Source organism: Chryseobacterium sp. SORGH_AS_0447 (assembly GCF_030818695.1).
Taxonomy (GTDB): Bacteria; Bacteroidota; Bacteroidia; order Flavobacteriales; family Weeksellaceae; genus Chryseobacterium.
Genome location: NZ_JAUTAR010000001.1, coordinates 57672 through 115342 on the forward strand (window position 1 = coordinate 57672; position 57671 = coordinate 115342).

At 37.9% G+C, this 57671-nt stretch carries 52 protein-coding genes (2 of these 52 cut by a window edge); 41 read left to right on the top strand and 11 right to left on the bottom strand.

What is annotated here, in order from left to right; all coding sequences use genetic code 11:
- From QE422_RS00265 to rimP, 4 genes are all read right to left on the bottom strand, one after another.
- On the bottom strand, positions 1 to 1595 hold the 5' portion of the coding sequence (locus tag QE422_RS00265; RefSeq protein ID WP_307454236.1) for a SusC/RagA family TonB-linked outer membrane protein. Its footprint begins 1279 nt before the window's first position; 1595 of the gene's 2874 nt are visible here — the first part of the coding sequence; it begins with the start codon at positions 1593 to 1595; its stop codon lies beyond the left edge, outside the window.
- A 311-nt stretch (positions 1596 to 1906) separates the two neighbouring features.
- Complete coding sequence (infB, locus tag QE422_RS00270; protein WP_307454237.1) at positions 1907 to 4924, bottom strand: translation initiation factor IF-2; 3018 nt, start codon at positions 4922 to 4924, stop codon at positions 1907 to 1909.
- 80 nt (positions 4925 to 5004) lie between these two features.
- Entirely contained in the window at positions 5005 to 6240 is a 1236-nt protein-coding gene (gene nusA, locus QE422_RS00275; RefSeq protein ID WP_307454238.1) for a transcription termination factor NusA, read from the bottom strand.
- Between the two features lie 14 nt (positions 6241 to 6254).
- Entirely contained in the window at positions 6255 to 6722 is a 468-nt protein-coding gene (gene rimP, locus QE422_RS00280) for a ribosome assembly cofactor RimP (RefSeq protein ID WP_307454239.1), read from the bottom strand.
- Between the two features lie 218 nt (positions 6723 to 6940).
- Here rimP and QE422_RS00285 point away from each other — a divergent pair, with 218 nt between their 5' ends.
- The 21 genes from QE422_RS00285 to QE422_RS00385 all read left to right on the top strand — a co-directional run bounded on the left by QE422_RS00285 (position 6941) and on the right by QE422_RS00385 (position 28550).
- A complete protein-coding gene (locus QE422_RS00285; RefSeq protein ID WP_307454240.1) occupies positions 6941 to 8254 on the top strand; it encodes a UDP-glucose/GDP-mannose dehydrogenase family protein in 1314 nt (437 codons plus the stop codon).
- 4 nt (positions 8255 to 8258) lie between these two features.
- Positions 8259 to 9338: a dTDP-glucose 4,6-dehydratase gene (gene rfbB, locus QE422_RS00290; protein WP_307454241.1), complete on the top strand. Its 1080-nt coding sequence runs from the start codon at positions 8259 to 8261 to the stop codon at positions 9336 to 9338.
- A 17-nt stretch (positions 9339 to 9355) separates the two neighbouring features.
- On the top strand, positions 9356 to 10219 hold the full coding sequence (gene rfbA, locus QE422_RS00295; RefSeq protein ID WP_307454242.1) for a glucose-1-phosphate thymidylyltransferase RfbA: 864 nt from the start codon (positions 9356 to 9358) through the stop codon (positions 10217 to 10219).
- Between the two features lie 160 nt (positions 10220 to 10379).
- Complete coding sequence (locus QE422_RS00300; RefSeq protein ID WP_307454243.1) at positions 10380 to 11228, top strand: ABC transporter permease; 849 nt, start codon at positions 10380 to 10382, stop codon at positions 11226 to 11228.
- Positions 11229 to 11256: 28 nt separating this feature from the next.
- On the top strand, positions 11257 to 12510 hold the full coding sequence (locus QE422_RS00305) for an ABC transporter ATP-binding protein (protein ID WP_307454244.1): 1254 nt from the start codon (positions 11257 to 11259) through the stop codon (positions 12508 to 12510).
- Position 12511: 1 nt separating this feature from the next.
- Positions 12512 to 12913, top strand: coding sequence for an FdtA/QdtA family cupin domain-containing protein (locus tag QE422_RS00310; RefSeq protein ID WP_307454245.1), 402 nt, complete (start codon positions 12512 to 12514; stop codon positions 12911 to 12913).
- Positions 12903 to 13325: an FdtA/QdtA family cupin domain-containing protein gene (locus QE422_RS00315; protein WP_307454246.1), complete on the top strand. Its 423-nt coding sequence runs from the start codon at positions 12903 to 12905 to the stop codon at positions 13323 to 13325. Before QE422_RS00310 ends, QE422_RS00315 begins: the two co-directional genes overlap by 11 nt.
- A complete protein-coding gene (locus tag QE422_RS00320; protein ID WP_307454247.1) occupies positions 13315 to 13779 on the top strand; it encodes an acyltransferase in 465 nt (154 codons plus the stop codon). Before QE422_RS00315 ends, QE422_RS00320 begins: the two co-directional genes overlap by 11 nt.
- Positions 13780 to 13792: 13 nt before the next feature.
- Positions 13793 to 15250 carry a hypothetical protein gene (locus QE422_RS00325; protein WP_307454248.1) on the top strand — a complete coding sequence of 486 codons (1458 nt, stop codon included), beginning with the start codon at positions 13793 to 13795 and terminating at the stop codon, positions 15248 to 15250.
- Between the two features lie 16 nt (positions 15251 to 15266).
- Positions 15267 to 16370: a DegT/DnrJ/EryC1/StrS aminotransferase family protein gene (locus tag QE422_RS00330; protein ID WP_307454249.1), complete on the top strand. Its 1104-nt coding sequence runs from the start codon at positions 15267 to 15269 to the stop codon at positions 16368 to 16370.
- A 608-nt stretch (positions 16371 to 16978) separates the two neighbouring features.
- On the top strand, positions 16979 to 17968 hold the full coding sequence (locus tag QE422_RS00335; RefSeq protein WP_307454250.1) for a hypothetical protein: 990 nt from the start codon (positions 16979 to 16981) through the stop codon (positions 17966 to 17968).
- Entirely contained in the window at positions 17965 to 18573 is a 609-nt protein-coding gene (locus QE422_RS00340) for a DapH/DapD/GlmU-related protein (RefSeq protein WP_307454251.1), read from the top strand. The genes QE422_RS00335 and QE422_RS00340 overlap by 4 nt, the downstream gene beginning before the upstream one ends.
- Positions 18574 to 18575: 2 nt before the next feature.
- Positions 18576 to 19682: a glycoside hydrolase family 99-like domain-containing protein gene (locus QE422_RS00345; protein WP_307454252.1), complete on the top strand. Its 1107-nt coding sequence runs from the start codon at positions 18576 to 18578 to the stop codon at positions 19680 to 19682.
- Between the two features lie 5 nt (positions 19683 to 19687).
- Entirely contained in the window at positions 19688 to 20515 is an 828-nt protein-coding gene (locus QE422_RS00350; protein ID WP_307454253.1) for a glycosyltransferase family A protein, read from the top strand.
- Positions 20512 to 21462, top strand: coding sequence for a glycosyltransferase (locus QE422_RS00355; RefSeq protein WP_307454254.1), 951 nt, complete (start codon positions 20512 to 20514; stop codon positions 21460 to 21462). The genes QE422_RS00350 and QE422_RS00355 overlap by 4 nt, the downstream gene beginning before the upstream one ends.
- Before the next feature lie 10 nt (positions 21463 to 21472).
- On the top strand, positions 21473 to 22402 hold the full coding sequence (locus QE422_RS00360) for a glycosyltransferase family 2 protein (protein WP_307454255.1): 930 nt from the start codon (positions 21473 to 21475) through the stop codon (positions 22400 to 22402).
- A gap of 195 nt (positions 22403 to 22597) precedes the next feature.
- A complete protein-coding gene (locus QE422_RS00365) occupies positions 22598 to 23551 on the top strand; it encodes a glycosyltransferase family 2 protein (protein ID WP_307454256.1) in 954 nt (317 codons plus the stop codon).
- A 223-nt stretch (positions 23552 to 23774) separates the two neighbouring features.
- Positions 23775 to 25571, top strand: coding sequence for an asparagine synthase (glutamine-hydrolyzing) (gene asnB / locus QE422_RS00370; protein WP_307454257.1), 1797 nt, complete (start codon positions 23775 to 23777; stop codon positions 25569 to 25571).
- Positions 25572 to 25613: 42 nt separating this feature from the next.
- The gene (locus tag QE422_RS00375) at positions 25614 to 26615 is read left to right on the top strand and encodes an acyltransferase (protein ID WP_307454258.1); all 1002 of its coding nucleotides are present in this window, start codon (positions 25614 to 25616) and stop codon (positions 26613 to 26615) included.
- Positions 26612 to 27553 carry a glycosyltransferase family 2 protein gene (locus QE422_RS00380; RefSeq protein ID WP_307454259.1) on the top strand — a complete coding sequence of 314 codons (942 nt, stop codon included), beginning with the start codon at positions 26612 to 26614 and terminating at the stop codon, positions 27551 to 27553. Before QE422_RS00375 ends, QE422_RS00380 begins: the two co-directional genes overlap by 4 nt.
- A 55-nt stretch (positions 27554 to 27608) precedes the next feature.
- Positions 27609 to 28550: a glycosyltransferase family 2 protein gene (locus tag QE422_RS00385; protein WP_307454260.1), complete on the top strand. Its 942-nt coding sequence runs from the start codon at positions 27609 to 27611 to the stop codon at positions 28548 to 28550.
- 123 nt (positions 28551 to 28673) lie between these two features.
- Here QE422_RS00385 and QE422_RS00390 read toward each other — a convergent pair whose 3' ends face one another.
- Positions 28674 to 29336, bottom strand: a complete 663-nt coding sequence (locus tag QE422_RS00390; RefSeq protein ID WP_307454261.1) for a class I SAM-dependent methyltransferase — start codon at positions 29334 to 29336, stop codon at positions 28674 to 28676.
- A gap of 204 nt (positions 29337 to 29540) precedes the next feature.
- Between QE422_RS00390 and QE422_RS00395 the strand changes: the two genes are divergently transcribed.
- Genes QE422_RS00395 through QE422_RS00420 form a run of 6 tightly spaced genes read left to right on the top strand, consistent with a single transcriptional unit; the run spans position 29541 to position 34399 of the window.
- On the top strand, positions 29541 to 30086 hold the full coding sequence (locus QE422_RS00395) for an acyltransferase (RefSeq protein WP_307454262.1): 546 nt from the start codon (positions 29541 to 29543) through the stop codon (positions 30084 to 30086).
- Complete coding sequence (locus QE422_RS00400) at positions 30083 to 30919, top strand: glycosyltransferase (protein ID WP_307454263.1); 837 nt, start codon at positions 30083 to 30085, stop codon at positions 30917 to 30919. The genes QE422_RS00395 and QE422_RS00400 overlap by 4 nt, the downstream gene beginning before the upstream one ends.
- Complete coding sequence (locus tag QE422_RS00405; protein ID WP_307454264.1) at positions 30919 to 32076, top strand: glycosyltransferase; 1158 nt, start codon at positions 30919 to 30921, stop codon at positions 32074 to 32076. The genes QE422_RS00400 and QE422_RS00405 overlap by 1 nt, the downstream gene beginning before the upstream one ends.
- Before the next feature lie 2 nt (positions 32077 to 32078).
- The gene (locus QE422_RS00410) at positions 32079 to 32642 is read left to right on the top strand and encodes a DapH/DapD/GlmU-related protein (RefSeq protein WP_307454265.1); all 564 of its coding nucleotides are present in this window, start codon (positions 32079 to 32081) and stop codon (positions 32640 to 32642) included.
- Complete coding sequence (locus QE422_RS00415) at positions 32643 to 33794, top strand: glycosyltransferase (RefSeq protein WP_307454266.1); 1152 nt, start codon at positions 32643 to 32645, stop codon at positions 33792 to 33794. It begins immediately after the preceding gene.
- A 44-nt stretch (positions 33795 to 33838) separates the two neighbouring features.
- On the top strand, positions 33839 to 34399 hold the full coding sequence (locus QE422_RS00420; protein WP_307454267.1) for a serine acetyltransferase: 561 nt from the start codon (positions 33839 to 33841) through the stop codon (positions 34397 to 34399).
- A 52-nt stretch (positions 34400 to 34451) separates the two neighbouring features.
- Here the strand turns inward: QE422_RS00420 and QE422_RS00425 are convergent, their stop codons facing one another.
- Both QE422_RS00425 and QE422_RS00430 read right to left on the bottom strand, forming a co-directional pair.
- On the bottom strand, positions 34452 to 35054 hold the full coding sequence (locus tag QE422_RS00425; RefSeq protein WP_307454268.1) for a DUF2306 domain-containing protein: 603 nt from the start codon (positions 35052 to 35054) through the stop codon (positions 34452 to 34454).
- Positions 35055 to 35180: 126 nt separating this feature from the next.
- Positions 35181 to 36371, bottom strand: coding sequence for a helix-turn-helix domain-containing protein (locus QE422_RS00430; protein ID WP_307454269.1), 1191 nt, complete (start codon positions 36369 to 36371; stop codon positions 35181 to 35183).
- Between the two features lie 227 nt (positions 36372 to 36598).
- Here QE422_RS00430 and QE422_RS00435 point away from each other — a divergent pair, with 227 nt between their 5' ends.
- The 5 genes from QE422_RS00435 (at position 36599) to QE422_RS00455 (ending at position 40632) form a co-directional block, all read left to right on the top strand.
- The gene (locus tag QE422_RS00435; RefSeq protein WP_307454270.1) at positions 36599 to 37264 is read left to right on the top strand and encodes a carbonic anhydrase; all 666 of its coding nucleotides are present in this window, start codon (positions 36599 to 36601) and stop codon (positions 37262 to 37264) included.
- Positions 37265 to 37281: 17 nt separating this feature from the next.
- Positions 37282 to 37581, top strand: a complete 300-nt coding sequence (locus tag QE422_RS00440) for a hypothetical protein (protein ID WP_307454271.1) — start codon at positions 37282 to 37284, stop codon at positions 37579 to 37581.
- A 145-nt stretch (positions 37582 to 37726) separates the two neighbouring features.
- On the top strand, positions 37727 to 39319 hold the full coding sequence (locus tag QE422_RS00445; protein ID WP_307454272.1) for a SulP family inorganic anion transporter: 1593 nt from the start codon (positions 37727 to 37729) through the stop codon (positions 39317 to 39319).
- Positions 39320 to 39378: 59 nt separating this feature from the next.
- A complete protein-coding gene (locus QE422_RS00450; protein ID WP_307454273.1) occupies positions 39379 to 40014 on the top strand; it encodes a carbonic anhydrase family protein in 636 nt (211 codons plus the stop codon).
- A 192-nt stretch (positions 40015 to 40206) separates the two neighbouring features.
- Entirely contained in the window at positions 40207 to 40632 is a 426-nt protein-coding gene (locus QE422_RS00455) for a hypothetical protein (RefSeq protein WP_307454275.1), read from the top strand.
- 42 nt (positions 40633 to 40674) lie between these two features.
- Here the strand turns inward: QE422_RS00455 and pth are convergent, their stop codons facing one another.
- The 4 genes from pth to mfd form a co-directional block, all read right to left on the bottom strand.
- Entirely contained in the window at positions 40675 to 41238 is a 564-nt protein-coding gene (pth, locus tag QE422_RS00460) for an aminoacyl-tRNA hydrolase (protein WP_307454276.1), read from the bottom strand.
- Between the two features lie 87 nt (positions 41239 to 41325).
- Positions 41326 to 42264, bottom strand: a complete 939-nt coding sequence (locus QE422_RS00465) for a hypothetical protein (RefSeq protein ID WP_307454278.1) — start codon at positions 42262 to 42264, stop codon at positions 41326 to 41328.
- 103 nt (positions 42265 to 42367) lie between these two features.
- Positions 42368 to 43219 (bottom strand): hypothetical protein, encoded by an 852-nt coding sequence (locus QE422_RS00470; RefSeq protein ID WP_307454280.1) that lies wholly within the window; start codon positions 43217 to 43219, stop codon positions 42368 to 42370.
- Positions 43220 to 43398: 179 nt separating this feature from the next.
- Positions 43399 to 46770: a transcription-repair coupling factor gene (mfd, locus tag QE422_RS00475; RefSeq protein ID WP_307454282.1), complete on the bottom strand. Its 3372-nt coding sequence runs from the start codon at positions 46768 to 46770 to the stop codon at positions 43399 to 43401.
- 245 nt (positions 46771 to 47015) lie between these two features.
- On the opposite strand from mfd, the gene QE422_RS00480 reads away from it, so the two are divergent.
- From QE422_RS00480 to dnaB, 9 genes are all read left to right on the top strand, one after another.
- Complete coding sequence (locus QE422_RS00480) at positions 47016 to 47405, top strand: hypothetical protein (RefSeq protein ID WP_307454284.1); 390 nt, start codon at positions 47016 to 47018, stop codon at positions 47403 to 47405.
- Between the two features lie 422 nt (positions 47406 to 47827).
- Entirely contained in the window at positions 47828 to 48109 is a 282-nt protein-coding gene (locus QE422_RS00485) for a hypothetical protein (RefSeq protein ID WP_307454285.1), read from the top strand.
- 127 nt (positions 48110 to 48236) lie between these two features.
- Positions 48237 to 49736 (top strand): GH3 auxin-responsive promoter family protein, encoded by a 1500-nt coding sequence (locus QE422_RS00490; RefSeq protein WP_307454287.1) that lies wholly within the window; start codon positions 48237 to 48239, stop codon positions 49734 to 49736.
- A gap of 69 nt (positions 49737 to 49805) precedes the next feature.
- Positions 49806 to 50168 carry a hypothetical protein gene (locus QE422_RS00495; protein WP_307454289.1) on the top strand — a complete coding sequence of 121 codons (363 nt, stop codon included), beginning with the start codon at positions 49806 to 49808 and terminating at the stop codon, positions 50166 to 50168.
- A 95-nt stretch (positions 50169 to 50263) separates the two neighbouring features.
- A complete protein-coding gene (locus QE422_RS00500) occupies positions 50264 to 51499 on the top strand; it encodes an MFS transporter (protein WP_307454290.1) in 1236 nt (411 codons plus the stop codon).
- Between the two features lie 91 nt (positions 51500 to 51590).
- Entirely contained in the window at positions 51591 to 52253 is a 663-nt protein-coding gene (locus QE422_RS00505; RefSeq protein WP_307454292.1) for a hypothetical protein, read from the top strand.
- Positions 52254 to 52283: 30 nt separating this feature from the next.
- Positions 52284 to 54374 (top strand): T9SS type B sorting domain-containing protein, encoded by a 2091-nt coding sequence (locus QE422_RS00510; RefSeq protein WP_307454293.1) that lies wholly within the window; start codon positions 52284 to 52286, stop codon positions 54372 to 54374.
- Positions 54375 to 54465: 91 nt separating this feature from the next.
- Entirely contained in the window at positions 54466 to 56808 is a 2343-nt protein-coding gene (locus tag QE422_RS00515) for a T9SS type B sorting domain-containing protein (RefSeq protein ID WP_307454295.1), read from the top strand.
- A gap of 165 nt (positions 56809 to 56973) precedes the next feature.
- Positions 56974 to 57671, top strand: the 5' end (the start) of a protein-coding gene (gene dnaB, locus QE422_RS00520) for a replicative DNA helicase (RefSeq protein ID WP_307454296.1). Its footprint extends 895 nt past the window's final position; 698 of the gene's 1593 nt are visible here — the first part of the coding sequence; it begins with the start codon at positions 56974 to 56976; the stop codon falls past the right edge of the window.

Sequence of the window (57671 nt, forward strand, 5' to 3'; positions counted from 1 at the left end):
TTATATGTATATGAAGCCCTTGCTATATACCCCACTAAAGTCCATGCATCCGTTCTACCGGTAGCTCCTGTAACATTAGCTGCTGCATCCGCATACATAATTCTTGTTCCTGCCGGAAATCCTCTTTTCGAAAGGGTGTTATATTCTAAAGTCCTTTTAGTAGATTCCATACCGACGGAAGCAGAAATATCATGTAAGCCCGCAAATGTTTTATTAAAATTTAAAAAGTTATACCAGTTCCATGTAAAAAAGTTTCTCATACTCTTGAAATAATATCCATTTCCATTCGTATTTGAGGGTTCATACCCATCACCAAAATCAGGATTCCAGTAAATAAATTCATTACCTGCTGTATTATCAATACCAAAATTTGAATTGAAGGTTAAATATGGTAATATCTTATAATCTACATTTAAAGATGTAAGAACCTTGTCAAATGTTCCTTTAGTTAAATTTGTTCCGGTTAATGCAAGCGGATTAAATTGTGGATTAAGATATACCAAATTTAAATTATAGTTTCCATCACTTAAATAAGGGTTTTGAGTTGGAGATAGTAAAGTTCCGGAAAAAATAGGATTTGCAAAAGAAGATGCATCTGAAGGGCCCGCTTGTACAGTTCTCGATAAATTTGTAGAAAGTGTTACATTTAACTTATCAGTTGCTTTCCAATTTGCTTTAAGCGAGCCCGTATATCGATCAAATACAGCATCGTATGACAAGCCTTCTTGTTTTAAATATCCTAGAGATGCATATACAGTAAAATCTTTAACTCCCCCTGAATAGCTGAGGTTGTACCGATTCATTATAGGAGAATTTCTTCTTGTCAATTTTCTCCAATCAGTATTAGTAACCCCATCCCATTTTAAAATTTCCGTTTTACCATAATCAGTTGCCTCTTGAAGATCAGCAAATCCATTCACTGGATCGGTACTAGGATATCTGTTATAAAGCGCTTGCCCTAAATAATTAACATTTTCCTGCGCATTTAACATTTTCAATTTATCAAAAGCAACATTTGATGTACCAATTTCGCTAACGAACTGTAAACTTGATCTACCTTTTTTACCTGACTTAGTTGTAATTATGATAACGCCGTTTGCTCCTCTAGAACCGTAAATTGCAGTTGCTACGCCATCTTTTAAAACCTGTACGTCTTCTATATCAGAAGGATTTATAAGGGATAATGCATTTTGAGTAGTTAGTGCTCCTGAAATATCTCCTGATTGAACAGGTACACCGTCAACAATGTACAGTGGATCATTACCTGAAGTTAGGGAAGAGATTCCCCGTATCAATGTAATAGTAGATGCTCCAGGCTGCCCTGAACTTGCGCTTGACATTAATCCTGCCACAGTTCCTTGCAAGATATTATCAATTGAAACAGCAGAAGGTTTTTCTAGAACATTTCCAGACACTTTGACAAGTGATCCTGCTGATTGTTCTGGTGTAACTTTAATACCATAAGAACCTGTAATTACTACTTCTTCAATTTGTTTCTCTTTTGGTAAAGTATCATTTTTTGCATTTTGAGCAATCACAGCCTGTCCCGTAAAAAATAGAACTCCAGCCGTTAGTACACGTAATTTCACATTCATATTAACAAATTTTAATATTTAAGAAAGGCAAATATGTTAATAAATTTTAACAATTACAACATTTTTATTATTCTCAATACTTATTGAATTATATTACACTAAATTTAAATAATCACAACTTAATTTAATTTATTATTTGTTTAAACATAATTATTTCCACCAATAAGCAAAACATACCACATTTGTTTTTTAACATTTTTTTTATAATATAAAAAAAATTATTTATACTGATTCTAAATTAAAATTTTTAAAAAAATAATCCCACTCAAAAATGAGCGGGATTATTATATCATTTTAAGACATTATAGCAATTACTTCAATTTCTTCTTCACAGCCACTTCTTCATAAACTTCAAGAATATCGCCTTGTTCAATGTCGTTATATCCTTTAAGGTTCAATCCGCATTCGTAGCCTTTAGTCACTTCTTTTACGTCATCTTTGAAACGTTTTAAGCTTTCCAGCTCTCCTTCGAATTTAACGATGCCGTCTCTTAGCAAACGTACTTTTGACTGTCTCGTGACTTTACCGGTAAGAACCATACAACCTGCAATGGTACCTACTTTAGAAATTTTGAATACTTCTCTGATCTCTACGTTACCGATCACTTGCTCCTGAATTTCAGGAGAAAGCATTCCTTCCATCGCTTCTTTTACTTCATCGATGGCTTTGTAGATGATAGAATAGGTTCTGATTTCAATTTCTTCACGGTCTGCAAGTTCTTTTGCATTCGCACCTGCCCTTACGTTGAATCCAATGATAATGGCATCGGATGCAGCAGCTAAGTTAATATCGGACTCAGTAATCTGTCCAACCCCTGAGTGAAGGATTTTCACACTGATCTCTTCTGTTGACAATCTCTGTAACTGATCAGAAAGTGCTTCTACAGAACCATCCACGTCACCTTTAAGGATAATGTTCAGTTCCTTGAATTCACCTAAGGCAATACGTCTTCCCAATTCTTCAAGCGTTGTATGCTTTTTCGTTCTGATGGATAATTCTCTCTGAAGCTGCTCTCTCTTGTTGGCAATGGCCTTACCTTCGCTTTCATCAGCATAAACACGGAATTTATCTCCCGCAGTAGGCGCTCCGTCAAGACCCAAGATCGTGGCAGGAATTGAAGGTCCTGCTTCCGCAAGATTTTTCCCTCTTTCATCAAGCAAAGCTTTTACTTTACCATGGTTTTTACCTGCTACTACATAGTCTCCGACTTTTAGCGTTCCGGACTGTACCAACATCGTGGCTACATACCCTCTTCCTTTATCCAATGATGCTTCAATTACAACTCCGTTTGCAGAACGTGCAGGATTAGCTTTCAATTCCAGTAATTCTGCCTGTAGCAATACTTTCTCCAATAACAGATCTATATTGTTACCCATTTTTGCTGAAATTTCCTGTGCCTGAACATTTCCTCCCCACTCTTCTACAAGAACCGGCGGGTTTAAACCAGAAAGCTGCTGACGGATATTATCCGGATTCGCATTCGGCTTATCAACTTTATTGATAGCGATGATCATCGGTACTCCCGCAGCCTGTGCGTGAGAGACTGCTTCTTTAGTCTGAGGCATTACATCATCATCGGCAGCAATTACAATAATTGCAATATCCGTAATCTGCGCACCCCTTGCTCTCATCGCCGTAAAGGCTTCGTGACCAGGTGTATCCAAGAAGGTAATTCGCTGACCATTTTCCAGCTTCACGTTATAGGCTCCGATATGCTGGGTAATTCCTCCGGATTCCCCTGCGATAACGTTAGTTTTTCTGATATAATCCAACAATGAAGTTTTACCGTGGTCAACGTGCCCCATTACAGTAACTACCGGTGCTCTTGGTACTAGGTTCTCTTCATTATCGATTTCCTCATCTGCCTCTGCTTCTTCAAGATCCGCATCAGAGAATTCGATCTTATAACCAAACTCGTCTGCTACCAATAATAAGGTATCCGCTTCAAGTCTCTGGTTCATGGTAACCATTACTCCTAACGAGAAACAAGCTGAAATAACTTCTGTCGGAGACACATTCATCAAACTCGCCAATTCACCTACTGTGATGAATTCCGTTACTTTTAATGTTCTGTCTGCCGCATCAATCTCCTGCTGGCGCTCGTCCTGTTCTCTACGGAAGTTTCTTTTATCTTTTCTGTGTTTCGCAGATTTAGATTTACCTCCTTTATTGGTTAATTTCTCAAGGGTTTCCTTGATCTGGTTTTTAACTTGTTCGTCGGTCAATTCAACAGGCATGGTTCTTTGTCCCGGTCTGTTGTTTCCGAAACGGTTGCCGCCGCCCTGACCTGGTGGACGGTTGCCCTGGCCTTGCGGACGATTACCTTGGTTGTTACCAAAACGGTTGCCGCCACCCTGGCCTGGTCCACCCTGGCCTTGAGGTCGGTTTCCTTGTCCGCCTCCCTGTTGGTTATTGTTTCCAAAACGGTTGCCGCCTTGTCCACCTTGCCCTGAAGGTCGGTTTCCACCTGGGCCACCCTGACCTTGCGGACGATTACCCTGATTATTTCCGCCTTGTTGGTTATTGTTTCCACCCTGCTGGTTGTTACCGCCTGGCTTTTCAATTCTTTTTCTTTTCTTCTTAGCTCCTGCGCCCTGCTTAGGTGCAAACTGAGTCAAGTCGATTTTTTCACCAACAATTTTAGGTCCGTCAAGTTTTTGATAAACTGTTTCAATTTTTTGAGGTTCCTGAGATTCCTCTTCAGCTTTCACAGGCTCCACAGGTTTTTCTTCAGCCGGTTTGGAAACAGGTTTTTCAGCCACAGGCTTTGGAACCTCTTGTACAGGCGCTGATTTTTCCACAGGTTTTTCCTCTTCTTTTTTCTCCTCCATTTTTGGTTTGTCTTTTTTCACGGGTCTGTTTCTAGACTCGATCTGAGACAAATCTATTTTATCCAGAACTTTGAATTCCTGCTTTTCAGGAGCTGCCTTTACTTCAGGAGTAGGAGCAACTTCTTCTTTTTTCTCTTCCGCCACAGGTTGTGCCGGAGCAGGAACTTCTTCAACTTCAGGTTTTTTAGGCTCCAAGTCTATTTTACCTAAAATTTTAGTTTCCGGTTTGTTAGCTTTAGCTCTTATTACTTCAGGGGTTTTCTTTTCCTCAATCTCCAGCTTTTCTTCCGGAACTTTGGTGATCACCACCTCATGGGAAGCTTTGCGCTGTTCGCCGTCCTTGGCAAACTCAGCCTCCAATGCAGAATATGCCGCTTCTTCTAATTGAGCGTTAGGATTGCTTTCAACCTCAATGCCTTTGGCCTGTAAAAATTCTACTAACCTGGACATCGAAATGTTGAATTCCTTAACCGCTTTATTTAATCTAATTTTTGGCATCTATATTATTTACTATTTTTTTTAATTCTTAAAATTAAAGTATTTCTTTTTTACTGTTTATTAAAATTTACTTAAAAATCTTAATCCTCGAATTCTTCTCTAAGAATACGTTTTACTTCTTCAATAGTTTCCTCTTCAAGATCAACCATATTAAGCAAGCTCTCAGTTTCTTTATCTAAAACCGATTTTGCAGTTGTAAGACCTACTTTCTTAAATTCATCCAAAATCCACTGCTCGATATCGTCATTGAATTCTCTTAATTCAACATCATCATCTTCGCTGGACTCTCTGTGTACATCGATTTCGTAACCTGTCAACCAAGAAGCAAGTCTGATATTCTGACCTTGTTTACCGATTACTTTGGAAATCTCTTCAACCGGAGTATATACCAATGCATATTGCTGCTCCTCATTGATGTCAATTTTATTGATGGTAACATTTCCTAAAGCTCTCTTCACAAGAATCTCAGGGTTTTTAGACCACTGAATAACGTCGATGTTCTCATTTCTCAACTCTCTTACCACGCCATGAATTCTCGATCCTTTTACCCCTACACAGGCTCCTACCGGATCTATTCTGTCATCGTAAGCATCTACTGCAATCTTCGCTTTTTCTCCAGGAATTCTTACCGCTTTTTTAAGCATAATAGTTCCGTCCTGGATTTCAGGAATTTCCAGCTCTAATAGTTTTTCTAAGAATTTAGGTGCAGTTCTGGAAATAATAATCTGCGGTTTTGAACCTTTGAAATCTACTGTTTCAACAATAGCTCTGATATTCTCACCTTTTTTAAAGAAATCGGATGGAATCTGATTTTCTTTCGGCAAAATGAATTCGTTATCTTCATCATCAAGCAAAATTACATGCTTGTGACGGATATGATGGATTTCCCCTACTACGATCTCTCCGATCCGGTCCTTAAACTGCTCATACAACATGGCATTGTTGTGCTCCTGCAATTTTGTAGCCAAGATCTGCTTTAGCGTTAGAATATTTCTTCTTCCCAATTGGGCAACAGGAATTTCCATCGTAAAATCTTCACCTACCTCGAAAGTCGGATCGATTTTCTTAGCTTCAGAAATCTCGATTTCCAGATCATCATCCTCAGACATTTCGTCTTCCACAATAGTTTTATTCAAAAATATCTGAAAATCTCCTTTATCAGGGTTTACAATTACATCAAAATGATCATCCGAATCGTATCTTTTTCTCAAAAGTGTCTTTAGAGAATCTTCAATAATTGCCATAAGATCAATCTTACTGATCCCTTTTTCGTCTTTAAAATCACCGAAGGATTCAATCAACGCTATATTGTCCATTTACTTTTTTTCTTTTAAAATTTAATTGTTACTAATGCTTTCTTAATCTCAGAGTACGGAATTTCTTTTTCCTCCTCCACATCTACTTTTCCCTTACCGATGTCTTTCGGCTTGCGGTATCGCAGGATCAGTGTGATTTTTTCTTCATCCACTTTCGCCAATTCGCCTTCAGTTTTCGTAGTGTCATTGAGTAAAACTTCAATTTCCCTTCCGATATTCTTTGCAAATTGTCTCGGAGTTGCCAAAGGCTCGCTTAGTCCTGCAGACATTACCTGCAGGCTGAAATCATGTTCCTCACGATCCATATTGAATTCTATGGCCCGGCTTGCATCAAGGCAGTCCTGTAGAGACACCCCATTGTCACCATCTAAAATCACTGTGATGTCGTCCCCTGCAGAAAATTTCAAATCGATAAGAAATAGATCTTTTCTGGTTTCAAGGAACTCATTTAATAATTCTTCAATTCTTTTTCTAAACTCCATATACACTATAAAATCTTGATTTACTTGTACGAAAAAAGGCTTTCTTCCGAAGGCCTTCCCATGTTTTTCCGTAAATCCACTGCAAATATACAAATTTTTATTAAAAAAGCAAAATATCTTATTATCAATAGGATAAGTTATTTTGCATTTACATTAATTTGAACCTCTTTATGAGGTATTTTTATTACTTTTGTGTCTTAATTTTAAAAACATACATTTTGAATATTACTATTGTAGGAACGGGCTACGTAGGTTTGGTTACAGGAACCACTCTGGCAGAGCTTGGCAATTCGGTATACTGTGTAGATATTGATGAAAAAAAAGTAGAAGGCATGAAAAACGGCGTAGTTCCTATCTATGAGCCGAATCTCGAAGAAATGTTTTTAAGAAACATCCAGGCAGAAAGATTATATTTCACTACCGATTTAAAGGAAGCCTTGGATAAAAGTGAAGTTATTTATTTAGCCTTGCCTACTCCGCCGGGAGAAGATGGGTCTGCAGATCTTTCTTACGTCCTGAAAGTGGCCAATGATATCGGCGAAATGATGACTGAATATAAAGTAATCGTTAATAAAAGTACTGTTCCCGTAGGTACTGCCGACAGAGTACATGAAGTGATTGCTTCCAAAACCCAGATTCCTTTTGATGTAGTGTCTAACCCGGAATTTTTAAGAGAGGGTTTTGCCGTAGAAGATTCCATGAATCCGGCCAGAGTGATTGTGGGCTCGAGTTCAGACAAAGCCAAAGATATCATGGCTAAAATCTACCAGCCGTTTACCAATACCGGAATCCCGATTATTTTCATGGATGAAAAATCTTCCGAACTTACAAAATATGCAGCCAATTCATTTTTAGCGGTAAAAATCACCTTTATGAATGAGATTGCTAACTACTGCGAAAAAGTAGGTGCTGATGTGGATAAAGTAAGACTGGGAATGGGAAGTGACGATCGAATCGGTCAGCGGTTTTTATTCCCGGGCATCGGATATGGAGGCAGTTGTTTTCCAAAAGACGTCAAAGCCTTGATAAAATCCGGAAAACAGGAAGATTTCAACTTCCAGATCCTTGAAGCAACAGAAAATGTAAATATTTCTCAAAAAGTAATTTTGGTTTCAGAAATTGAAAAGTATTTCGGAGGAACCATTGAAGGAAAGAACATTGCCGTATGGGGACTGGCTTTTAAAGCAAATACAGACGATATCCGCGAAGCCTCATCACTTGATAATATTGCTTTGCTGCTTAAAAAAGGTGCTAAAATTATTGCCTACGATGCAATTGCAGAAAACAATGTCAAAAAGTTATTGGGAGACAAAATCCAATATGCAAAAAGCATGTATGAAGCCCTTGAAAATGCGGACGCTTTGCTGATCGCTACCGAATGGCCGGAATTCAAAAATCCGAATTTTGAACTGATGGCTCAGAAAATGAACAGTAAGGTTATTTTCGACGGCAGAAATATGTATCCTTTGGAAATCCCTGAACAGAACGGATTTTATTATAAGAGTATCGGACGTAAAACAATTGTAAATTAATTAGATGAAAAATATAATCATTACCGGAGGTGCCGGATTTATCGGCTCTCATGTCGTAAGAGAATTTGTAAAAAACAATCCAAGCACAACAATTATTAATTTGGATGCACTTACTTATGCCGGAAATCTCGAAAACTTAAAGGATATTGAAAATGAGCCTAATTATGTTTTTGAAAAAGCAGATATTACAAAACCTGAAGAACTACGAAAAATATTCGAAAAATATAACCCAGATGCAGTGGTACACCTTGCTGCCGAAAGCCATGTAGACCGGAGCATTACGGATCCGATGGCATTTATCAATACCAACGTCAACGGAACTGCTAATCTGCTAAATCTTTGTAAAGAGTTCTGGACATTGAATCCCGATCATACCCACGGAAGATTCCCTGATGAAAAAAGGACCAACCTTTTCTACCACGTTTCTACCGATGAGGTCTATGGAAGCCTTGGAGAAACCGGATTCTTCCTGGAAACCACCGCTTACGATCCGCAGTCGCCGTATTCGGCATCCAAAGCAGCTTCCGACCATTTAGTAAGAGCCTATGGAAATACTTACGGAATGCCGTTTATTATATCCAACTGCTCCAACAATTACGGGCCGAATCATTTTCCAGAAAAACTAATTCCTCTTTGTATTTCAAACATCATTAATGAAAGGCCTTTACCGATCTATGGTGACGGGAAATATACGAGAGACTGGTTATTTGTAATCGATCACGCAAAAGGAATTCAACAGATTTTCAACGAAGCCAGAACAGGGGAAACCTATAATATCGGCGGATTCAACGAATGGCAAAATATTGATCTGGTAAAAGAACTTATCAAGCAGATGGATGCCAAACTGGGAAGACCGGAAGGTTATTCTGAAAAACTGATTACTTTTGTAAAGGATCGTCCAGGCCATGATAAACGGTATGCTATCGATGCCACCAAGCTGAATAAAGATCTGGGATGGAAACCGTCGGTAACATTTGAGGAAGGTTTAGGAAAAACCATCGACTGGTATCTTGAAAATAAAGAATGGCTTGAACATGTAACGAGCGGGGATTATCAGAAGTACTACGAAAAACAATACAATTAATACAACACAAAAAATAGATGAAAGGTATAATTTTAGCCGGAGGTTCCGGAACAAGACTTTACCCTCTTACCATAGCCGTAAGCAAGCAATTGATGCCTGTTTATGACAAGCCGATGATTTACTATCCGCTATCCACTTTATTACTGGCAGGCATTAAAGATATTTTAATTATCACAACGCCGCATGATCAGCCGGGATTCGTCAAATTATTAGGAGACGGCTCACAGATTGGCTGCAACATCGAGTATATAGTTCAGCCAAGTCCGGATGGATTAGCACAGGCATTCATTCTAGGCGATCAATTCATAGGAAACGATGCCGCGGCACTGGTGTTGGGGGATAATATATTTTACGGCTCAGAAATGGGAACATTGCTTAAAAATAAAACCAATCCGGAAGGAGGTGTCGTTTTTGCCTATCACGTCTCAGATCCTGAGCGGTATGGGGTGGTGGAATTTGATGATGATTTCAAAGCCGTTTCCATTGAGGAAAAACCTTTACAGCCTAAATCCAATTACGCAGTTCCGGGATTATATTTTTATGACAACAATGTAGTGGAAATTGCCAAAAACATCAAGCCTTCTCCACGAGGCGAGCTTGAAATTACCGACGTAAACAATGTATACCTGCAAAACGGGAAACTCGAAGTAGGTGTTTTGGACAGAGGAACAGCATGGCTTGATACCGGCACTTTCGATTCTTTAAATGATGCTTCTGAATTTGTGCGTGTGATTGAAAAAAGACAAGGTTTTAAGGTTGGATGTATTGAGGAAATTGCTTTCAGGAATAAATTCATTGATGAAGAGAAATTACTGGAAACTGCTGCGAAATATGGCAAAAGCGGCTATGGTGAATATCTGAAACAGCTGGTAAACAAATAAACTATGAATGGTCTGGCATCAATCGGACCGTTAGTTTTATGATTAACCGTTTTTATGACAGATTGATATATCTGCAGAATTTTTCATTCATGAAATAATCTTCAGAAAAGAGAATTATGAATACATTAAATAGTATAAATTTTCACTAAATTTTGCACAGATGACTGAACCACAACAGAAGTGGACCGAAACTATTGAAACCCACCATTCTTTATTCGATCTGAAATTAAAGGAAGTATGGCGGTATAAAGATCTTGTTTACATGTTTGTAAAAAGAGATTTTGTATCCAGCTTTAAGCAAACTATCTTAGGCCCGATCTGGTTTTTTATAAATCCTATTTTAACAACCATTGTTTACTTGGTTGTTTTTGGAAAAATAGCTAATCTTCCTACAGATGGGGCTCCACCCCTACTTTTTTATTTAGCAGGAGTAACACTTTGGAATTATTTCTCCTCTTGTTTATTAGGAACCTCCTCTACTTTTGTAGGAAATGCAGGTATCTTCGGTAAAGTCTATTTCCCAAGATTGGTAACTCCGATCTCTATTGTTATTTCCAACCTCATGCGTTTCGGGGTACAGTTTTTACTTTTTATCATCGGCTGGTCATATTATCTATCAAAAGGGGAAGTACACCCGAATATCTGGGTGCTGGCTACTCCTTTTTTAATACTTTTAATGGCATTGTTCGCTCTGGGAGTAGGAATGATATTTTCTTCGCTTACAACAAAATATAAGGATCTGAACATGCTTCTCGGGTTTGGGGTAAGTTTATATATGTATGCAACGCCAGTAATATATCCGACATCAGCATTACCTGGTTTTTTTAAAAAACTCTCATGTTACAATCCTCTAACAGGTGTTTTTGAATGTTTTAAATATGCATGGTTTGGTGTTGGGGATTTTTCACCATTGATGTTGGTAATAAGTTCGATCATAATACTCTTGTTATTAATTATAGGCGTTGTTATTTTCAACAAGATTGAAAAATCTTTTATGGACACAGTTTAAAAATTTATAATTCTCTTAAAAATACAATATGCTGGCTTTAAAAGCAGAAAATATATCCAAACAATACCGTCTCGGTCAGGTCGGAACAGGAACTTTATCTCATGACCTTAACAGATTCTGGTATAAGATGAGAGGTAAAGAAGATCCTTATTTAAAAATTGGTGAAGCAAATGACAGAACCCAGAAAGGAACTTCAGAATATGTATGGTCGTTGCGTGATATTAACTTTGAAATTGAACAGGGTGATGCCGTAGGAATTATCGGAAGAAACGGAGCCGGAAAGTCTACTCTTTTAAAGCTTTTAAGTAAAGTAACCAAACCTACGACCGGAAAGATTTTTACCAACGGCAGGATAGCTTCTTTACTGGAAGTGGGAACGGGTTTTCACCCGGAAATGACAGGTCGTGAAAATGTTTTTCTGAACGGAGCGATCCTTGGAATGACCCGAAAGGAAATTTCCAGGAAATTTGATGAGATCGTAGACTTTTCAGGTGTTGAAAGATATATTGATACGCCTGTAAAAAGATATTCTTCAGGAATGTATGTACGTCTTGCTTTTGCCGTTGCTGCCCACCTTGAATCTGAAATCCTGATTGTAGATGAGGTTTTGGCGGTTGGAGATGCTGATTTTCAAAAGAAATGTTTGGGAAAAATGGGAGATGTTACTAAAGGTGAAGGAAGAACAATTCTTTTTGTGAGCCATAATATGACTGCCATCAAAGAACTCTGTAATTCAGGTATACTGCTTAATCAGGGACAGTTGGCGTATAGTGGGAATATATTGGATACGATAGTGGAATATCAGAAAAATTCTGAAATCCAGAGCAAATATATGCATAATGGTCCTATTGAAACAGCCATGGGCAATGAAAACATAAGAATTCTCGAATTTTCCGCTGTTCCCAAAAGAGGAGAATTAATAGATATTGAATCCGGAATATCTGTAAAACTAAGATTTATAAATTTCAAAGCCGGAATCAATCTGGATGCAACTTTCGAGCTCAGAACGTACGAGGAAGTGCCGGTATTCCATACAGGAGTTCTTATTACAACAGACAACGATTCAGAAGCAAAAGAATATTGTGTGGAATTTGATCTTCCTAGACATTTTCTCAATGCAGGAAATTATTATTTTAAATTAATTTTCGGTAAAGATCAGCGAATCCCATTGTATACCGTACCCAATATAATAGGGTTTGAGGTGGAAAATATCAGACTGGGTAAAAATATGAGTATTTCTCCAGGAATTATCAGGCCTGATTTTGATTTTAAAATATCTTAAGATGATTCCAAGAATAATTAATCTTCCAAAAATTTTAGATAAAAGAGGAAATCTTTCTTTTTTTGAACATCCTAACCAGCTTCCCTTCGAGATTGCAAGAACATATTGGATCTATGATGTTCCGGGAGGCGAATCCAGAGGAAGCCATGCATTTAAACAACAGCAGGAGTTCATCATTGCTCTTTCAGGAAGCTTTGACGTTATTATACATAACGGAAAAGAAGAAAAGAAATTCTCTCTGAACAGATCCTATTACGGACTATATATACCCAATATGTACTGGAGGAAATTAGAAAATTTCTCCACCAATTCGTTAGCGCTTATTGTTTCCGACCAAACTTATAATGAAAGTGATTATATCAGAGATTTTGATGAATTTAAAAAGTTAGCCCATGAAAAATAGATTGTCGGTATTTGACTGCAGTGTGATAGACCTGGGTAAAATTGGTTTTGATGAAGGAAATCTTACTGTGGTAGAAAATAATTCAAGCTTTCCCTTTCATATAAAGAGGGTTTTTTATCTTTACGATATTGCAGGCGGCGAAAGCAGAGGGGCGCATTCCCATAAAGAGTGCCATCAGTTTCTGATTGCAGCCAGTGGAAGTTTTGAAGTTTCACTGGATGATGGAAAATTTAAAAGGCAGGTTTTTCTTAACCGTCCTGATATTGGATTACATATTCCTCCCGGGATCTGGGCCTCCGAAATTAATTTTTCTTCAGGAGCGATATGCCTGGTTCTGGCTTCACATCATTATAACCAGCTTGATTATGTAAGGGATTATACCACTTATCTAAAAATACAAAATGAAATATAAAATTCATACCCTTGCAGATGTCCAAACAGAAAATATTGGAGAAGATACTGTAATATGGCAGTTTTGCATCATCTTAAAAGAAGCTGCAATTGGAAAAAACTGCAATATTAATTGTCATGTTTTCATAGAAAATGATGTAATTATTGGCGATAATGTTACAATAAAACCCGGAGTTCAGGTCTGGGACGGTGTAACCCTCGAGGACAATGTATTTATAGGGCCTAACGTTACTTTCACCAATGATCTGTTCCCACGTTCCAAGCAATATCCATCGGAATTCAGCAGAACGCTTATCAGGCAGGGAGCTTCAATAGGTGCCAATGCTACCATTATTGCAGGAAATACCATTGGAGAAAATGCTCTGATCGGCGCTGGCAGCGTGGTGACAAAAGATGTGCCGGCAAATGAAGTTTGGGCAGGTAATCCAGCGAAATTCCTGAGGAAAATAATTTGACTTAAACACAAAAATGAAGAAAAAAAATTACTCTGATTACCTTTTAATACTTGTTGTAGAAATAATTGTTTTTATAAAATTTTATATCAACAGAAATTATTTCTTTGATGATACACTTATCTACGCCAGATACATTAAAAATTTTGCTAAAGGCCAGGGTTTGGTTTATAATAAAGGAGATTATTTCAATGGTCTGACATCTCCACTATTTACTTATATAAACCTTGCAATAAATTCTGTATTTCAGATTAAGAACCAGATCCTGCTCAATAATGGCATAGGATACTTTTTTATCAGTGCTTCAATCATTCTAATATATCTTATATTAAAAAGCCTCCGATATAGTTTTGCAAGTATTGCCTCCATCCTGGTTTTATACTCCTTAAGTAATATTTATTTATTTTTAGGGATGGAAACCGGTTTATATCTGTTCCTTATATTTTTACTGTATTATTTTTACCTTAAAGAGAAATTTTTATCTTACTTTATTGCTGCAGCATTGCTTCTCATCACGAGGACCGAAGGAATCTTCTTCATTATTCCAACAGTTTTTCTTTTTTTCTGCGAACGAAAAAAATTAAAAAAGGAGTTTTTTCTCTATAGTGTTTTATCACTTCTTATTTTGACAATACACTATGGTTTCAACTTTTTTTATTACGGTAATATTCTTCCCGACTCTTCCAAAGCAAAAATTTACCATGGTATTTCCCACTATTGGGGAAACCGGACCAACTTTATAAACGGGACTTTAGAGCTTATTACTTATGACTATAAAAATCGTCATCTGTTTAGCCTGCCACTCAGATACTTATATTATCTTATTTTAATATTTATTCCCATATCCATTCTATTTAAGAAAAAAAATTCATTTGATTACTTTCTCATTATATCAAATCTATTATTACTTTCATTTTATCTCTATTTTAACGTTCCTTTATACACTTGGTATATAGCCCCGATAATTTTCACAAAAATATATTTTACGGTAATGGGGTTAGAATATTTTACAGATAAAATATTTAATGCGAAAAAAGACAGAACGAATCTAATTTTTGTGGGAGTTTTATTATTTTTTGTCTCCTTTTTATTAAATTACAACAATAAATACATCAACTTTCACGGTCGCGAAAATATGCAGAGGGAAAGAGATTATATTCGGATTTCCAAATGGATTAATGCAAACACCCGTGCGGATGAAAGTATAGGAACAGCAGAGATCGGTATTATCGGATATTACACAGACAGAAAAATGATTGACCTTTGCGGGCTGATTTCCAAAGATAATGCCTACTATTTATCCAAAAGAGATTTAGACTCATGGATAATGAAATATAAGCCGGATTATATTTTGTTTCATGATCCCAAATGGATGATTGAAGCAGACATTCCGTCACACCATAAAAATTATTCTCTTGTAGAAGGCTTTAATTTTAAGGGTTATAAAATGTATAAAAAGTCAAATAATTATTAAATTCTAATTTATAGCAGTGATTAAATTCTTAGATCTCCAAAAAATAAATAAGCTGCATCAAGATGAAATTGAAGCTCAGCTTTTAGAAGTTTTCCGTTCGGGATGGTATTTACTGGGTGAGAAGACGAAAATTTTCGAAACCCATCTTTCTTCATATACCGGGACAGCTCATGCAATTGGAGTCGCTAACGGTCTAGATGCGCTCCGGCTTATTTTACGGGCTTATATCGAACTCGGAATCATGAAAGCAGGAGATGAAATCCTTGTGCCATCCAATACATATATTGCTTCTATTTTAGCCATTTCAGACAACGGACTGATTCCTGTTTTGGTAGAACCAGATCTCAATAATTACAATATCGATATAAAAGGAATTAAAGAAAAGGTAACGGCCAAAACAAAAGGGATTTTACTCGTACATTTATACGGAAGAACTGTTTTTTCTCAAGAACTGAAAAACCTGGCCGAGACTCACAATTTAAAGATCATTGAAGATAATGCCCAGGCAATCGGCGCGGAATGGAACGGAAAAAGAACAGGGAATTTGGGAGACGCTGCTGGCTTCAGCTTTTACCCCGGGAAAAACTTAGGGGCTCTGGGAGATGCGGGAGCAGTAACCACAAATGATGAAGATCTGGCGAAAACGATCAGAGCTTTAGCAAACTATGGGTCTAACCAGAAATACGTAAATATTTATCAGGGACTAAATTCCAGGCTGGATGAAATTCAGGCGGTCGTACTGGATGTTAAATTAAAATATATCGACAAAGAAAATAATATCCGGAGACAAATTGCCAAGCGTTTCATCAGCGGAATTAAGAATCCGTCTGTCGTCCTTCCTGAAAATCCTCAAGATGAAAAGGAGCACGTATGGCATGTTTTCGTGATCCGTTCGGAAAAAAGAGACGAACTGCAGACGTATCTTTTGGAAAACGGCATCCAGACACTAATCCACTACCCTATTCCGCCGCATCATCAGGAAGCTTATAAAGAGTGGAACAATTTATCATTTCCGGTCAGTGAAAAAATCCATAAAGAAGTATTGAGCCTGCCGATCAGTCCTGTGATGACTGAGGAGGAAATTAACATTATTATTGATTGCTTAAATCAATTTCAATAAATTTAAAAAATGGCTGTTAATCTAAAAGAAGCTGAATAATAAGCACATGCGATCAAAACCTTTCACGCAAAATTCTAATGTAATAAATGATTACCAATAAAAAACTTAAGAATATAGATAAGATTCTGAAAATGAATCTTGAGCTTGCTCTTAAAGAAAAGAACTTTGATTTAGCTTTAAGATTAATAGAATTGTCTGCCCATTTACAATATAATTACTCTTTTCAAGATACCCTGTATGATAAGACACTTGAAGATGCATTAAAACAAATTGCCAATTTCCTTTTTGAAACCAAAGAAATCGATGCCGATGAACATACGGTGATGTTTTATGATTTTTTCGGATATGACAACAGAGGTCTTACCCAACAATATCTCAGGGCCTTAAAAAAGCTTAATAAAAGAATCATACTCGTTTTTGAAAATAAAGAAAGGCATTATAAGAATGAAGCCATATTATCCGAAATACAGGATTACGGAAACAAGTCGGTCTGTTATCTAAAAGGAGCCAACAGAATTGAAAGGGCCAGGGATCTTTTAAGTATTATATCGGAAGAAAAGCCAAAGCATATTTTAATGCATTTAATTCCCTGGGATTCTATAGCTTATATGGCTTTTTACAAAATATCGGGCATTAAAAGATATCAGATAAATTTAACAGATCATGCCTTCTGGCTTGGAGTTGATATTACGGATGTTAATATTGAATTTCGTTCATATGGGCTGAATTTATCGGAGCAGCTAAGAAATATTCCTGCTGAAAAAAATAAAATACTGCCCTACTACCCCATTTTGTCTGCGGTAGAGTTTCAGGGTTTTGATTTTGATGTAAAGGGAAAGAAAATAATATTTTCGGGAAGTACCTATTATAAAGTCTTGGGGGACGGACTAGAATTTTTCAAAACTATTTCAAAACTGCTGCAACTGGATGAAAATCTAATTTTTATATTTGCAGGCAGTGGTAACGGCAATGCTATACAGGAATTTATAAAGAAGAACAACTTGGAACACAGGTTTTTCTTAATAGGAGACCGATATGATCTGTATGAAATTATGAAAAGAATAGACTATTACATTTCCACTTTTCCCTTTACAGGTGCATTGATGACTCAAACGGCTGTTGCTGCAGGAAAACCTGTTTTTGCTTATGTAAATCCGAAAAGCTTATTTAATGATCTTAAAGATCTGTTCTATAAAACAGAAGAATTTCAAAACATTGATAGTACAGAAAAATTAATTGAGACTTTTTCTGAGGTTCACAGGCAGGAAACCGTACGGAATTTTTCAGAAGATCCCATTATTACGGAAGAATCTTTTGCTGAAGTCTTACATGATATATTAAATGATAAAAATCCGCTGGAATTTTTAGGAAAGAGAGAAAAAGTTTTTAATTCTTACAAATCATTTAATTCATTAATGATTGAATCGGAAAATCTCTATAATCCTGCTTACGAAAAGACAGTTAATATTTATTTATCCCATTGGGAAAAATTTAAAATAATCCCGGCTTACAGGTCTCAGCAATATAAAAAACTCTTTAAAGAGAATAAAATTCAATTCCTAAAAACTTTATATTATCAATTAACCAATAAAATATGAGTTTTTTAAAAAAAAATATAATCCGGTTTTTATACAAAGTTTTACATTCTGGCGCTTACAAAATCTATAAGCAGGATAAAGACAATGCCTGGGCGAAAGCCAGCTTCAAAAATTTTGGATTAAACTCCAATCTTCCGGATACTCATTGGATAAAAAATCCTCAATATATTTCAATCGGTAAAAATTTCAGCTCTTTATTTAATTTAAGGCTGGAGGCCTGGGATCATTTCCAAGGGGAGAACTTCATTCCGGAAATTAGTATAGGAGACAACGTTATTTTTAACTCTGACATTCATATTGGGGGTATTAATAAAATTACCATTGGAAACAATGTATTAATGGCCAGCAGAATATATATATCGGATCATTCCCACGGCAATATCAGCAGTGAAGACCTGAAATGTATTCCATGTGCAAGGCCGCTGTACTCCAAAGGTCCGGTAGTAATTGAAGATAACGTCTGGATTGGTGAAGGAGTATGTATTCTTCCAGGTGTCACAATTGGTGAAAATTCCATTATCGGAGCTAATTCGGTAGTTAATAAAAGTTTTCCTAAAAATTCAGTAATTGCAGGAATTCCTGCAAAACTAATCAGAACACTATAAATATGAAAAAAATAAAGCCGCTTGCCTTTTATCTCCCTCAGTATCATCCTATTCCTGAGAATGATGAATGGTGGGGCAAAGGATTTACAGAATGGACGAACGTAGGAAAGGCCAAACCTCTCTTTGAAGGGCACGAACAGCCTCTTTGTCCGGGTGAACTCGGATATTATGATCTTCGTGTGCCGGAAGTAAGAGAGCAGCAGGCACAAATGGCAAAAGATTATGGGGTATATGGGTTTATCTATTATCATTACTGGTTCGGCAATGGCAAACAGCTTCTTGAGCGCATTGCGAATGAAGTTCTGGAGTCGGGAAAACCTGACTTTCCATTTTGTTTCTGCTGGGCAAACGAAACCTGGTCCGGCAGATGGCATGGCCTTGATAAAAAAATCCTGGCTGAACAGATTTATCCTTCGCAGGAAGACCTGGCAGACCATTTCAACTATCTTTTACCTTTTTTTAAAGATAGAAGATACATAAAAGTAGATGGAAAACCGGTGCTCGTAATATATGACCCTTCTGACCTTGATGAAAAAGCTCCGGATTACCTTTCGAAATTCAGAACCTTAGCCAAAGAAAACGGATTTGACGATCTTTACATTATGGCAAGTAATAAACAGCCTGATCATCTGGACTACAGACAGATGGGCTATGACGGGAAAATTTCCCATGCATTTCAGAAGGCATGGATCCCGTACATACAAAAGAGAGAATATATTTCCAGTGCTGATTATTACAAAAAAAGAATAAAAGGAATTTTAGGGATAAAAGAAAAGCATACCCCAAAGGTAAATAGACAAGATATAACAGCTATTGCTGACGAAATGCAATTCATTAATGCTAATGTAGAAACTTTTCCGATGGTACTGTCCAATTGGGACAATACACCCAGAAGCGGATATAATGGTGTTATCCTAACGAATAACAGCCCTTTGATTTTTCGCAGACAGCTTCATAAAGCAGTTGATTTTTTAGAAAAAGAAAATCACTCCGAACCCTTTCTTATCTTAAAATCCTGGAATGAATGGGCGGAAGGCAATATCCTGGAACCTGATCTTAAAAATGGCTTTTCATATATAGAAGAAGTTAAGCAAATTATAAAAGGCTAAGTTTGATGAATACTCCTTTAATTTCTATCATTATTCCCGCTTATAACCAGGCACCTTATCTTGATGAGTGCTTACAGTCTGTTCATAGGCAAACTTTTACCAATTGGGAATGTATAGTTGTAGATGACGGCTCAATGGATGATACGGAAAGCATCGTGCAAAATTGGGTAAAAAAAGACCGTAAATTTAAATATTATAAAAAACAAAACGGAGGTGTTTCAGCAGCAAGGAATCTCGGAATTAAAGAAGCAAAAGGAAAATGGATACTTCTTCTTGACGGAGACGATAAAATTGAAAGTAAATACTTAGATTTTGCCTCAAAACATTTTGACAAAAATGTTGATATAATCTATTGTAATGCTCAATATTTCGGGCTCCGAAATGATGAATTTATATTGGAAGATTTCGAAACACCTAAGATGTTGCTTGAAAATCAGATTTTTTGTTCTGCATTTTTTAAAAAGGATGACTGGGAAAAGGTAGGAGGCTTTGACGAATCTATGCAGCAAGGTTATGAAGACTGGGACTTTTGGCTGTCGATAATTTCTTTTAAAGAAGAAAAAATAAATATTCTAAAGCTCGATTATCTGGGATTTTTTTACAGAATAAAAGAAGTATCCAGAAACACAGAAGCAATGAAAAACAGCGACGAAGTAATCCGTAATTATTTATATCAGAAATATCAGCATTTATATCTAAAGAATATTACAGCGTTTAAAAATATTCTCCACGAAAACCAAAAATTAAAAAAAGAAAATAGCCATCTGAAAAATATATTGAATGGTAAAAGGTATGCGCTAGCAAATAAAATTTTTAAATTTTTTAGATTATGACCGTCTCGATAGCTTTATGTACTTATAATGGCGAAAAATATTTGTCTGAGCAATTAGATTCCATAATGAATCAAAGTATTTTGCCGGACGAAATTATTATCTGTGATGACGGCTCAAAAGATGCTACCGTTGAAATTTTGAACTCTTATTATAAAAAATATCCCGATACCTTTAAAATTTTTACAAACGAAACGAATTTAGGCTATACTAAAAATTTTGAAAAAGCCATCAATCTTTGTTCTAAGGACCTCATCATTATGAGTGATCAGGACGACATCTGGAAAGTAGACAAAATAAAAAAAACACTCAGATTCTTTGAAACCCATCCCGAATTCGATGCGGTCTTTAATGATCTTGAAATTGTAGACAATAATAAAAATACTCTGGAACCTTCATATCTTGGCTGGAAAAATATTTCCTATGATTATATAACCCAACAGATAAAAGAAAAAGAGCTCTTGATATCCCTTCTGGAAAAAGGATGTTTTGTATTGGGATGTGCTCTTGCGGTAAAACGGAAGACGTTTGCCGATTATAATCTTACGAATTTCTCAGAAGGACATGATTATTTTATTGCCAAGAGGCTTGGTTTTAAAAATAAATTAGGTTTTATTGCGGAGACTTTATCTTTTTACAGACAGCATCCTGAGCAGGTTTGCGGGCTTAATACTCAGGGAACAGAAAAAAAAGATATACATTCAGTAAATATTTCAGAACAAAAAATAAAATTTAAAGAACTGGTCTGGCCGTTTATCTCTGCAGTAAAAGAAGGTAAAGAATTCTATCCGCATGAGGATATTAAAAAAACCGAATTATATTTAAAATTTAAATTTAATAGAAATAAATACTTAAAATCACTGAATTTCTTAGATCGGAAAATATATATTTTTCAGTGTATCAGATACCACTATTTAGATCTTAGACCGGCAGATTTATTTATTATTTAGAAACACCCGTATGAAAGTAAGCGTATGCATAACAACCTATAATAAAGAAAAATACATTGAGAGAACGTTACTCAGTGCTTTAAATCAATCTGCAGATTTTGAATATGAAATTATAATATCTGATGATAATTCAAAGGATTCTACGGTTTCTGTAATTCAAAAGATTATTAATACACACCCTAAAGGAAATATCATACAGCTTTACCAACAGCCCAAAAATCTTACGGTAAATCCCAATATGTTATTTGTCTTTTCAAAATGTAGAGGTAAATATATTGCAATGCTTGATGGTGATGATCAATGGATTGATGATAAAAAACTACAGAAACAATTTGATTTTCTGGAAAAAAATCAGGATTTCAGTGCAGTAGGAACAGATTCTCATATTGTTTATCTGGATTCCGGAAAAACAGAAAATTTTTCTAATTTTCCCGATAAAGAAATGTCGATCAATGATTTATTAGAAATAAGGTATTTTCAGACGTCAACATTTTTTTTTAAAAAAGATATCTTACAGGATAATTTCCCAATCCATATTAATGCAAATGACAGATGTCTCTTCCTTTTGGCAGGGTGCTTCGGCAAGGTGAAGGTTTTAAAAGATATTACTTGCAATCATTTCAAATATGACGAGAGCCTTTCTGTAAATTTAAAATACGAAGATGTAAAATCTGACTTTAATATGTATCCTTTTATTACAAAACTCAGTAATAAAATTAATAAAATAGAATTTAAAAGATATCTTTATTACACACTGATGGCTTATCCGAGTATCGTTTCAAAAGCAGATTTTCATAAAGCAAGCAGAGGCTACTTTCTATACAACATCTTATCAAAATTTTCTCTAAATCCTAAAAAACTTTATGCTGTCATAAAATGGACCAGATACACTATTAAGCAGAAATATGAAATTAAAATAGAAAACAATAATTTTGTTTAACTGATAAAAGGACACTGGAATCTGATGATAACAAAGCCCGAATAGCCTCTATATATGAAAAACACGTTGAAAAAGCATGTACATCATCCTTGTAAAGTTTATTTTTATGAAAATTCAAACAATTTCTTTACCGGGATTGATGCATATGAATCTTTAAAGATTCTGGCTGAAAAATATATTTAAATTTAAACACAAATGCCTAAAATTTACTTTATTATCATTACTTACAACGCCATGAAATGGGCTGAGAAATGTTTTAGTAGTCTGAGACAGTCTTCTGTACCCGTTCATTGTATTGTTGTTGATAATGGTTCTACGGATAGTACTCAGGAATATATTACCACTCATTTTCCAGAAGTAGAATTTATACAGTCTAGGGAAAATCTGGGATTTGGGAAAGCCAACAATATCGGTATTGAAAAAGCCTATATCGCAGGTGCAGATTTTTTTTATCTCATGAATCAGGATGCCTGGATCTATGAGGACAGCGTTGAAAAATTATTAGATGTTTATCAATCACATCCTAATCAAAAAGAAATTGGTATTCTCAGCCCTATGCATATCGATGGTACAGAAGAAAAACTTGATATTTTTCTAGATAAATATATTGCGCATAATTTTGAAACCCGACTGATTTCGGATCTTTATTTCCAGAGCCTCAAGCTCTTTTATGAGGTAAAGTTCATTAATGCAGCACATTGGTTACTCCCAAAAGAAACAATCAAAACTGTCGGAGGTTTTAATCCATATTTTTTTCATTATGGAGAAGATGCGGAGTATGTAAACCGGATCCTTTTTCATAGAAAGAAAACCTTTTTGATTCCAGGAAGTAAAGTTGTGCATGACGGAAAACAGTCTCTGTCAAAAGTAGATTATTCGAAGTATCAGGATCTTAGGATTGAAACCAATATAATGAATCCATTATTGCCCAATGCTATACAATCGGAAAAAAAAGCACTTAAACAGAGTATGCTTAAAAACATGCTTACTGGAAAAATAAATATCTACAAGAAATTGTATGTGAAATATAGAAAAATCGTCCTTGAAGAAAAAAAACTATTGGAGATTAGACAGACGGTGGAAAAGAAAGGACCTTCTTTTCTCAACATTAATATAAATAATTGGCATTATAACACTGAAAACGATTAATAAAATTATTTTAGAAAGAAAACTGTTTGCTCATTAATACACAAATTAATAAATTTCAGTTTGTAAGTAAAGCTGAAAATATCAGTTATTTATACAAATAGTTGTAATCTGAATTAACAAAAAGAGAGATTTAAATAAAAAATAGTTGGAAAATATAATATACGGCTTAACGTATATAAAATATTTTCTTTGTAAAAAATAAGTAGATCAGCAAAAAAATTATATGTGTGGAATAGCCGGAATCATTGCCAATAACGCAAAAAATTATCAGGAAGAACTTAAAAAAATGACGGATGCGATTGCGCATCGCGGACCGGATTCTGCACATCATGAGTTTTATGAAAATGCAGCTTTAGGACATCGAAGGCTATCCATCATTGATCTTTCAGAAAACGGGAAGCAGCCGATGTTTTCCGGTACAAAAAATGAATGCATTATTTTAAACGGCGAAATATACGGTTACCAAAAAATAAAAGCACAATATCCCGAATATCCGTACCGCGGAAGTTCTGATACCGAAGTCATTCTGGCGATGTATCAGCGGAAACAGGAAAATCTGATCCATGATCTTCCTGGAATGTTTGCTTTTGCCATCTGGAATAACGAAAAGCAAGAGTTATTTTGTGCCAGGGACCGTTTCGGGGAAAAACCCTTTTATTATGCCGTCGGAAGCAATAACGAATTTATCTTTGCCTCTGAGATCAAAGCTATCCTAGCATCAGGGCTGATCCGCCCGAAAGTAAGCACAGACGCACTTTCGCATTATCTTCAGCATGGGTATGTAAATACTTATCAGAGTATTTATGAAAATATTTATTCGTTGCCTCCTGCCCATCAGCTGATTTGGAAAGACGGAAAAATAACTGTTTCAAGATACTACAGCCTTCCCAAAAAAGACAAAATGATCAGCTTATCCGATGCAAAAGAGGAATTTACTCATCTTCTGAAAAATGCGGTGAAAAAACAGCTGGTTGCCGATGTTGAAGTAGGTAGCTTCTTAAGCGGAGGCCTGGATTCTTCTTCCATTGTTGCTCTGGTTTCCGAATTTTTACCGAAACAGACGACTATCAGTTTTGGCTATGACCATCAGGACAGCGAATTGAAATTTGCTAAAGAAATTGCCGAAAAATACAGAACCAACCATATTGAAGTTCATGAGAAAAAAGAAGATCTTGCAACTTCTTTACTGAAGATCTCTCCGTTTTTTGATGAACCTTTTTCCGATATCTCCTTTATCCCACATTTTGAAATTTGCAGGAATGCAAGGAAAAATCTTACCGTTGTTTTATCGGGTGATGCCGGCGACGAATTGTTTGGCGGCTATAATTTTTACAGAGTAGAAAATCAGCTGAAGAACCATTTCAGTTATAAAAATATTATCGCTCAGTTCGGATTAAGTTTATACCAGAAGGTAAAACCCATCTCTTTTGTCTCCCAAAAGAATTTAAATCATAAAAACATCCTGAATTTTCACCAGAATTTTGTGCGGAACGCCTTCAATACTGAAGAGCGGCTGGCGTTAGGTATTTCTTCACATTACGAACAGTCCTACAGTTTTGTTCCGGATCCGGATTCTTTAAATGATATCATGAGGTATGATCTTGAAACCTATGTCCCGGCCAATATGATGGTAAAATCCGACCGGATGGCAATGGCCAATTCTCTGGAAGTACGGACACCTTTCCTAGATATCGATTTTGCAGAATTCTGTATTCAGCTTCCTGAACAGCTTAAACTGAATAACGATCATGATAAAATTATTCTTCGTGAGGCCATGGGAGGCTATTGGACAGAGACAATCAGAAAACGGAACAAACAAGGTTTCGGAATGAGCATCAAAAGTTGGTTTGAAGAAGAAAATCTTATCAATTTATCCGATGAGTTACTGAAAAACAAAAATCAGAAAATCTTTAATTATATAGATTTTAAAGCCACCCAGCAATTTTTAAATAAAGATCATAAGCACTGGAACCTTTTACAATTGGCGCTTTGGGCACATCATAATCAAAGTTTTTTATAACTCCTGATATGGTCAATTTTGTTCATAATATATACACCCTCAATGAAACTGAATAATCTGCAAACTTTAAGAGCAATATCGGCATTGCTGGTCTGTTGCTTTCATTTTCGGGATTATCTTAATTTTCAGGATCTGAAATTAGGGGATTTTTTATTTAAAAAAGGAAGTATAGGCGTTCCCATTTTTTTTGTCATCAGTGGTTTTATTATGGTTTATACTACGAAAAAAATGGAATTTAAAGGCAATATGCTGAAGCAGATTCTTATTTTCTATAAAAGGAGGATCGTCAGAATCGTACCTCTTTATTATTTGCTTACGTTTTTATGGATGGCCATGGGCGGTAGCCTCCTGCTCTATTTTACAGATAAAGATTTGTACTCCCGGCTAATTCATTCTTTATTATTTATACCGCAGAAAAATGTATTTCCTATCCTTTATCTTGGCTGGTCGCTAAATTATGAGATCTTTTTTTATCTTGTTTTTGGTTTATCATTGTTTTTCAGGCAATACAGATATTTTTTCATCATCATATTTTTCATCATAATGATTATATTAGGAAAGGTATTTCAATTTGAAAGTGGGTATGCCAATATGATAACCAGTTCGCTTAATCTTTATTTTATAATAGGAATTGTATTTTCACTTCTGCTGGAAAAGTTTTCAGTTCCTAAAAAATGGGCGATTCCTTTATCCATCACCGGTATTTTTTGTTTTGTCCTGTATCTGCTCGATTTCATTTCAACGGATCACGAACTTCTGATACTTTTAATTGTGGGCCTTTTCGTATTTTCATTTTTACTTTTTGATTACACTTTTCATTTCAAAGGCAAAAAAAACTTTGTTTTTTTAGGGGATATCTCTTATTCGCTGTACCTTTCGCACCCGTTTGTAGAGATCTTTTTGCGAAGGTTTAAAGTAGATGGTTATCTGAATATTCCTTACTTTGTCCTGAAAATTATATCAGTAATTATTTTAGCAGCTTTCCTATATCATTTTGTAGAGAAAAAAATAACTGAGTATTTAAAACAAAAATTAAAAGTATGAACCAAGAAATCTCAGTAATCATTCCGGTATATAACGCAGGCCTTTTTTTGGAAAAGGCTGTGTACTCTGCTGTTGATTTTGATGAAGTGAAAGAAATTATCCTGATCGAAGACCAATCAACCGACAATTCGCTGGAAATCTGCCAGAATTTAGCATTAATCAATCCGAAAATAAAACTTTTTCAACATCCTGACAAAGGAAACCATGGTGCCGGTGCTACCCGTAATCTGGGAATTGAGAAAGCAACCGGGCTTTTTATCAGCTTCCTGGATGCAGATGATTATTATCTTCCGAACCGTTTTGATGCAGAGAAAGAGCTTTTGGATTATGAGAAAATCGAGGGAACCTTCGGAGCATTGGGCGTAGAATATATTACAGAAAAAGGGAAGCAGGAATACCAAGATAAATTTAAAAATGCCCCTCTGACTACCGTTAATTATCCCGCTGAAGGAGAAGAAGTTTTTAAAGGCCTGCTGGGACTTGCGACCCATTCATTCGGGACATTCTTTCATCTGAATACATTAACGGTAAGGAAATCCGCTCTTGAAAGACATAAACTTAGGTTTAACGCCAATCTCAGGGTACATCAGGATTCAGAATTTATTATCCGGCTATCCTACTACTGCTATTTAAAGGCAGGTATTATTGATCAACCCATCGCAATACGGGGCATTCACGATAATAACCGGATTACAAAGATTATACAATATTCCCCTCAGTACAACCAGAGACAGTATATATACTGGAAATCTTTGTCTGATTGGGCCGGCAGTGAAAATAATTTGCCACCAGAGGTTAAAAAAAGAATTTACCTAATTTATAAATCTTTTGATTTATCACAGAAAAAAGGAGCGGTAAAATACAGCCAGGTCTTATGGGAAAGTATAAAAAACCCTGATATATTAAAAACTAGGTACCGCTTCAATTACTTAAAATAAATCTTCCCGGTAATAATTCAAATCAAATTTTAATTTTTTAGAAAATACATCCCTCATGAAAATCTCTGTTATCATTCCCGTTTACAACGCCGAAAAATATGTTGCTCAGGCTGTGAAATCTGCGCTCCAGTTTGATGAAGTGTATGAGGTTATCTTAATTGAGGATAAGTCGCCGGACAATGCAAAACAGGTATGTCAGCAACTCGCTGAAAAACATCATCGTGTACAGCTTTTTCAGCATCCTGATAAAGGAAACCATGGTGCCGGAGCTACCCGGAATCTCGGCATTGAAAAGGCAACCGGAGATTTTATCGCCTTTCTGGATGCGGATGATTATTATCTTCCGAACCGTTTTGATGCAGAAAAAGAACTTTTCAAAGATCTTAAAGTAGAAGGTGTGTACGGAGCATTAGGTGTTCACTATTATTCTGAAAAAGCAAAAGAGCAGTATTATCCACTTTTTAAAGATAACCTGACCACCGTTTATAAAAAGCATGATCCGAAAGAGGTATTTCCGGGCCAGCTGAATATGAAGGGAAGCTTCGGGCTTTTCAGCGTAGATTGTCTGACGGTAAGAAGAGAATCGATGATAAAGAAATTAAAACCTTTCTTTAAAACCCATCTAAGGCTTCACCAGGACACTGAATTCTTATTCCGGCTTTCCTACTATCTTGATCTTTATCCCGGAATTTTAGACCAGGCGGTAGCTATGAGAGGAGTTCATGAAAACAACAGAATCACTGCCGTAGATTCGAAAAAAGTAAATCCGGCTAAGACCAGAGTACTGCTTTGGAGAGAGATTAATGAGTGGGCACAGAATGAAGTTACCATTCCTGAAGATATAAAACTGCATATTAAGAGAATGTACCGCAGCTATGAAATTGCCCTTGCTCCGGTTGTTAAGAAATGGGGAATGATCACTAAATATCTTGTCACCGATTACCGAAGCATACGTTCCGGGTTATATAATATTAATTTCAGGAAATATTTATTCTAAAACTTACACTCTAAATATATTAAATAAGGAGGAATGAATTAATTACATCATTCATGACACCAATATGATATTAACTATAAAAAACGGAGAAAATAAATTTTATCTTCTCCGTTTTTTATTTATTTATTTTACAAAAACCCCGATGTATTTTCCTTCGTATTCTACCACTGTAGTTTCAAGATTATTCTTCTCACAGAAATCCTGATAGGCCGAATTGTCCCCAATATCATCACTCATGAAGACACCTCCGGTTCTCAGATGTTTGTACAGTTCAGTATAAGCCCAGAACCTTCCGTTATAGCTTTTATCCGAATCGTAATGCACAACATCGAAAGAAGTGTTTTCAACAAAAATTTTTGGCAGGGATTCTTTATCTGCAAAACGGAAAAGTTTCCAGTGAGATTTAAGGTTCTCCGGAACCACACATCCTACATACTGATCGCCATCCTGCGCCAGATAAGGCATATCGGAACTGTAAAGCGTTCCGTTTCTTTTTTCCAAAGACAAAAGCGCGGCCAAAGAAGACCATCCATAGGCAACACCCGTCTCTACAACATTCTTTGCGCCAGCAAATTCACAGGCGTAATAAATCAGTTCCAATGCTCCGGCACCGCCCATTTTAATAGGACATTCCTTTTCTCTCTGTTCAGAGTTTTTTAAAACCTCAGCATATAAACTTTTAAAAGAATCCATCTCCATTCCGAAGAGTTTGGAAACAGCTTCTTTTTGGGAAACAGCCCTGGAAGCAGCCCAGGAATTCGTTTTTTCCTTTCCTTTAAAAAGCATTTCTTCTCTGTAAAGTATTTTTTACGATTTTTCTTCTTAATTCCGGATAAAGATCAGGTCTTTTTAGATAAGCAATGAATGTTTTGAGAACCCTTGATATTTCGCTCACTGTGTTGAATTTAAGGCACAAAAATAATATTTTTTACGGTATAATACAATTAATTATCTTTGCTATACAAATTGTGAATTAAATATAATCCCAACATGCTGCACCTTATTCTTGAAAAGCTTCAACGCAAAAAACAGCTTTCCGTACTCAGAAAAAATCCCAATACCTCTTTAGGAAACATCAAAATAGGAATTAACAATCACTTTATCCTGTCTGAAAAACTGAAAAAGGTATCAATCGGAACCTCGGTAAGCTTTAGAAATTACATTCATATTTTGGTGGAGAAGAATGCAAAGCTTATCATTGAAGACGGCGTTTTTATGAATAATTTCTGTTCGGTGAATTGTCTGGATTCTATTTCTATAGGAGAAAATACGCTTTTTGGAGAAAACGTAAAGCTTTATGATCATAACCACTGTTATACAGCCCTTCCCGAATTTAAAGTTTCAAATTCAGATTTTTCCACGGCACCGATAAAAATCGGGAAAAATTGCTGGCTGGGAAGCAATGTTACCGTACTTAAAGGAGTATCGATTGGTGACAACTGCATTATCGGTGCGGGATGTACCATCTTCAAAGATGTTCCAAGCAACACGAAAGTCTTTAATCAGCAGCAATTAATCTTTAAACCCGTTTCATGATAAAGTTTTCAATTTTAATTGCCAATTATAACAACGGAAAGTACTTTAAAGAATGCTATGATTCCATTATTGCACAGGAATACGAAAACTGGGAAGCGGTTATTTTGGATGATGCCTCCACCGATGATTCCGTAAGCGTTATCAAAAATATCATCGGAGCCGACAGCCGTTTCAGGTTTTTCGAAAATACAAAAAACAGCGGAGTCGGTATTACCAAAAGTAAGCTTATCGAACTTTCAACCGGTGACATTTGCGGATTTGTGGATCCTGATGATGCCGTCACTCCCACTGCTGTTTCTTCCAGCATTAAAAATTTTCAAAACAAAGAAGTAGTCCTTACCTATTCCATATTCATGAAATGTAATGAACATCTTCAGCCACTCTCAGCGTTCAAAACCAGGCAAGTAAAGAATAATGATCCTTACTTTTTTAACTTCCCTATTCAGATTGCCCATTTTGTATGTTTTAAAAGAAACATCTATCTCCAAACGGAAAAAATGAATACGGCGATGAAGATTGCAGAGGATCAGGACCTTTACCTGAAAATGTATGAAAAAGGCAAAGTTAAATTCATTAATGAAGTTAATTATTTATACCGATTTCATTCAGAAGGAATTTCTCAGAATGATAATAAGTCGAAATCTTACGAATATTTTGCACAGGTAATTTTCAACGCTATGAAACGCAGAAAATTAGAAAAGATTAATGGCAGAAAAATTCCTGACCAATATACCAATTCCAAGGAAATCTATGATCTTTTGGAATATCAGCACTCAATTTCTTACCGAATAAAGAAAAAGATCATCATTTTTGCACAACAAATCTTTGGTTAATGGCAGAAAAAAACAAAATAAAGGTACTTTTCAGGCACCGATCTATGGAAATGGGCGGTGTGGAAAAAGTAATGCTGAGCCTCCTTAATAATCTTGACAGGGAAAAATTCGAGATGACGGTTTGCCTCAACATTAACCAGGGAGAACTTCGGGATGAATTTCCGGGACATATAAGAAAAGTATATCTCACTCCTGGCAAAGAAGACTTCTCTAAAAACAATATCATCCGAAAAATCCAGCTGATCCGTAGAAATCTTCGATTAAAACAGATACAGAGGCAGCCTGCAATTGCCGATAAACTTTTGGGAGAACATTACGATGTTGAAATCGGTATGACCTACGGAGATTTTTCTGCAGTGCTCAACTCAACCAACAAAAATTCAAAAAAAATAGGCTGGTTCCATTCTGAAATCAACCTGCCGAAACTTCAGCCTTTAGTTCCCGGAATTCTGAAAAATTTTCCGGAATTCGACCAGATGATCTACTGCTCTCAGAAGATCAAAGACATGATGCACCAGTATTATCCTGAGCTTCAATATCCTCAGGAAGAGGTAATCATCAATGCCATTCCGGTTCAGGAGATCAGAAAAAAAGCGGATGAACCTATTACAGGCTTACCTGTTGGACCAGTGTTTGTCTCCATCGGACGACTGCATTCCAGGAAAGGCTATCATAAGCTCATCGAGGCGCATGCAAAGCTAATTGGTGAAGGGCTTCATCATTCGGTAATTGTCGTAGGAGATGGAGAAGAATTTCAAAATCTTAAACAGCAGATTGATAACAATAAAGCAGCAGATACCTTCATTCTTGCAGGAAACAAAATGAATCCGTATCCGTATGTGAAAAACGCGGATTACTTCATCCTTCCTTCAGAATCCGAAGCCTGGCCATTGGTGATTGCAGAAGCACTCATCCTTCAGAAGCCTGTGATTGCAACCCGCACCGGAGATATTCCGGCCATGATTGACCACGAAAAAACGGGCTTTCTCATCAATTATGAAACGGAAGAAATGTATAATGCAATGAAAAAATTTCTTACGGAACCTGAGCTGATTTCTGAAATTAAAAAGAATTTAGTATCTATTGAAGAACAATTCGACAGTCAGAAAATCTTCGATACTGTTGAAAATATTATCATTAATTTATCAAAAAAATAAGTATGATCCTTTTATATCGCGCCATCCTTAAAATTCATACCATGTATCAGTTCATGATACAACGGATCTACCTTAAAATCTGTCTTTCGAAAGGATTAAAAGTGGGCAAAAATGTCCGTTTTGTAGAAGTACCGCAGTTCGGAACCGAATGTTTCCTGATTGAAATCGGTGATGAGACCACATTTTCAAATAATGTAAGGTTCGTAAACCACGATGGCGGCCAGAATGCACTGCATTTTTTTGACAAGTATAAAGATGTCAGAACTTTCGGGAGGATCAAAATAGGTAAACAGTGCCTCATCGGAGCGGATACCATCATTATGCTTGGTGTGGAAATGGGCGATAACTGTGTTTTGGGAGCGGGTTCCATTTTAACTACGTCCATGCCGAAAGGAACGGTATATGCCGGAGTGCCTGCTAAATATATTTGTACAATCGAGGAATACGGAGATAAATTATTGGCCAACAACGTTATGTATCCCCGTGAATTAGAGGCGGACAGGCCTAAATTGGAAGCTTACATCAAAGAAAATCTTCCCTACAAATTTAAACCTGTACGAAAATAAATGGCTGAAAAGAAAAAAATCCTGATTCGCATCGGATCCCTTCGCCACGGCGGAGCGGAGAAAGTGCTGGTAACATTTCTGAAAAATCTGCCCGAAGATAAATACGAGGTCGATTTGCTGCTGAATCTGTATTCGGGAAAATATTTACCGGAGGTTCCAAAGTGGATCAATATCCTGTACCTTCACAAAGGAGAAATGATCACGACCAATCGCCCCCACGAAATACCGCGGAAAGCGGCCCGGGTGCTACACGAAAAGATCGTGAAAAGATTCCCGAATCTGCTTTACAAAAACAAATTAAAAAACAAACCATACGATATTGAGTTTGCGGCCATTCATGGCATGCGCGATGAGATTTTAGGCTCTCCCCTAACCGCATCAAAAAAAATTGTCTGGATCCACAATGACCTTTCCCAGGTTAAAGGCTACAACAATGACGAAATCCGGAAGTTTTTCGGCTTTGATAAAATCATGGTGATTTCAGAAAAGATCGAAAAGCTTTTCCATAGTCTTGCAGAAAACGAAGTGGAGAAAAAGAAGATTGTGAAGATCTATAATCCTCTGGATACGGAAGAATTTGTTTCCAGGGCAGAACAGCCGGTAATCAATTATCAGTTTGATGTTTCTGTGCCGACCTTCATTTCCGTTGGAACGGTATTTCCGCAGAAAGGTTTCGACCGTTTATTAAAGGTTCATAAAAAGCTGCTGGATGAAGGATTTCAACATAACGTCTTGATTGTAGGAGACGGATACGATTTTGAAAATATCAGAAAATTAAAATCAGATCTTGGGGTGGATAAGACGGCGGTGATGCTGGGATTTACAGATAATCCTTATCCTTATTTTAAAAATGCTGACTTTTACATTTTAAGTTCCCGGTACGAAGGTTTTCCGACAGTTCTTTTTGAAGCCATCACTTTAAAAAAGAAAATTATCTCCACGGAAGTATCCGGCTCTGCCGAAATGCTGAACAATGGCGAACTGGGATTGCTGGTTGAAAATTCAGAAGAAGGGATCTATTCCGGAATGAAGCGGGCCTTAAGCCATCCTGAAAGCTTTGAAAAGTATTCGGAAAATCTGAAATCTTATGAAATGCCCTTCACCCTCAAGAACTCCGTCGATAAAATCATCTCTGTTCTTGACGATCTCTAATATCATTTTATCTAACCTAACTCGGAAATTTTTATTTTTGCTGTATGGCTGAAAAATATTCTATCCTTCAGAAAGATTTTTTTAGGGAAAGCGGAAGATGGCTTTCCACTATAGAGATCTGGAAAAAATGCCTCAATCCCAATCTCCATTTTGTCTATGTCCTGAGAAAATCCCAGCAATACCTGAAGACTCCTTTACTGAATGTCTTCTGGAAATTCGTGCTCCGGCATTACCAGATTAAATACGGATTCCAGATCTACCCGGAAACTGAAATCGGCGAAGGGTTTTATTTGGGCCATTGGGGAACTCTGGTAATCAATCCGCAGGCAAAAATCGGGAAAAACTGCAATATTGCCCAGGGCGTTACCATTGGCCAGCAGAACCGCGGTACAAAAGCAGGTGTTCCTATTATCGGCGATGAAGTGTGGATCGGGGCTAATGCGGTAATCGTAGGAGGCATAACCATAGGAAACAATGTACTGATAGGCCCTAATGCCTATGTGAATTTCGATGTGCCATCCGACTCCGTTGTTATCGGAAACCCCGCTAAAATTCTCTCCAAAGCCAACGCTACGGAGGGTTATATCAACCGAAAGATACCGTAAATTAATTCATGTTAAGATTCAGGTTTACATATTTCCCATTATAAACCATACTTCATATCATCTTCCTGTTTATAAAATAAGCGATCAGTAGATTAGGCACCCAGCAAAGCCAGGCTACAGCAATATAAGAACCGTTGGGATCTCCCGTTATACTTTTTAACAGCGGTAATAAGATCCTTAGTGTAACAGCCGCAAAGGTACAGGCATAACTGTAAGTCATCCACTGCTGATGACGGGTGACACGGCCATTTTTTATACTTACCAATGAAATAAGGGTAGTTATCAGCCAGATAATTCCAAGACTTATAAATCCTGTTGCTGCGATAATCCCGCCATTGGCATAAAAACCCATATATACTGAAGAAATCGAACTTATAATTACGGCAATAATATAGATATTTCCGATTACCCGGTGCAACTTTATATATTTATTACGGAATGAGCTTCCGAATTGTCGCCAACCGATAAAAAGGGCCAGTGCTCCGAAGATTATATGGGCAAGAAAAGCGGTTTTCCAGATTCTGTTATAGAGGATTTCGGGAGCTTTGGAACCGAGGAGCGTATATTTTTCGTCTACAAAAGCATACAGTAAAGGGTATATACCGATAAGCAAAGCCAGTATTCCCATGAGTACAAATCCAATTTTCTTTGTCATAACTGTTCATTAATTTTTCTGTAAATGTGAGGATAAAATAGGTTTCTGCTGTTCCATAATGAAAGGCGGTACAAATTTTAATACATTTATAATCAATTCATTAATAAGACCCAAACAAGCGCAGGGTTATTTTATCTCCATCTGCTGGCTTTTCAGAAACTCTCTGGGCGAACAGTTCATGTATTTTTTAAAATTACGGTTAAAAGAAGTTTTTGAATTGAATCCGCTTTCAAATGCCAGTGAGAGAATCGTGAACTTTTCGTTTTCAGGCAGCAGCACAATCCTTTTGAATTCCTCGATGCGCTGACGGTTGATGTAATCGTAAAAATTTTTATTTTCAACAAAATTGATGGTCTGGGAAAGTGTATTGGGGTGAACATCCATCAGTGTTGCAACAGCATTCAGATTCAGTTCAGGATCTTTATACAGCATTTCTTCATTCATAAGTAAAGTCAGTTTCTTATAAATCTCCTGTATCGTTTCTTCACCGGCAAATGTTTTTTCATATCTTGAAACCTCCGGAAGCGGTTCATTTATAATACTTTCCTTTACCTCTGCTATTTCCGCAGCTGGATCCTCCAGAATTCCTACCCGGCTGATTCCGAAATAAGCAGCAAAAAGAATGAAAACAACCACCAATGAAAAAATCAGAAAATCATTTTTTATAGCAACGGCAATCCATATCACGGCAATTCCCGTAATAAGATAATAAACCCAATCCACAGTAATTCTTTCCCTGTTTGAATACAGTTCGGAAATTCTGGTTTTGTATTTTTTTACGGCAGCAATACTCAAAATTACATATAAGACTCCTGAGAAAATGATAAGAAGTTTCAGATAGATGCCTACCTCCTTGCAAACACCTCCCTGCTGATAAACAGTGAGCTTTTCTTCAGGAGACATGATAAAAAATTTCCAGAAAAAAAGATAGATCAGTAAAAACGGCGCAAGATGAATCAGCCAGGTCTTTTTACCGGGCCGGTGACCAGTAACATAGAGAATATACAAATAAAGCATCGGTCCATGGATTAATGGAAAAGGAATTTCCAACCCAAGAACAAAAGGAAACTCTACATAGAGTTTTGAAAAAAACAGAACGAAGAAAATAAGATGGATCCCTATGATTACAAACCACATGGCAAGTACGTTGTCCGCTCCTGTCTTTTTGGTTTTCCCCAGAATAAGAAGTGAAGAAAAACAGGCAATAATAACCCCTGCTACATAAAAAACGGAAGGTATCGAATATAAAGCAGAATCCTGCATCAGATCACGGTGTTGATTAAGCCCATAGCGCATTAATTTTATGAAGATATTCAAATCTTCTGCAAGATACGGCTATGATTGATTAAATATCCCTTAAATTCTTATATTGTAAAAATAAAGTGTAACTTAGAATATTATTTAAATATATTTAATATTAAACTTTGTTAAAAGTGTTTGCTTTTTCATCAAAAATTTTATTTTTGCATATTATTGATTTAGTCTATTGATTTTAAAAATAATTTAAACGAAATAAATAATTAGACCTTATAAAAATCTTATTTATGTCACAATCGTACAAAGTTATTTTTGAAAACAACAGGAAGTGGGTGGAATCTAAAATTACGGATAACCCGGATTTCTTCCATGACCTTGCAAAAAACCAGCAGCCCGATTATTTATACATCGGATGCTCGGACAGCAGGGTTACTGCAGAAGAACTGATGGGGGCAAAACCGGGAGATGTATTCGTTCACCGGAACATTGCCAACATAGTAAACACATTGGATATGAGCTCAACGGCAGTGATACAATATGCCGTGGAACATCTGAGGGTAAAGCACATTATCGTCTGCGGGCATTACAACTGCGGCGGTGTAAAAGCTGCCATGACGCCTGAAGATTTGGGACTGCTAAATCCATGGCTGAGAAATATCCGTGACGTATACCGATTACATCAGACCGAACTGGACGATATTGAAGATGAAGACACACGTTATGACCGGCTTGTAGAACTGAATGTTCAGGAGCAGTGCATCAACGTGGTGAAAATGGCCTGTGTGCAGGAACGCTATATTTTGGAAGAATTTCCTGTAGTGCATGGCTGGGTTTTCGACCTGAGAACCGGTAAAATTATCGATCTGGAAATCGATTTCGAAAAGATTCTGAAAGACATCCAGAAAATTTACAATCTTACCAGTTCAAATTGGGTAATGAGCCGAAAGAAATAGCTCAAAAATAAGGTGAAATGAAACTTTGGAGTATAGTTACATTGGTGTTTTTTCTCAACTTTACAGCATTACCGGGTATGGCTGCTGTATTCGGCTGGGATCTTACCAGGACCAATGTCGTAATTAACGAAGAAGAGCCGCATTCTCACCCTACGTCTTTTATCGTCTACGAAAAAGCACTTCCAAAAACGTTGGATGTTTTCGATTACCTGAAGTTTTTTGAACCTTCCAACGAAGAGAAATCTTTTGTACCGCTCGATGATTCCTTTCATCTTTCGCCTTTACTTACCTTATTTTCCCCGCCTCCGGAAGCTTAATTTCTACCGACTGTTTTTTTATAACTGTTTTTTACTGTTTATATCAAATACGGTATTAGTTATTCATGCCTTTTCAAAATTAAATTTTCATTTATATAACTGATTTATTACTCAATAAACCGGTTATCTTTCACAGCTTAACATCATGAAAAAAACATCATTAATTGGAGGAATAAAGGAGAATTTCCCTTCAGGACTCGTTGTATTCCTGGTAGCACTGCCTTTGTGCCTCGGAATTGCTTTAGCATCAGGAGCCCCGCCTTTATCAGGCATTATCGCAGGTATTGTAGGCGGTTTGGTTGTAGGTTCCATCAGCAACTCGAACATTTCGGTTTCAGGACCTGCCGCAGGGCTTACGGCCATTGTTTTAACGGCCATCAAGGATTTGGGTGCGTTTGAACTTTTCCTATGTGCCGGAATCATTGCAGGGCTGATCCAGCTGGTTTTAGGATTCATCAGAGCCGGGAGCATTTCCAATTACTTTCCGAATAACGTTATCGAAGGCATGCTGGCAGCCATTGGTATTATTATCATTTTAAAACAGGTTCCTCACGCGCTGGGATTCGATAAGGATTACGAAGGCCACGAGTCGATTTTCGACAACGGCCTGAACTTCGGGTATTTTACGGAATTATTCGGAGCCGTTCAGCCGGGCGCCATCATTATTACTCTGATTTCCATCGCAATTTTGATTACGTGGGACAAAGTATATGCGTTGAGAAGGATTAAAATGCTTCCCGGTGCTTTGGTAGCCGTCGTTACGGGAATCATTCTGAATGAAGTATTTAAAATGACCGGAAGCTCACTGGCCATTCAGCCCCAGCATTTGGTTTCGCTGCCGGTGCCGCAGTCTTTTGACGACTTCAGAAACCTGGTAACGATGCCGGATTTCTCAGGATTCACCAATCCGAAAGTTTGGATTGCGGGAGCTACGATTGCGATCGTGGCGTCTATTGAGACCCTGCTTTGTATCGAAGCTTCAGACCGTCTGGATGTTCAGAGGAGAATAACGGATACCAACCTCGAGCTGAAAGCACAGGGAATCGGAAACCTCATCAGCTCATTTATCGGAGGCCTTCCGATGACTTCGGTTGTGGTCAGGAGCTCTGCCAATGCCAATTCGGGAGCTACGTCCAAAGCCTCTACCATTATCCACGGGGTTTTACTGCTGATCTGTGTATTATCAATTCCCGTCGTATTAAATTTAATTCCACTGGCCACTTTGGCTGCAGTTTTGATTATGGTGGGATATAAATTGGCCAAGCCGGCGACGTTCAAACATTTCTGGCATCTGGGTAAATTCCAGTTTATTCCGTTTGTGGCTACGGTAGTGGCGGTGGTAGCCACCGACCTTTTAAAAGGGGTTGGAATCGGTCTTGCCATTTCGGTTTTTTATATCCTTCAGGGGAATATGAAGCGGGCTTATTACTTAAGCCGGAAAGAACTGGATGATGCAGACGGAATCACCATAAAGCTGGCAGAAGAAGTTTCATTTTTAAATAAGGCAGCCATAAAAAAAACACTAAAAAACATTAAGCCGAATTCCGCAGTAACCATCGATGCAAGGGGAACTTCCTATATTGCAACCGACGTTCTGGAAATGATACAGGATTTTGCCAACATCCGGGCCAAGGAAGAGGACATCACTGTAGAACTGCTGGGCTTTAAAACCTCATACCGGGATTATGAGAGAGACGAAGATTCCCATATTCTTGTAACGCATAAAAGAGCGATGTAACAATCCTCAATTAAAATTTTTAACTTTAAAAAAATATAATTCAGAAAATAATAAATTATATGAAAGCACATACACACGAAACCCAGTCCACCATTACTCCTGAAAAAGCACTGGACTTTTTGAAGGAAGGAAATCAGAGATTTGTAAATAACCTAAAGGCGAACAGAGACCTTTTGGAACAGGTAAATGCGACCCGCGAGGGACAATGGCCTTTTGCCGTAGTTTTAAGCTGTATCGACAGCCGTACATCTGCAGAACTTATCTTTGACCAGGGACTCGGAGATATTTTCAGCATCAGGATTGCTGGTAACTTTGTGAATCAGGATATCCTGGGATCTATGGAGTTCGGATGTAATGTAGCCGGATCCAAGCTCGTGGTAGTATTGGGACACACCAAATGCGGCGCCCTGAAAGGCGGACTTGACGCTGCCCAGATCGAAGGAATGGGAATGGATAACCTGAACCACCTCATTAATCATTTTGATCCGATCATCGATAAAATTATCGAAAACGGTGAAGAGCGCTCTTCTTCCAATGCTGAACTTCTTGAGAGACTGAATCAGCACAATGTAAAAAATGCCATCGAAGACATTCGTAAGCAGAGTTCTACCCTGAGAAGGCTGGAAGAGGAAGGAAAAATTAAGATCATAGGTGCAAACTATGATGTGGAGACCGGAGTTGTAACCTGGTTATAACAGATATTCTCCCTGTTCAATCATAAGAATGTTAACTTAGATAAATTGGAAATTAATTTAATTAAAAGTACAAGGAAAGGCCACCGATCGGTGGCCTTTTTATTTATTGCAGATAAATAAAAGATATGAACTTTACATCGCAGGCGATGCCTAAAATCATTACATTTGATCCTGTGAAATTACAGATCGCTCATGAAACCTACACGCACTCTACTTCTTATTGTTTTTCTTATTTTATTCAGCGGGTTGAGCCAAGCTCAGAAAGCAGTTAGCGACACTTTGGCGTATGCTAAAAAATTTGAAACGAATAAAGAAAAATATATCGGGAAAAAATTTTCCCTGCTGTTGAAAGATATGACCCAGCTCTCATTTAAAAAAGCAAAATCCGATATTAAAGAAGATACAGACAATCCTTTGCCCAGCACGTTATTCAGGTTTTCCGACAAGGATATTGATGCAGCCGGCCAGGTAACCTTGGTCATCAGATGGAAACCGGATGATACCCCGACCACTCCCCTGGAATTTTTCGAGCAGGAACACAATTACGGGTTTACGATCAACGAGAAAAACTTTTTTGAAAATAAGATTATTCAGAACATCGTTGTTTATAAACAGTAGACCTCCGTTTCCGGAGGCCTTATCTTATATATTGCGTTTAATTTATTTACCGTTGAATGCAGACATGGTATTGTTGATACCTGCAAAGACAAACGAAAGGCTTGCTTTGGAAAACTTCTCAATTCTTTCCGCCAGCTTTTCATTTTCTTCTTCATTCCACGCTCCCAGAACATAATCCACCTGTCTTCCTTCGGAAAAATCTGCAGAAATGCCGAACCGGAGACGTGCGTAATTTTGGGTCTGCAAAACTTCATTAATGTTCTTCAGTCCGTTGTGCCCGGCATCGGAACCCTTACCTTTCATTCTGAGCGTCCCAAACGGCAAAGCGAGATCATCGGTGACGATCAGCACATTTTCCAAAGGAATATTTTCTTTCTGCATCCAATAGCGCACCGCATTCCCGGAAAGATTCATGTAAGTATCCGGTTTCAACACAAGCACTCTTCTCCCTTTATATTTACCGTCTGCCATCCATCCGAAATTGGTAGTATTAAAAGGAACTTCCAGTGTTTCGGCAATTTTATCCGCTACTTTAAAGCCGATGTTATGACGGGTATTTTCGTATTCGGCGCCTTTGTTTCCCAGCCCGACTATTAAATATTTCATCGCGAAATTTTTTGCAAAATTAAGGCATTCAAAATAAAAAAGCCCAATCCTGAAAGATTGAGCTTCGATATTATTTAAAATTATTTCTTACAAAGGTTTGTAGATATAGTTTACACCGTATCCTCTTCTCATATAGGTCTGGGCATCGTAGTTATAATTGGTTGAAAAGATAACCGGAGTCGGGATAGGCTGGGCAAGATCCGTAACCGAATATCTTGTCGGGCTGTTTGGTGATAAGATCCAGCTCTTCACATCATTATAATCTGTAGACAACAGTCTTGAGATTTTATACACATTCGGAAGCAGTGTAAAAGGATTAATCTGTGTATCATAATTAGTGTACTCATACCCTAATTTTGCAGTCGCTGAACCAAATACACCTCCGCTTATCGGTCCGTAATGTCTGGTAACTTTAGAAACATTATCCCCAACATACTCGTATTTTGTTTTGGAGTAACCTGTGTAAGCAAAAGGCGTCCCTGAAACATCCGGACCATTTCTCATAATGATAGAGTCCAGTTTTGCCGTTGTTGCAGAATATTTTATTCCGTAAAGGGCTTTTGTCTTTTTATAAAGGGTTTGTGGCCCCGGTGCCGTTACCGAGTAAGGGGCTGTAGTACTTCTTTTGTAGAACGAACGGTTTTCGGATATCGTCTCCAATCTACCCGTACTTCCATAAGTGAATTGCTGCGTATAGGTAATACTGTCCTTGTCCAGTTTTCCGTTTCCGTTCAGATCCAGGAATCCTCTGAAGTCTACCCTGCTGATCTTGTCTCCGCTCCATGCAATATCTGCCGTAGAATTCATACTGTCGGTTACTACTTTAGACAACTGAAGGCCATTGTAATAATACGTCGCCAATGTATCTGAATCCGTGATTTCTCTGTATAAAGCTCTCGGACCGTTAAGTCCTGTATTGCCATTAATATCCACCAGCGGATCTCCGTTCTCATCCATCACTTCTTTACAAGAATGCACTGAAGAGATACCTACCAGTATTAAAATAAAATAAAAAAGTCGTTTCATTCCAAAAGGGGATTATTTATTTTGTCAAAAATATAATTTTTTTTTGAATAAAAAGTATCTTTTTACTCATATAACGATAAAACTATTAAAAGATAATTCTCCTTTATAACGCTTTATATAGGTATTTAATTGTCTGGTTCATATCTGAAGCCGGATAATTTTGAGAATCATAAACGTAGCCCTTCAGGTAAGTAAGCGATGGGCCGGAAGGGCTCTGCATCGTGATCTTTCCTACATTATTGGTAGAAAGCATATAGGCATTCATCTGCGTGAGCGTAGAAGCGACCATGAAATATTCTTTCGGTAAAGTAGTGTAAGGATTTACCTTGGCATCATAGTTATCAAAATAATATACCGTAGTTGAAGCAGTAGAAGTATCGGGATTTCCGCCGCTCATCATCATTCTTACATAATCCAGCTTTACAATATTACTTGCAGAATAGGTAAACTTCATTTCGTTATAAAAAGAATAGGAAGAACTTCCGCCCACTTTTTTCTTTTCCACAATCCGGTATAAGCTTCCGCCGGCATCATAATATACGGTAAAATCACTGTGATTCACAGAACCCATAATCGACTGATCCATGGTAAATGAAGAAAGTTTTCCGCTTGTATAAGTCAATGCATACAGATTATCCGTTGCATGAGGGTTTGAATTATCCTGAATTTTAATCTGCGAAATGGTAGATCCGGTATACGTTACCGTGGAAGCAGTTGCATTCGTAGAAGTGGCATCTCTTACATATACCTGGGAAAGCATTCCTCCACTTGTCACATACTCTTCAAGATCTTTACTGCCGTTGTTAATCTTGCTCAGAATTCTCGGTCCGGTAATCGTAGCCGTAGAAGAAGTATTGTTATTCTGATTCGGCGGATCTTCTGTGGTGTTGTCACAAGACACGACAAAACCTAATGCCAGAGCTGCCAGAGAAGAAAGAAAGTATTTTTTTGCCATAAATTATTAATTTTTAACGTTGTCAAATATAATTTATTTTCATTTACTATTTCGTTAAATTCATAAATAAATCCTTTTTTAAACCAAAAAATCTAAAAACTTACGCTTTTAGATTATGGTATTGCTGATAGAATATCGAAATTTAAATAGGATGCTTTAAATTCCGATATTTAAAAGATTCAGTCTTCACTCTTTAAAATCGATTTCAACAGAGCATTTACCTCATCCACATTGGCAACCCTGTCTTTTCTCATCATCAGCTGATTGCCTTCTTTTCCCGTTTTCTCTTTCAATTGAGCCTGTGTCGGGTTTTTTGTAAGATAATTGATAATTTTTCTGAATTTACTCGTCTGGTAAAACTTATCTTGTGGATTACCCGGGAAATAGCCCAGGAAGACCCCGTTCTTCATGACAATCTTCTCAAAGCCGATATCGGCGGCCAGCCATTTTAAGCTTACACTTTTCAGCAGGTTTACCGCTTCGTTTGGCAGTTCGCCAAAACGGTCGATCAGCTCCGATTCAAATTTTGCCAGATTTTCTTCATTATCGATTTCAGCCAACTTCTGATACAGCAGCAGTCTTTCCTCCGTATTCGAAATATACCAGTCCGGAAGCATCAGTTCCAGATCGGTATCGATATTTACATCTTTGGTTGTTTTGAAAAGCTTGTTTCTTTCTTCTTCATTTTCAAAAAGGTTCTCGAATTCCTGATCGTCTTTCAGCTCTTCCAAAGCTTCCTGCATCAGTTTCTGGTAGGTTTCAAACCCCATTTCATTGATGAATCCGCTTTGTTCCGCTCCCAACAGATCCCCTGCACCACGGATTTCAAGATCTTTCATAGCAATCTGGAACCCGCTTCCCAGATCGGAAAACTGTTCAATCGCTTCCAAACGTTTCCGGGCATCGGAAGTCATCATATCGTAAGGCGGAGTAATCAGATAACAGAATGCTTTCCGGTTGCTTCGCCCGACACGCCCCCTCATCTGATGAAGGTCTGCCATCCCGAAACGTTGGGCATCATTAATAAAGATGGTATTCGCATTCGGAACGTCCACGCCGCTCTCTACAATGGTGGTGGAGACGAGCACATCATATTTCCCTTCCATGAAATCCAGGACATTTTTTTCCAGCTGCTTGCCTTCCATCTGTCCGTGCCCGGTAATCACTCTTGCATCAGGAACGAGCCTCTGGATCAGTCCTGCAATATCTTTAAGGTTTTCCACCCTGTTATTGATGAAATACACCTGCCCGTCACGCTGCAGTTCATAGGAAACCGCATCCCGGATAATCTCTTCACTAAAACCGATCAGCTGGGTATCGACAGGCTGACGGTTCGGCGGCGGCGTTTTAATCACCGAAAGATCCCTCGCAGCCATTAGGGAAAACTGCAATGTTCTTGGGATCGGTGTTGCAGTTAACGTTAAGGTATCCACATCGGCCTTTAGGGTTTTCAGTTTATCTTTTACCGAAACACCGAACTTGTGTTCTTCGTCGATAATCAGCAGTCCTAAATCTTTAAATTTAACAGAAGTGCCTGCCAGCTGGTGGGTTCCGATGATAATATCTACTTTGCCGTTTTTAAGATCCTGTAAGGTTTCGGATTTTTGTTTTGCTGTCCTGAACCGGTTGACGTAAGCTACATTTACCGGGAAATCTTTCAATCGGTCTTTAAAGCTCCGGTAATGCTGGAACGCGAGAATTGTAGTCGGAACCAATACGGCAACCTGCTTCCCGTCGGTAGCTGCTTTGAATGCCGCACGGATGGCAACTTCCGTTTTACCGAAACCAACGTCGCCGCAGACCAGACGGTCCATTACCGTATCCGCCTCCATATCGCGTTTTACATCGATGGTTGCTTTTTCCTGATCCGGCGTATCTTCATAAAGGAAACTTGCTTCCAGCTCGTTTTGCAGGTAAGAATCCGGCGTGTAGGCAAAACCTTTCGCCGATTTTCGCTGTGCATATAATTTAATAAGATCAAAAGCGATCTGTTTTACCCTTGCCTTTGTTTTCTGTTTTAAAGATTTCCAGGTCGGCGATCCCAGTTTACTCAATACGATTTCCCGGCCTTCCGGACCGTTATACTTTGAAATTTTGTGCAGGGAATGGATGCTTACATATAACAAATCGCCGTTTTTATAGGTAAGTTTGAAACATTCCTGGATTTTTCCGTCGTTGTTTACCTTTACCAGCCCCATAAATTTTCCGATCCCGTGGTCGATATGCGCAATATAATCGCCGATCTTCAGAGACATCAGGTCCTTTAAAGTAAGCTGCTCGGATTTGGCAAATGTATTTTTCGCTTTATAACGCTGGTAACGGTCAAAAATCTGGTGATCGGTGTACACCAGAAATTTATGGTCGTTATCTACAAATCCTTCGTGAATTTCAGATTTAAAGCTTTTAAACGGCAGCTCGTGTTCCAGCTCCTCAAAAATAGACTCCAGTCTTTCTTTCTGCTTTTCGGTAGCAAAGGAGATCCAGGTATCGAAACCTTCCTTCTGTTTTCCTTCCATATCTTCAATCAGCAGTTCAAAATTTTTATGGAAAGAAGGCTGGGCCGTCTGGTCTACCTTCAGTTCGGTTAAGTCGATCAGTCCTTCAATCGGAACCGCCCCGAAATCGACGGTCTTGAATTTTTTATAATCAAACAGAAACTCCTGGTCGGAAATAAACAGTTCCTGCGGGGTACGGTGGGAAATATCTTTGCTTAAAGCATCATACTTTTCCAGGGATTTTTCATAAAACGATCTCAGCTTCTGCATTCCGACAATTCCGTTTTTGGAAACGACGAAGCTTCCCTTAGGCAACAGCTGAAGCAAAGACACCCGGCTGCCGGTTACTGTAAAGTTCATATTGGAAACCAGCTGGAAATCGGTTACCTTATCTACCGAAAGCTGGGTTTCGATGTCGAAGGTTTTAATGCTTTCCACTTCATTTCCGAAGAATGTGATCCGGTAAGGCTTTTCATTGGAATAGGAAAAGACATCCACAATCCCGCCCCGTACAGAGAATTCTCCCGGCTCGGAAACAAAATCCGCCTGCTGGAAATTATAGTGGTTCAGCAGCTCGTCCACAAAATCGAAATCGAGATGGTCACCTACTTTTATATGATGCGAAATGGCTTTGAAATCCTCTTTTTTCAGTACTTTTTCAGACAATGCCCCGGCATAGGCTACTACGACCTTGGGCGATTTGTCGGAGGTAATTTTATTGATGGCTTCCGTTCTCAGAACCAAATTGGCATTCTGCGTCTTTTCTACCTGGTACGGCTCCATATGCGTAGCCGGAAAATAAAGAATTTTCTCCTTTCCCAATAGGTCTTCCATTTCGGTATTGGCGTATAAAGCATCTTCTTTGTCATCTACAATATACAGGATATGCTTTTTCCGGGTCAGGAAAAGTTCGGCTACAAAAAGGGAAACGGAAGATCCCGCACTGCCCTTCACAGAAATATGTTGATTGTTTTCCAATTGTGTAAAAATCTCCTTTCCGAATTCTTTCTGAAGCAGGTCCGGAAAAAATTTTTCGCTGATGGTTTTTAACTGCATAAAAATATTTTGGTATAAACGGCAAAAGCGATTCCGGAAGTTTCCGAAATCGTTTGATCCACACAAAGATAAGGATAAATATTCTTTAGTAAAAGGAAAACCCGGGATCGCACCTGTTTTGTACGAAAAGAAAATCTTAATGTTTTGCTAAAATATCCGTCTTAAAAGTTAAAATAATTATCTGCCGGCTAAGTGGCACTCCATTTGAATATTCAGCCTTAGCAAACCATTAAAGAAATATTATTATGAAAAAAGCAATCAAAATTTTAGGATTATTCCTGCTGACGTTTTTTGTAGTCACGGCCGTATCATGTAGCGATGACGACGATCCTGCAAACAACGATTTCTTCGCAGGAACTTATAAAGGAAGTGTATCGTACAGCGGTGACGGAAACAACATCAGCAGTAATGACGGAAGCGTTTTTGTAACAAAAATCGCAAGCGGAACAAAATATAACTTTGCATTCTCAAACAGCATTCCGGATCTTAACGGGATTGAATTTAATCAGCAAGGAGATAATACATTAGTAATGGTAGGATCTACTGCTACTTCTTATATCAGAATCGATAATAACGAATTAAAAATTTACTACAATAAAGATGGAAAGACGTGGACAGCGAATGCTACCCGTTAATCAACTTTTCATACATATGTTAGGGCCTGCTTTTCCTTTTAGGGAAAGCAGGTTTTGTATTAAGGAGGCGGCAGCTGCCCCGAATTGTTATAATCAAACTCAATATATTTATTTATATTTTTTATGATAAGCTTCGTAGAATTTTCGGCGAATGACAGATTTTATATTAAGATCTTTTATTCCTTCGTCATTAGAAGCGTCCTCTGATCGGGAACGATACAAATATACTCCGATAAGAAGAGCAATAATAACGACAAGAAGATTTGAGATTTTCCAGGTTACCATTTTAAAATTTTGATTATAAATATAACGGTTTAATCTTTTTTTAAGCTGTAATAAACTTTAGTTAAGTTTGAAAAATAAGGTTTTTCAGTCCGTTTTTTGTATAACTTTGAATCAACAAAAAAACAAATTTATCCGCTATGAAAAAATTTTTAACCGCAATGTCTGTTGTTTTAGGACTGGGACTTGCAACGGCTCAGCACACTGCGGCGACCGTAAAAACTCAAACTGTAAAAACAGTAAAACCGGTTAAACAAATGACGCCTGCCACCACTGCAAAACCGGCTGCTGCCGTAAAACCTTCAGCTGCACCTGCTGCTGCGAAACTGAAGAAAGACGGAACTCCTGACAAAAGATATAAGGAAAACAAAAACCTGAAAAAGGACGGCACTCCTGATAAAAGGTACAAAGCCAATAAGTAATCAACATTATAGTTGTTATTTTCATAATCAAATTTCGAAGACCGATGTATTACTCATTCATCGGTTTTTTTGTGCCTTATTTTCTGAAAATGGCATACAATTCTTTAGTTATTTATAAATTTGGATCATGTTAAACTTTCTAAAGAAAAAAGCAGCTTTACTCTGGTCAAAAAAGCATGTCCGGGATGCGGAAGAATTTAAGAACAACGCAGAGCGGGATCAGGAAGACCTGCTTCTCTCGTTAACAGATGCTGCGAAGAAGACACTTTTCGGAAGGGAACATGATTTTGAAAATATCAGATCGGTAAAAGATTTCCAGGAACGGGTAAAAGTAGGCGATTACGAAATGCTTAAGCCCTACATCGAAAGGGTAAAAAAAGGCCAGGCCAATATCCTCTGGACCGACGTTCCCGAATATTTTGCCAAAACTTCCGGTACCACCTCCGGCTCCAAATATATTCCTATCTCCAAAGAAGGAATGCCTTTTCAGGTAAAAGGTGCCCAGAGTGCCCTGTTTCATTATATTGCCAAAAAAAACAATTCGGATTTCGTTAACGGAAAAATGATTTTTCTCCAGGGAAGCCCCGAGCTTGAAGAAGTTTTCGGAATAAAAACCGGCCGGCTTTCCGGGATTGTTGCCCATCATATTCCTCAATATTTACAGAAAAACAGGCTCCCGAGCTGGGAAACCAACATGATGGAAGACTGGGAAGCCAAAGTAGATAAGATTGTGGAGGAAACCGAAAAGGAAAACATGACCCTCATTTCGGGAATCCCGCCCTGGCTGATTATGTATTTTGAAAAGCTTACCGAAAAGCACGGAAAAAAAATAAAACAGATTTTTCCTAACCTCCAGCTTATCGTAACCGGCGGTGTAAATTACGAGCCGTACCGCGACAAAATGGAGGAACTCTTGGGCGGAGCAGTGGATATCGTGCAGACATTTCCGGCCTCGGAAGGATTTTTCGCTTTCCAGGATGATTATACAAAAGACGGATTGCTGCTCTTAACCAACCACGGGATTTTTTATGAATTTATTCCGCTGGAAGAATACGGAAAGCCGGATGCAAAACGACTGACCCTGAAAGAAGTGGAACTTAATAAGGATTATGCCCTTATTTTAACCACCAATTCCGGACTTTGGGCCTATTCAATCGGTGATGTGGTAAGGTTTATCGGCAAAAACCCTTACCGGATCCTGGTGAGTGGCAGGACCAAACACTTTACTTCGGCTTTCGGCGAGCATGTGATCGCCTTTGAAGTGGAAGAAGCGATAAAGGCCGCACTGGAAAAACACCCTGCCCAGATTACAGAATTCCATCTGGCACCCCAGGTAAATCCTTCGGAAGGACTTCCTCATCATGAATGGTTTATTGAATTTGAAAAAGAACCTGAGAATCCCGAACTTTTTAAACAGGAACTGGATGACCAGCTGAGAAAACGGAACACCTATTATAATGACCTGATTTCGGGAAATATTTTACAGAAGCTGCATATTGCAAAGCTACAGAAAAATGCTTTTCAGGAATATGCAAAATCCCAGGGCAAACTGGGAGGCCAGAATAAAATCCCCCGACTGGCCAATGACAGAAAAATCGCAGATTTGTTGGAAAAATATAAACTTTAATGACATTTTTTCAATTCCGGAAACGTATATTGGAAAAAAATTATAAATTTGGAAAACTAAAAAATAATAATGAAAGCATCTGTACTTTTAAAATCATCTTTATTGACGTCGTTATTTGTCATTTCATCTTGTGCCACCACAAAATACAGTATGGATACTGCTAAAAACGATTACTCCAATCTCGAGGCAGGAAAAATGTATACAGTCATGATGAGAGATGGTTCAAAAAATCAAAAAATGTTATTCCGTAACGTAGAAGGAGATAATCTGATCGGAACTGCAGGAAAAAAAGACAGTACAGTCGTAACGATCCCGAAAGCTAATGTGGCTGCGGTACGAGACAGCAGAAAGGCAGGTATTGCTACCGGAGCCGTGGTAATTGGGGCAGCCGGAGTAGCCGCTTTGGTATTCAGTGCTTCAAGAGCAGACTAAAATAGATTTTATCTTTTAGCCGTCATTTAATTTTTCATTTAAAAAATTAACTATAATAATAGCCTCAAGTCAATATTTGAGGCTATTTTTGTGAGATGATGTCGTTTACCCCGTTACAAACGTTGAAAAACGTTGAATTCAGAAACCTTCTTACGGGAAGATTTTTTATTGTCCTGGCCTTCAGAATGCTCGCTACTTTACTTGGATGGTGGGTATATCAATTAACAAAAGATCCTTTTTCAATCGGACTTATCGGACTTTCAGAGGTTATTCCCGCAGTAAGCTGTGCTTTGTACGCCGGCCACGTCATCGATATGAATGAAAAGAAAAAACTGCTGCTGATCTGCAATTACACTTACATTTTCCTGATCGGCCTGCTGCTGATCCCTGCTTTCCTGGACGTCAGAATGCACTTTACCGGTCATGAGATTACCTATTTCATTTACGGAGTTATTTTCTTTACGGGAATTGCAAGAGCGTTCATCGGACCGATTATTCCGGTAATGATTCCTAAGATTGTAAAAAAAGAAAACCTTCCGAATGCCGTTACACTGAATCAGGCTACCTTCCTGATTTCCTCCGTGTGTGGACATGCAACAGGCGGTTTCCTGATCGGCTATTTCGGGATCAAATGGACACTGGTGGTCATTATTTTACTGATATTCCTGGCGTCATTATTCTTTTTTCAGTTAAATAAACAGTATTCCGAATACAAAAAACAGAATATTAACGTTATAGATAGTATGCGTGAAGGAATTTCCTATATTTTCAAGACGAAAGAAATTCTGGGAGCGCTGTGTCTGGATATGTTTGCTGTCCTTTTCGGAGGTGCCGTTGCCATGATCCCCGTTTATGCAACCGATATTCTGAAGGTGGGAGCGGAAGGCTTCGGATTGCTGAATGCCGCATCTGATATCGGGTCGATGTGTATCATCACCCTTTTATCGGTCATTCCTTTAAGAAAGAACCAGGGAAAGATTTTACTTGCCGTGGTTACGGGTTTCGGGCTATGCATTATCGGCTTCGGGCTGTCGACCTGGTACTGGCTTTCGTTTATGTTCCTGGTGATGAGCGGTATGCTGGATGGTATCTCGGTGGTCATCAGAGGAACGATCGTTCAGCTGAAAACTCCGGACAACATCAGAGGGCGCGTCATGAGTGTAAATTCCATTTTCATTATGTCGAGTAATGAGATGGGACAGTTTGAAAGCGGGCTTTCCGCAAAATTATTAGGAGTGGTACGTTCGGTGGTTTTTGGAGGTACCATGACAGTGTTAATCGCATTAATTGTGGGAAGTACAAATCCCAAACTGAGAAAAATGCAATATTAAAAAAAAATTAGCTACTTTATTAAATTAATCTTAAAAACTTTAAATCAAAGTTAATAATTTTTTATATTTGTGAGATAAAAATTCCCCTTACATGAAAAGAACTTTACTTATTTTATTTTCATTATCGATATGTGCATTTAGCTATGCCCAAACATCTTATGAAAAAAGCTTGGCAACTCAGATTACAAAGTTAGAGTCTGCACAAAAATCTGAGGACTTTCAGCAGTCGAAGGATTATTTTATGAAATATGTCAATAACCTCTCCAGGGGTACGGAGACAAAAAAAGAAGATTGGAGAGCGTATTACTATACTGCACTATCATTAGTCAGAGCAGAAATAATTTCACAACGTGCAGGCCATGCATCAACTATCGATGAAACTTCATCTTTAGCAGAAAAATACATCAGTGGAATCTTTGTGAAAAACCCAAATAATGCAGAAGCTAATATTCTTTTGTCACAAATTTATCTTTTAAAGTCATTAAACACTACTTCTGAGAGTGCTGCTTATTTAGCTAAAGCTAACGAATATCTGGCAAAGGCAGAAACTGAAGACAAGAATAATCCCAGAATTGATGTTCTAAAAGGTGAAATCGCATTAAATTCTCCGACAAAAAACGGAGGAAATAAAGAAGCGGCAAAAACCTATTTTAATTCTGCCTCTGCTAAGTTTAAAACTTATAGTAAAAAGTCTAATCTTGACCCAAGCTGGGGGAAAGAAGATTTAACCTACTATCTTTCTAATCTTAAATAACATATCATAATTAAGATAATTTTTGCTATTATGAAAAAAATCTACCTTATATTACTGTTAGCCTTTTCAAATATCTTTTTTGCACAGTCCGATTGCGCTTCAGCGATACCGGTTTGTGGCAATTCAGATATTTCTTATTTCCCTACAGGTCCGGGAACCATCGATGATCAGGTAAATGCTAACGGAAGCTGTTTAAGTGCAAACGAGCATTACTCCGTATGGTACCAGTTTACGGTAGCTACATCCGGAACTTTAACGTTTACCATTTCCCCTCAGGCTCCTTACAATGCCGATTATGACTTTGCTGTATACGGACCCAATAAAACCTGTGGCACCAAAGGAGCTCCGATACGTTGTAATTATGCAGGGGTACAGGCCGCTCCGAATCAGACAGGATTACAGATTGGTCTAACCGCTAATTCCGGCGCATGGAGTCCGGCGATGAACGTTGTAGCCGGTGAATCGTATTATCTGATTGTGGACAACTGGTCCGGCGCCAATGCCGCACTGGCTTTTTCATTAACCTGGGGAGGAACTGCTACATTAACTTCGCCATTTAATGATCCTACAATTCAGCCGAATCCATTTAATCCGATTGGAATTCCTGGAGCTACAGCATCTGCCCCAAGACTTATAGAACTTTGTAATATTGGAGTACCCTATAATTTTGAAGTTAACAGCACCAATATTATCAACGGAAATCCGAATTTCTTCGTAAAATACTATAGAACATCTAACGATGCTTTATCTGATACGAATGCAATTACAGCTCCGATTCTTGTAAATACTACAGATACCTATTATTATGCAATCCGTTATCAGGATCCGGCTAACCCCAACAACCCGACCAATAAATGTTTCAACATCAACGCCTTTAAATTTAAAGATGTTACTTTCACAGCAAACAATGCCAGTTTGACAGAATGTAATAACAATAATAACGGAGTTGCGGTATATAACCTAACGACAACTACATTATATACACCAAACCCGGCATACACGTATACAACGAAATATTATCCAACCATTGTGGATGCCAATAATGGGACTAATGAAATTACGAACCCGTGGGCTTACACTTCTTCTACCGGAGATGTATATGCAAAAATAACAACCAATTTAGGATGTTCTGATATTGCAAAAATTACATTAAACTTTTATCCTGTAGTAACGGTTCAGGATATCACCCTAAGATCATGCTTTATTGCAACAAATCCTGCAACGGCTTCATTTGATCTTACCTCAGCGCCTGTAACATCGCAGCAGGGAACCAAAACCTATTATCCGTCTCTTGCAGATGCGATAGCAGGAACCAACCAGATATTAAACCCATCATTGTATATTTCTCCAAATGGCGTGGTTTTCATTAAAGTTACCAATTCAAACGGATGTTATGCTGTTGCTAAAGTAACATTGGTAGTTCTTCCTCCGGTATATTCCAGCTTACTGGATGATAAAATCATCTGTATGGAAGATACGACTACCCTGGATGCAGGACCTGGATTCACTTCTTACAAGTGGAGCACCGGTGCAACCTCTCAGACGATCACCAATGTTTCGGTAGGAACTTATTGGGTAGAACTTAAAACAGGAGAATGTGTTACCCGTCAAACGGTAAAGGTGTATCCTTCCGAGCAGCCTGTTATTTCAAACATCGATATTACCAACAATACGATAACGGCAAATGTTGTCGGAGGAACCGCCCCTTACAAATATTCACTGGACGGAATTAAGTGGCAGGACTCTAATGTCTTTAACGATGTTCCAAGAGGTGATAATACCATTTATGTAAAGGATGGCTATGACTGTGATCCGATTACGGTAACGGTAGTGGTTCCGAATCTGGTGAATGTGATAACACCAAACGGAGACGGGGTAAATGATGTGATCGATTATTCCGCTTTAGCAGGTAAGAAAGGGCTAGTCTTAACCATTTACGACCGATATGGCGTAAAAGTAGGTCAGGCTGATAAATCCAACGGCTACAAATGGGACGGAACAACACTCGGCAAAAAAGTTCCTACGGGAACCTATTGGTACTCGGTTGAGTGGAATGAAAATGATAAAAAGAATACACCATTCAAATTCTCAGGATGGGTAATGGTGAAAAATAGAGAATAAAACTATTGATAGTAAAAGAAAACCGCTTGGTAAAAGCGGTTTTTTTCACATTTAATAAAAAAGAATTAAACCATATTAAAAATCAGTTATAATGAAGAAAATATTACTTCTAACTGTCTTGTTTCTGTCGCAATTGCTGTTTTCACAATCAGATTGTATATCAGCAATTCCGGTATGCGGAAACTCCGACATTTCTTATAATCCCGGCAGTTCGGGAACCGTTCAGGAAGCCACTTCGGCAAGCTGTCTGGACGTAGAACATTATTCAGTATGGTACGTTTTTACAGCTGCAACTACCGGAACCATCGAGTTTACCATCACTCCTAACACAGTTCCCGGTGTTACGCATTACGATTATGACTTTGCTGTTTACGGGCCGAACATCAACTGTGCTACTTGGGATTTCGGAAATGCTATTAAATGTAACTTTTCCGGCACAAGCGGTCCGACAGGGCTAAGCTCAACGATCACCGGATCTCAGTGGGAAACCCCATTAAATGTAACAGCAGGTGAAACTTATTATCTTCTTATAGACAATTATATTCCAAGCAACCCATACGGATTTTCCTTAACATGGGGTGGAACGGCTTCGTTAACTTCTGCATTTAACGATCCTGCATTGACGCCAAACCCATTCATTACACCGGGAGCACCAGCCGCGAATCCTTCCGATCCAAATGAGATTTTAAAGTGCGCATTACCTACGATGTTCGATTTTAGCACATTATCCACAGGAATTATCAATGGAAATCCGAACTTCTCCGTATCTTATCACTTAACAAGTAATGATGCGATTACAGGAGCATTGCCAATCACTACGCCGATCATGGTGGATGCGACTTCTATTTATTATTACAGAATTAAATATACCGACCCTGTAGATCCTACCAATCCTAAAAACGGCTGTTTCCAGGTTGGGAAGTTTAAATTCAGGTCCGGGAATATTGTGGTAAACAATGCTACCATAACGGCTTGTAACTACGATGATACCGGCATTGGATATTTCGATTTGAACTCTGCTAACGTTTACGGGCCTACCAATGTCACTAAAACGTATTATCCGACGATGGCAGATCTTAATGCAGGAACCAACCAGATTACCACTCCTTCATCTTATGCATCTGCTCCAAAAAAAGTATATGTAAAGATTGTTACCAGCGAAGGCTGTGTGGGAACCGGAGAAATCACCCTGCAATTCCTGCCTGCTTTAACTGTAGTTGCGGCTACTGTAAATGCATGTAATAACAATAATGCCGGAACCGGAGTTTTCGATCTGACGGCACCGGATGTTTATCCTACATCTACCAACGTTACGAAAAAATACTACCCTACGATCGTGGATATGAACGCAGGAACCAATGAAATTACCAATCCTGCCGCTTACACTTCTGCTGCTCCGAAAACAGTATATGTAAAAGTACGGACTCCACAGGGATGTACAGGGTACAACGAGATCAAACTGGAGTTTTACCCGGTTGTCGTAGTCAATGACGCCAGCGTAGAAGAATGTTATATAGAATCGAATGTAACCAATGCAGCATTTAACCTGACCCAGGTAAATGTAACCTCGCAAACAAGTGTTACCAAGAAATATTTCAAAACCCTGGCAGACGCTGTTGCAGGAACCAATGAAATCATCAATGCTGATACTTACATTTCAACCACGGGTGTTGTTTATGTAAAAGTGATAAGCATACAAAACTGTTATGCCATTGCGAAAATCAACCTTAAAGTTCTGCCTCCTGTAAAATCAAGCGTTCTAAAAGACAAGATTATTTGTATTGAAAACAAAACAAGTCTGGATGCTGGGCCTGGGTTTGATGCTTATGAATGGAGCACCGGTGCTACGACATCATCTATTACCAATGTAGGAGCCGGATCATACTGGGTAAAACTGAAAACAGGAAAATGCTGGACATTACAGGAAGTAAAAGTAAATGCTTCTGCGCAGCCTGTTATCACAAATATTGAAATCAACAATGATTCATTTACCATAACAGTTAACGGAGGCAAAGGTCCTTACCAGTATTCGTTAGATGGCACCAATTGGCAGGATTCCAATGTTTTCACGGGTCTTCCGAGAGGGGAAAACAAAGTGTATGTAAGGGATTCTTACAATTGTAACCCGATCAGTGTTCAGGTAACGGTTCCGAATCTTCTGAACGCCATTACACCAAACGGCGACAACAAAAACGATTATATCGATTACTCAGCTTTAGCCTATAAGAAAAATCTTGTTTTCACGGTATATGACCGATACGGAAACATGATTTATAAAGCAGATAAAATCAGAAATTACACTTGGGACGGAACTTCCAACGGTAAAAAAATCGTAACGGGAACTTATTGGTACACCATTACATGGACAGAAAATGATAAAAACAATACTGAAACGAAATACAGCGGATGGGTATTGGTAAAAAATATCAACTAAAATAAGTCGATTTATTTTAAATAAAATCACCTCAAAACTGAGGTGATTTTTTTATACACATCATCTTAACCCCTTTTCTACAATAAATCCGGGCAAAATTGTGTTTATAAATTGTTGAATACTATTTTTTAATTCAATTTTCAAAAAAACTATCTTTGCAGAACTATGGCGCAGAAAGAAACATTATCGACATTGACGAACGGAAACTTTGCAAAAGAACTCTCTATTGCCGACGGAAAAATGCCGCCCAACGCACTGGATTTCGAAAGGCTGGTGATCGGAACTTTTTTAATTGATAAAAAAGGTCTTGACCACTCCATCGATTTGCTGACACCGGAGGTTTTTTATGATCCGAGACATCAGGTCATTTTTTCTACCATTTTAAAATTATACGAAGGCAACCAGCCGGTCGATCTGATGACCATTATCCAGGCGCTGAAAAAAGAAGGAAGATTGAACCTGGCCGGCGGAGACAGCTATATCATCGATCTGACAATGGGCGTAAGCTCATCGGCCCACATTGAATATCACGTTCGTGTTATCCTGGAAAAATACATTTTAAGAAGCTTAATTAATGTTTCAGCCAATGTAATTGATGCTTCTTACAAAGAGTCCACTGATGTTTTCGAACTGTTGGACAAAGCAGAGCAGTCTTTTTTTGAAATCACCAACGGAACCATTAAAAAAGGATTCGATACGGCAAACTCACTGGTAAAGCAGGCTATCGACACCATTAAATCCCTGAAAGATAAAGAAGGGCTTTCTGGAGTACCTTCCGGATTCCGGGATGTGGATAAAGAAACCGGGGGCTGGCAGAATTCCGATCTTATTATTATTGCTGCACGTCCGGCGATGGGGAAAAC

Bases quoted from the DNA above. Each gene is read 5' to 3' on its own strand.
- QE422_RS00380 (WP_307454259.1), top strand. From the start codon at position 26,612: ATGAACCAAGAAATCTCAGTAATCATTCCGGTATATAACGCAGGCCTT.
- QE422_RS00320 (WP_307454247.1), top strand. From the start codon at position 13,315: ATGAAATATAAAATTCATACCCTTGCAGATGTCCAAACAGAAAATATT.
- QE422_RS00465 (WP_307454278.1), bottom strand. From the start codon at position 42,264: ATGAAACGACTTTTTTATTTTATTTTAATACTGGTAGGTATCTCTTCA.
- QE422_RS00455 (WP_307454275.1), top strand. From the start codon at position 40,207: ATGAAACCTACACGCACTCTACTTCTTATTGTTTTTCTTATTTTATTC.
- QE422_RS00480 (WP_307454284.1), top strand. From the start codon at position 47,016: ATGAAAAAAGCAATCAAAATTTTAGGATTATTCCTGCTGACGTTTTTT.
- QE422_RS00425 (WP_307454268.1), bottom strand. From the start codon at position 35,054: ATGACAAAGAAAATTGGATTTGTACTCATGGGAATACTGGCTTTGCTT.
- QE422_RS00410 (WP_307454265.1), top strand. From the start codon at position 32,079: ATGATCCTTTTATATCGCGCCATCCTTAAAATTCATACCATGTATCAG.
- QE422_RS00305 (WP_307454244.1), top strand. From the start codon at position 11,257: ATGCTGGCTTTAAAAGCAGAAAATATATCCAAACAATACCGTCTCGGT.
- mfd (WP_307454282.1), bottom strand. From the start codon at position 46,770: ATGCAGTTAAAAACCATCAGCGAAAAATTTTTTCCGGACCTGCTTCAG.
- QE422_RS00385 (WP_307454260.1), top strand. From the start codon at position 27,609: ATGAAAATCTCTGTTATCATTCCCGTTTACAACGCCGAAAAATATGTT.
- QE422_RS00400 (WP_307454263.1), top strand. From the start codon at position 30,083: ATGATAAAGTTTTCAATTTTAATTGCCAATTATAACAACGGAAAGTAC.
- QE422_RS00375 (WP_307454258.1), top strand. From the start codon at position 25,614: ATGAAACTGAATAATCTGCAAACTTTAAGAGCAATATCGGCATTGCTG.
- QE422_RS00395 (WP_307454262.1), top strand. From the start codon at position 29,541: ATGCTGCACCTTATTCTTGAAAAGCTTCAACGCAAAAAACAGCTTTCC.
- asnB (WP_307454257.1), top strand. From the start codon at position 23,775: ATGTGTGGAATAGCCGGAATCATTGCCAATAACGCAAAAAATTATCAG.
- QE422_RS00415 (WP_307454266.1), top strand. From the start codon at position 32,643: ATGGCTGAAAAGAAAAAAATCCTGATTCGCATCGGATCCCTTCGCCAC.
- pth (WP_307454276.1), bottom strand. From the start codon at position 41,238: ATGAAATATTTAATAGTCGGGCTGGGAAACAAAGGCGCCGAATACGAA.
- QE422_RS00335 (WP_307454250.1), top strand. From the start codon at position 16,979: ATGGCTTTTTACAAAATATCGGGCATTAAAAGATATCAGATAAATTTA.
- QE422_RS00365 (WP_307454256.1), top strand. From the start codon at position 22,598: ATGCCTAAAATTTACTTTATTATCATTACTTACAACGCCATGAAATGG.
- rfbB (WP_307454241.1), top strand. From the start codon at position 8,259: ATGAAAAATATAATCATTACCGGAGGTGCCGGATTTATCGGCTCTCAT.
- QE422_RS00355 (WP_307454254.1), top strand. From the start codon at position 20,512: ATGACCGTCTCGATAGCTTTATGTACTTATAATGGCGAAAAATATTTG.
- QE422_RS00360 (WP_307454255.1), top strand. From the start codon at position 21,473: ATGAAAGTAAGCGTATGCATAACAACCTATAATAAAGAAAAATACATT.
- QE422_RS00340 (WP_307454251.1), top strand. From the start codon at position 17,965: ATGAGTTTTTTAAAAAAAAATATAATCCGGTTTTTATACAAAGTTTTA.
- QE422_RS00450 (WP_307454273.1), top strand. From the start codon at position 39,379: ATGAAAGCACATACACACGAAACCCAGTCCACCATTACTCCTGAAAAA.
- QE422_RS00505 (WP_307454292.1), top strand. From the start codon at position 51,591: ATGAAAAGAACTTTACTTATTTTATTTTCATTATCGATATGTGCATTT.
- QE422_RS00440 (WP_307454271.1), top strand. From the start codon at position 37,282: ATGAAACTTTGGAGTATAGTTACATTGGTGTTTTTTCTCAACTTTACA.
- infB (WP_307454237.1), bottom strand. From the start codon at position 4,924: ATGCCAAAAATTAGATTAAATAAAGCGGTTAAGGAATTCAACATTTCG.
- QE422_RS00470 (WP_307454280.1), bottom strand. From the start codon at position 43,219: ATGGCAAAAAAATACTTTCTTTCTTCTCTGGCAGCTCTGGCATTAGGT.
- nusA (WP_307454238.1), bottom strand. From the start codon at position 6,240: ATGGACAATATAGCGTTGATTGAATCCTTCGGTGATTTTAAAGACGAA.
- QE422_RS00390 (WP_307454261.1), bottom strand. From the start codon at position 29,336: ATGCTTTTTAAAGGAAAGGAAAAAACGAATTCCTGGGCTGCTTCCAGG.
- QE422_RS00350 (WP_307454253.1), top strand. From the start codon at position 19,688: ATGAATACTCCTTTAATTTCTATCATTATTCCCGCTTATAACCAGGCA.
- QE422_RS00345 (WP_307454252.1), top strand. From the start codon at position 18,576: ATGAAAAAAATAAAGCCGCTTGCCTTTTATCTCCCTCAGTATCATCCT.
- QE422_RS00405 (WP_307454264.1), top strand. From the start codon at position 30,919: ATGGCAGAAAAAAACAAAATAAAGGTACTTTTCAGGCACCGATCTATG.
- rimP (WP_307454239.1), bottom strand. From the start codon at position 6,722: ATGGAGTTTAGAAAAAGAATTGAAGAATTATTAAATGAGTTCCTTGAA.
- QE422_RS00435 (WP_307454270.1), top strand. From the start codon at position 36,599: ATGTCACAATCGTACAAAGTTATTTTTGAAAACAACAGGAAGTGGGTG.
- QE422_RS00325 (WP_307454248.1), top strand. From the start codon at position 13,793: ATGAAGAAAAAAAATTACTCTGATTACCTTTTAATACTTGTTGTAGAA.
- QE422_RS00420 (WP_307454267.1), top strand. From the start codon at position 33,839: ATGGCTGAAAAATATTCTATCCTTCAGAAAGATTTTTTTAGGGAAAGC.
- QE422_RS00485 (WP_307454285.1), top strand. From the start codon at position 47,828: ATGAAAAAATTTTTAACCGCAATGTCTGTTGTTTTAGGACTGGGACTT.
- QE422_RS00315 (WP_307454246.1), top strand. From the start codon at position 12,903: ATGAAAAATAGATTGTCGGTATTTGACTGCAGTGTGATAGACCTGGGT.
- QE422_RS00495 (WP_307454289.1), top strand. From the start codon at position 49,806: ATGAAAGCATCTGTACTTTTAAAATCATCTTTATTGACGTCGTTATTT.
- QE422_RS00515 (WP_307454295.1), top strand. From the start codon at position 54,466: ATGAAGAAAATATTACTTCTAACTGTCTTGTTTCTGTCGCAATTGCTG.
- QE422_RS00500 (WP_307454290.1), top strand. From the start codon at position 50,264: ATGATGTCGTTTACCCCGTTACAAACGTTGAAAAACGTTGAATTCAGA.
- QE422_RS00510 (WP_307454293.1), top strand. From the start codon at position 52,284: ATGAAAAAAATCTACCTTATATTACTGTTAGCCTTTTCAAATATCTTT.
- rfbA (WP_307454242.1), top strand. From the start codon at position 9,356: ATGAAAGGTATAATTTTAGCCGGAGGTTCCGGAACAAGACTTTACCCT.
- QE422_RS00490 (WP_307454287.1), top strand. From the start codon at position 48,237: ATGTTAAACTTTCTAAAGAAAAAAGCAGCTTTACTCTGGTCAAAAAAG.
- QE422_RS00300 (WP_307454243.1), top strand. From the start codon at position 10,380: ATGACTGAACCACAACAGAAGTGGACCGAAACTATTGAAACCCACCAT.
- QE422_RS00445 (WP_307454272.1), top strand. From the start codon at position 37,727: ATGAAAAAAACATCATTAATTGGAGGAATAAAGGAGAATTTCCCTTCA.
- QE422_RS00310 (WP_307454245.1), top strand. From the start codon at position 12,512: ATGATTCCAAGAATAATTAATCTTCCAAAAATTTTAGATAAAAGAGGA.